At 37.3% G+C, this 57,671-nt stretch carries 51 protein-coding genes and 3 tRNA genes (1 of these 54 running past the window's edge); 27 read left to right on the top strand and 27 right to left on the bottom strand.

Annotation, left to right across the window (positions count from 1 at the left end; translation table 11 throughout):
- Together A6M14_RS02420 and A6M14_RS02415 are read left to right on the top strand one after the other, a co-directional pair.
- A protein-coding gene (locus A6M14_RS02420) for an ABC1 kinase family protein (RefSeq protein WP_152873392.1) crosses the window boundary here: on the top strand, positions 1–444 show its end. It extends 1,176 nt beyond the left edge of the window; only the last 444 of its 1,620 coding nucleotides appear in the window; the start codon falls outside the window, past its left edge; it ends in the stop codon at positions 442–444.
- Between the two features lie 195 nt (positions 445–639).
- Complete coding sequence (locus A6M14_RS02415) at positions 640–1,716, top strand: patatin-like phospholipase family protein (RefSeq protein WP_152873390.1); 1,077 nt, start codon at positions 640–642, stop codon at positions 1,714–1,716.
- Between the two features lie 49 nt (positions 1,717–1,765).
- Here the strand turns inward: A6M14_RS02415 and A6M14_RS02410 are convergent, their stop codons facing one another.
- Positions 1,766–2,476 carry a hypothetical protein gene (locus A6M14_RS02410; protein ID WP_152873388.1) on the bottom strand — a complete coding sequence of 237 codons (711 nt, stop codon included), beginning with the start codon at positions 2,474–2,476 and terminating at the stop codon, positions 1,766–1,768.
- Positions 2,477–2,655: 179 nt separating this feature from the next.
- Here A6M14_RS02410 and A6M14_RS02405 point away from each other — a divergent pair, with 179 nt between their 5' ends.
- From A6M14_RS02405 to A6M14_RS02360, 10 genes are all read left to right on the top strand, one after another.
- Positions 2,656–3,960 (top strand): FAD-dependent oxidoreductase, encoded by a 1,305-nt coding sequence (locus tag A6M14_RS02405; protein ID WP_152873386.1) that lies wholly within the window; start codon positions 2,656–2,658, stop codon positions 3,958–3,960.
- A gap of 97 nt (positions 3,961–4,057) precedes the next feature.
- Positions 4,058–4,840 carry a bifunctional phosphoribosyl-AMP cyclohydrolase/phosphoribosyl-ATP diphosphatase HisIE gene (hisIE, locus tag A6M14_RS02400; protein ID WP_152873384.1) on the top strand — a complete coding sequence of 261 codons (783 nt, stop codon included), beginning with the start codon at positions 4,058–4,060 and terminating at the stop codon, positions 4,838–4,840.
- Between the two features lie 16 nt (positions 4,841–4,856).
- Complete coding sequence (locus tag A6M14_RS02395; RefSeq protein ID WP_188110837.1) at positions 4,857–6,359, top strand: UvrD-helicase domain-containing protein; 1,503 nt, start codon at positions 4,857–4,859, stop codon at positions 6,357–6,359.
- Positions 6,360–6,375: 16 nt separating this feature from the next.
- Positions 6,376–7,758 carry an AAA family ATPase gene (locus A6M14_RS02390; RefSeq protein ID WP_152873382.1) on the top strand — a complete coding sequence of 461 codons (1,383 nt, stop codon included), beginning with the start codon at positions 6,376–6,378 and terminating at the stop codon, positions 7,756–7,758.
- 330 nt (positions 7,759–8,088) lie between these two features.
- Entirely contained in the window at positions 8,089–10,926 is a 2,838-nt protein-coding gene (locus tag A6M14_RS02385) for a monovalent cation/H+ antiporter subunit A (protein WP_152873380.1), read from the top strand.
- A gap of 4 nt (positions 10,927–10,930) precedes the next feature.
- Positions 10,931–11,296: a Na+/H+ antiporter subunit C gene (locus tag A6M14_RS02380; RefSeq protein WP_152873377.1), complete on the top strand. Its 366-nt coding sequence runs from the start codon at positions 10,931–10,933 to the stop codon at positions 11,294–11,296.
- Complete coding sequence (locus A6M14_RS02375) at positions 11,296–13,104, top strand: monovalent cation/H+ antiporter subunit D (RefSeq protein ID WP_152873375.1); 1,809 nt, start codon at positions 11,296–11,298, stop codon at positions 13,102–13,104. The genes A6M14_RS02380 and A6M14_RS02375 overlap by 1 nt, the downstream gene beginning before the upstream one ends.
- A gap of 1 nt (position 13,105) precedes the next feature.
- Positions 13,106–13,627 (top strand): Na+/H+ antiporter subunit E, encoded by a 522-nt coding sequence (locus tag A6M14_RS02370; RefSeq protein ID WP_152873373.1) that lies wholly within the window; start codon positions 13,106–13,108, stop codon positions 13,625–13,627.
- Entirely contained in the window at positions 13,624–13,899 is a 276-nt protein-coding gene (locus A6M14_RS02365; RefSeq protein WP_152873371.1) for a monovalent cation/H+ antiporter subunit F, read from the top strand. Before A6M14_RS02370 ends, A6M14_RS02365 begins: the two co-directional genes overlap by 4 nt.
- An 11-nt stretch (positions 13,900–13,910) precedes the next feature.
- Positions 13,911–14,312: a Na+/H+ antiporter subunit G gene (locus A6M14_RS02360; protein WP_152873370.1), complete on the top strand. Its 402-nt coding sequence runs from the start codon at positions 13,911–13,913 to the stop codon at positions 14,310–14,312.
- Between the two features lie 79 nt (positions 14,313–14,391).
- Here the strand turns inward: A6M14_RS02360 and A6M14_RS02355 are convergent, their stop codons facing one another.
- From A6M14_RS02355 to tpiA, 9 genes are all read right to left on the bottom strand, one after another.
- Positions 14,392–14,796 carry a ribosome-binding factor A gene (locus tag A6M14_RS02355; RefSeq protein WP_152873368.1) on the bottom strand — a complete coding sequence of 135 codons (405 nt, stop codon included), beginning with the start codon at positions 14,794–14,796 and terminating at the stop codon, positions 14,392–14,394.
- Positions 14,796–17,504 carry a translation initiation factor IF-2 gene (gene infB / locus A6M14_RS02350; protein ID WP_152873366.1) on the bottom strand — a complete coding sequence of 903 codons (2,709 nt, stop codon included), beginning with the start codon at positions 17,502–17,504 and terminating at the stop codon, positions 14,796–14,798. The genes A6M14_RS02355 and infB overlap by 1 nt, the downstream gene beginning before the upstream one ends.
- A 10-nt stretch (positions 17,505–17,514) precedes the next feature.
- The gene (nusA, locus tag A6M14_RS02345) at positions 17,515–18,999 is read right to left on the bottom strand and encodes a transcription termination factor NusA (protein ID WP_152873364.1); all 1,485 of its coding nucleotides are present in this window, start codon (positions 18,997–18,999) and stop codon (positions 17,515–17,517) included.
- A gap of 34 nt (positions 19,000–19,033) precedes the next feature.
- The gene (gene rimP, locus A6M14_RS02340) at positions 19,034–19,558 is read right to left on the bottom strand and encodes a ribosome maturation factor RimP (RefSeq protein WP_152873362.1); all 525 of its coding nucleotides are present in this window, start codon (positions 19,556–19,558) and stop codon (positions 19,034–19,036) included.
- A 215-nt stretch (positions 19,559–19,773) separates the two neighbouring features.
- A tRNA-Met gene (locus A6M14_RS02335) sits at positions 19,774–19,850 on the bottom strand.
- A gap of 88 nt (positions 19,851–19,938) precedes the next feature.
- Positions 19,939–20,015, bottom strand: a tRNA-Met gene (locus A6M14_RS02330).
- Between the two features lie 47 nt (positions 20,016–20,062).
- Positions 20,063–20,147 (bottom strand) — tRNA-Leu (locus tag A6M14_RS02325).
- 53 nt (positions 20,148–20,200) lie between these two features.
- Positions 20,201–20,530 carry a preprotein translocase subunit SecG gene (gene secG, locus A6M14_RS02320; protein ID WP_152873360.1) on the bottom strand — a complete coding sequence of 110 codons (330 nt, stop codon included), beginning with the start codon at positions 20,528–20,530 and terminating at the stop codon, positions 20,201–20,203.
- Between the two features lie 13 nt (positions 20,531–20,543).
- Positions 20,544–21,335 (bottom strand): triose-phosphate isomerase, encoded by a 792-nt coding sequence (tpiA, locus tag A6M14_RS02315; RefSeq protein WP_152873358.1) that lies wholly within the window; start codon positions 21,333–21,335, stop codon positions 20,544–20,546.
- A gap of 281 nt (positions 21,336–21,616) precedes the next feature.
- Between tpiA and pilB the strand changes: the two genes are divergently transcribed.
- The 4 genes from pilB to coaE are packed head-to-tail and all read left to right on the top strand — an operon-like array spanning position 21,617 to position 26,059.
- Positions 21,617–23,329, top strand: coding sequence for a type IV-A pilus assembly ATPase PilB (gene pilB / locus A6M14_RS02310; RefSeq protein WP_152873356.1), 1,713 nt, complete (start codon positions 21,617–21,619; stop codon positions 23,327–23,329).
- Between the two features lie 29 nt (positions 23,330–23,358).
- Positions 23,359–24,585 carry a type II secretion system F family protein gene (locus tag A6M14_RS02305; RefSeq protein WP_152873354.1) on the top strand — a complete coding sequence of 409 codons (1,227 nt, stop codon included), beginning with the start codon at positions 23,359–23,361 and terminating at the stop codon, positions 24,583–24,585.
- Positions 24,585–25,451: a prepilin peptidase gene (locus tag A6M14_RS14310; RefSeq protein ID WP_152873352.1), complete on the top strand. Its 867-nt coding sequence runs from the start codon at positions 24,585–24,587 to the stop codon at positions 25,449–25,451. The genes A6M14_RS02305 and A6M14_RS14310 overlap by 1 nt, the downstream gene beginning before the upstream one ends.
- 2 nt (positions 25,452–25,453) lie before the next feature.
- Positions 25,454–26,059 carry a dephospho-CoA kinase gene (gene coaE, locus A6M14_RS02295; protein ID WP_152873351.1) on the top strand — a complete coding sequence of 202 codons (606 nt, stop codon included), beginning with the start codon at positions 25,454–25,456 and terminating at the stop codon, positions 26,057–26,059.
- Here coaE and A6M14_RS02290 read toward each other — a convergent pair.
- The 3 genes from A6M14_RS02290 to ppnP form a co-directional block, all read right to left on the bottom strand.
- Positions 26,056–26,976 (bottom strand): DMT family transporter, encoded by a 921-nt coding sequence (locus A6M14_RS02290; RefSeq protein ID WP_152873349.1) that lies wholly within the window; start codon positions 26,974–26,976, stop codon positions 26,056–26,058. The genes coaE and A6M14_RS02290 overlap by 4 nt on opposite strands.
- Positions 26,977–26,991: 15 nt before the next feature.
- Positions 26,992–27,747: a 23S rRNA (guanosine(2251)-2'-O)-methyltransferase RlmB gene (rlmB, locus tag A6M14_RS02285; protein ID WP_152873347.1), complete on the bottom strand. Its 756-nt coding sequence runs from the start codon at positions 27,745–27,747 to the stop codon at positions 26,992–26,994.
- Between the two features lie 135 nt (positions 27,748–27,882).
- On the bottom strand, positions 27,883–28,206 hold the full coding sequence (gene ppnP, locus A6M14_RS02280; RefSeq protein WP_152873345.1) for a pyrimidine/purine nucleoside phosphorylase: 324 nt from the start codon (positions 28,204–28,206) through the stop codon (positions 27,883–27,885).
- 544 nt (positions 28,207–28,750) lie between these two features.
- On the opposite strand from ppnP, the gene recN reads away from it, so the two are divergent.
- The 4 genes from recN (at position 28,751) to A6M14_RS02260 (ending at position 32,653) form a co-directional block, all read left to right on the top strand.
- The gene (gene recN / locus A6M14_RS02275) at positions 28,751–30,412 is read left to right on the top strand and encodes a DNA repair protein RecN (protein WP_152873343.1); all 1,662 of its coding nucleotides are present in this window, start codon (positions 28,751–28,753) and stop codon (positions 30,410–30,412) included.
- Positions 30,413–30,525: 113 nt separating this feature from the next.
- Entirely contained in the window at positions 30,526–31,080 is a 555-nt protein-coding gene (locus tag A6M14_RS02270) for a YqgE/AlgH family protein (RefSeq protein WP_163122252.1), read from the top strand.
- A complete protein-coding gene (ruvX, locus tag A6M14_RS02265; protein ID WP_152873341.1) occupies positions 31,073–31,537 on the top strand; it encodes a Holliday junction resolvase RuvX in 465 nt (154 codons plus the stop codon). The genes A6M14_RS02270 and ruvX overlap by 8 nt, the downstream gene beginning before the upstream one ends.
- Before the next feature lie 40 nt (positions 31,538–31,577).
- A protein-coding gene (locus A6M14_RS02260) for an IS3 family transposase (RefSeq protein ID WP_101494812.1) occupies positions 31,578–32,653 on the top strand; the annotation gives its coding sequence in 2 pieces (ribosomal slippage) (positions 31,578–31,830 and positions 31,830–32,653; 1,077 coding nt in all).
- A gap of 112 nt (positions 32,654–32,765) precedes the next feature.
- Here the strand turns inward: A6M14_RS02260 and A6M14_RS02255 are convergent.
- Genes A6M14_RS02255 through A6M14_RS02245 form a run of 3 tightly spaced genes read right to left on the bottom strand, consistent with a single transcriptional unit; the run spans position 32,766 to position 36,101 of the window.
- A complete protein-coding gene (locus A6M14_RS02255; RefSeq protein ID WP_152873404.1) occupies positions 32,766–33,773 on the bottom strand; it encodes an HlyD family secretion protein in 1,008 nt (335 codons plus the stop codon).
- A gap of 37 nt (positions 33,774–33,810) precedes the next feature.
- The gene (locus A6M14_RS02250; protein ID WP_152873339.1) at positions 33,811–34,017 is read right to left on the bottom strand and encodes a DUF1656 domain-containing protein; all 207 of its coding nucleotides are present in this window, start codon (positions 34,015–34,017) and stop codon (positions 33,811–33,813) included.
- Between the two features lie 2 nt (positions 34,018–34,019).
- Positions 34,020–36,101, bottom strand: a complete 2,082-nt coding sequence (locus A6M14_RS02245; RefSeq protein ID WP_152873337.1) for an FUSC family protein — start codon at positions 36,099–36,101, stop codon at positions 34,020–34,022.
- Between the two features lie 463 nt (positions 36,102–36,564).
- On the opposite strand from A6M14_RS02245, the gene A6M14_RS02240 reads away from it, so the two are divergent.
- Positions 36,565–37,347 carry an IclR family transcriptional regulator gene (locus A6M14_RS02240; RefSeq protein WP_152873335.1) on the top strand — a complete coding sequence of 261 codons (783 nt, stop codon included), beginning with the start codon at positions 36,565–36,567 and terminating at the stop codon, positions 37,345–37,347.
- Positions 37,348–37,395: 48 nt separating this feature from the next.
- Here the strand turns inward: A6M14_RS02240 and A6M14_RS02235 are convergent, their stop codons facing one another.
- Positions 37,396–38,016, bottom strand: coding sequence for an alpha-ketoglutarate-dependent dioxygenase AlkB family protein (locus A6M14_RS02235; RefSeq protein ID WP_152873333.1), 621 nt, complete (start codon positions 38,014–38,016; stop codon positions 37,396–37,398).
- Positions 38,017–38,152: 136 nt separating this feature from the next.
- Between A6M14_RS02235 and A6M14_RS02230 the strand changes: the two genes are divergently transcribed.
- Positions 38,153–39,955, top strand: a complete 1,803-nt coding sequence (locus A6M14_RS02230) for an ABC transporter ATP-binding protein (protein WP_152873331.1) — start codon at positions 38,153–38,155, stop codon at positions 39,953–39,955.
- A 70-nt stretch (positions 39,956–40,025) separates the two neighbouring features.
- On the opposite strand, the gene pgsA is transcribed toward A6M14_RS02230, so the two are convergent.
- The 4 genes from pgsA to lpxO all read right to left on the bottom strand — a co-directional run bounded on the left by pgsA (position 40,026) and on the right by lpxO (position 44,167).
- Positions 40,026–40,613 carry a CDP-diacylglycerol--glycerol-3-phosphate 3-phosphatidyltransferase gene (pgsA, locus tag A6M14_RS02225; RefSeq protein WP_152873402.1) on the bottom strand — a complete coding sequence of 196 codons (588 nt, stop codon included), beginning with the start codon at positions 40,611–40,613 and terminating at the stop codon, positions 40,026–40,028.
- A gap of 145 nt (positions 40,614–40,758) precedes the next feature.
- Positions 40,759–42,558 (bottom strand): excinuclease ABC subunit UvrC, encoded by a 1,800-nt coding sequence (uvrC, locus tag A6M14_RS02220; protein ID WP_188110836.1) that lies wholly within the window; start codon positions 42,556–42,558, stop codon positions 40,759–40,761.
- A gap of 154 nt (positions 42,559–42,712) precedes the next feature.
- On the bottom strand, positions 42,713–43,129 hold the full coding sequence (locus tag A6M14_RS02215) for a PH domain-containing protein (protein WP_152873329.1): 417 nt from the start codon (positions 43,127–43,129) through the stop codon (positions 42,713–42,715).
- A 123-nt stretch (positions 43,130–43,252) separates the two neighbouring features.
- Positions 43,253–44,167, bottom strand: coding sequence for a lipid A hydroxylase LpxO (gene lpxO / locus A6M14_RS02210; protein WP_152873327.1), 915 nt, complete (start codon positions 44,165–44,167; stop codon positions 43,253–43,255).
- A gap of 475 nt (positions 44,168–44,642) precedes the next feature.
- Here lpxO and fadB point away from each other — a divergent pair, with 475 nt between their 5' ends.
- Both fadB and fadA read left to right on the top strand, forming a co-directional pair.
- Positions 44,643–46,796, top strand: a complete 2,154-nt coding sequence (fadB, locus tag A6M14_RS02205) for a fatty acid oxidation complex subunit alpha FadB (RefSeq protein WP_152873325.1) — start codon at positions 44,643–44,645, stop codon at positions 46,794–46,796.
- Positions 46,797–46,808: 12 nt separating this feature from the next.
- On the top strand, positions 46,809–47,981 hold the full coding sequence (fadA, locus tag A6M14_RS02200) for an acetyl-CoA C-acyltransferase FadA (RefSeq protein WP_152873323.1): 1,173 nt from the start codon (positions 46,809–46,811) through the stop codon (positions 47,979–47,981).
- 31 nt (positions 47,982–48,012) lie between these two features.
- On the opposite strand, the gene A6M14_RS02195 is transcribed toward fadA, so the two are convergent.
- From A6M14_RS02195 to A6M14_RS02185, 3 genes are all read right to left on the bottom strand, one after another.
- On the bottom strand, positions 48,013–50,916 hold the full coding sequence (locus tag A6M14_RS02195; RefSeq protein WP_152873321.1) for an HD domain-containing protein: 2,904 nt from the start codon (positions 50,914–50,916) through the stop codon (positions 48,013–48,015).
- Between the two features lie 217 nt (positions 50,917–51,133).
- On the bottom strand, positions 51,134–51,406 hold the full coding sequence (locus tag A6M14_RS02190; protein WP_152873319.1) for a hypothetical protein: 273 nt from the start codon (positions 51,404–51,406) through the stop codon (positions 51,134–51,136).
- 113 nt (positions 51,407–51,519) lie between these two features.
- Positions 51,520–52,269 (bottom strand): hypothetical protein, encoded by a 750-nt coding sequence (locus tag A6M14_RS02185; RefSeq protein ID WP_152873317.1) that lies wholly within the window; start codon positions 52,267–52,269, stop codon positions 51,520–51,522.
- Between the two features lie 242 nt (positions 52,270–52,511).
- On the opposite strand from A6M14_RS02185, the gene A6M14_RS02180 reads away from it, so the two are divergent.
- The 3 genes from A6M14_RS02180 (at position 52,512) to A6M14_RS02170 (ending at position 54,735) form a co-directional block, all read left to right on the top strand.
- Entirely contained in the window at positions 52,512–53,189 is a 678-nt protein-coding gene (locus tag A6M14_RS02180) for a DsbA family oxidoreductase (protein ID WP_152873315.1), read from the top strand.
- A 195-nt stretch (positions 53,190–53,384) separates the two neighbouring features.
- Complete coding sequence (locus tag A6M14_RS02175; RefSeq protein WP_152873313.1) at positions 53,385–53,570, top strand: hypothetical protein; 186 nt, start codon at positions 53,385–53,387, stop codon at positions 53,568–53,570.
- A gap of 10 nt (positions 53,571–53,580) precedes the next feature.
- Positions 53,581–54,735 (top strand): hypothetical protein, encoded by a 1,155-nt coding sequence (locus A6M14_RS02170; RefSeq protein ID WP_152873311.1) that lies wholly within the window; start codon positions 53,581–53,583, stop codon positions 54,733–54,735.
- Between the two features lie 39 nt (positions 54,736–54,774).
- On the opposite strand, the gene A6M14_RS02165 is transcribed toward A6M14_RS02170, so the two are convergent.
- The 3 genes from A6M14_RS02165 to A6M14_RS02155 form a co-directional block, all read right to left on the bottom strand.
- The gene (locus A6M14_RS02165; RefSeq protein WP_152873309.1) at positions 54,775–55,038 is read right to left on the bottom strand and encodes a hypothetical protein; all 264 of its coding nucleotides are present in this window, start codon (positions 55,036–55,038) and stop codon (positions 54,775–54,777) included.
- 197 nt (positions 55,039–55,235) lie between these two features.
- Positions 55,236–57,155 (bottom strand): molecular chaperone HtpG, encoded by a 1,920-nt coding sequence (htpG, locus tag A6M14_RS02160; protein ID WP_152873307.1) that lies wholly within the window; start codon positions 57,153–57,155, stop codon positions 55,236–55,238.
- A 90-nt stretch (positions 57,156–57,245) separates the two neighbouring features.
- Positions 57,246–57,590, bottom strand: a complete 345-nt coding sequence (locus A6M14_RS02155) for a lysozyme inhibitor LprI family protein (RefSeq protein WP_152873305.1) — start codon at positions 57,588–57,590, stop codon at positions 57,246–57,248.
- Positions 57,591–57,671 lie beyond the last annotated feature (81 nt).

Below are 57,671 nucleotides of genomic sequence, written 5' to 3'. Positions count from 1 at the left end.
TTGGAAATTCCACCTCAACTTATGCTTTTATTGAAAACATTAGTACATGTTGAAGGCTTAGGCACAGACTTATATCCTGACTTAGATATTTGGCAACTTGCTAAACCAATCCTGACAGATTGGGTGAAAACCAATATGAATCCTGTGAAAAATATCAAAGAATTAGGTCAGCAAATTCCTGACTTACTTCTTGGTGCACAAGATTTACCAAGTTTAATGATTGATAGCTTAAATGGTTTAAAAAACCAATCTGCATGGCAAGCAAAGCAATTACAAGAATTGCAAAGTATGCGCTTGCAGATGGAACATCAGCAAAAACGCAGTTGGATTTTTGGCAGTATTATGGCAATTTTCCTGTCTATTGCCGTCATTGCACCATGGTACGTATCGACAGTACTCATTGTACTTGCTAGTTTCTTGGCAATTTGGCGTGTATCTAAATAAAGATGATTGAAACAAAGATAGTTTAAATAAAGATAACTTAAATAAAAAAACACCTGCTTTTAAGCAGGTGTTTTTTTAGCTTTACGAAAAAAATTACAGCATGACTCATGAGTCAATAAGTGACCACTCTTGCCATTGTTGTTAAATATCTAACATCTACAATAATTTACATGTTTGTAATGATCTAAAATTGTAATGCAAATTCTAAAAAAACAACCACCTGCTTTAAATATTCGTGCAGGTCATCTTGCTCGTCAACTTATAGAAAAAGAAGGCTTACATGCATCTCAAGTGGATACGCTTCCCGGAGCAGCAGGTGGTCCAAAAGGCATTGGCATACAAGGTTTAGATCAAGCTATTTTCGGCAACTTTCTTGCGCAGTCGCCACAACGTAGAACCGTCATTGGTTCAAGCATTGGCAGTTGGCGTTTTGCGAGTATTTTGGCTTGGGGTGCAAAAGAAGGTACAGAAAAACTTTCTGAGCTTTATACAAATTTGCATTTCACTAATAAAATGTCACGTGAAGAAGTCGGTGATATTTGTCGCAATATGCTACTCGAATTAATTCAAGGCAAAGAACAACAACTTGTCGAACATCCTAATTACCACTTAACTGTTCTTTCGGTAAAATCTCAGCATATTTTCCAAAGCGATAAAGCCTTACCGTTACTTGCTTCGGTTGCGGGTATTGTCAGTAGTAATGCCATTGCACGTAAACATAATCGTTTATTTATGCAACGCGTGATTAGTCAGCCCAATATAGGCGAACAATTTAAAGTTGAAGATGATTTTGTCACACATTACCAAACCTTGAATCATGACAATGTTTTAGCTTGGCTGATGGCATCGGCTTCAATTCCAGGGGTGATGTCTGCTGTTCGAAATATTCCAAATGCACCGCAAGGAAGTTACCGTGATGGTGGTTTAATTGATTATCACATCGACTTACCATTTCAAAGTAAAGGCATTGTTTTATATCCACATTTCACCGACAGCATTACGCCCGGGTGGTTCGATAAAATGTTAAAAAACAGAAAGTCGAATCCTGAGAATCAAGCACGTACTTTATTATTATCACCATCTCAGGAATATTTAAATTCTTTGCCTTTGGGACGTTTACCTGACCGTAAAGATTTCACTTTAAAAGGTTTAGATCAAAGCAAGCGTATTCAACTTTGGAAACAAAGCATTTCTGAAAGTCAGCGTTTGGGCGATGAATTTTTAGAAATGATTGAAAAGCAAAATTTTGCTGAATTCATGTACGATTTGTGAGATGAGAGAGTCACCTCTTAAAGTGAAGCAACTCTCATAAGAATGATATTTATTTAGTAACACTACCAACAGCTATACCTACAACTGCAAAAGGAATAATAATTGCATCGGCAACTAAAGCAAAAGGCGTTTGAATAATATTATCAATGAGACTAAATTTATGCCAAGATCTGCGAACCTCGTAATATCCGACTTTAACCTTATAAGATTTCGACATGTTTTGAAGTTTTGTTGATTTCATTTCATCATTAAGCATGATGATCTTTCCCTTAATTGGAATGTATCGAATCAAAGATAATTCATTGTCCTTTTCTACTAGCTTAGTTTTAAACCTTTCTGACTGAGCTTTAAATAATTCTTTTTGTTCTGTTGTTGGATTTTTCACAGAGAATCTAAAAGCTAAATTAGCATTGAACATATAATTAGATTTATTTTTTGAGTCTACATCTAATACTAAAGCTTGGTCTTGCCTGTAAAGCATTTCAATACTTGTATTTTTTGCTCCTAATAATAAAAGTTGGTTAACATCCTCACTACCATCTTCTATTAGATATGCATTATCTATTCCAATAACTAAAAAATTCGTACTTGAATCTTTCTGTACAACTTTAGCAAAATCTGAGACTTGATCTTCTTTAAGCGTATTAAATTCTTTTGTTGTGTGTGTCGCTGAGTTCTCGTTCCAAAGCATTGTTGTCATACAAGCCGTTAAAAATATGCTTATAAATACAGTTGCTATAAGCAACGTCATTTTTTTCATTCAAACTACCCTTTTCGTTAAAATAAGGAATTTTTTTCGCTTTTAAAACGAAATTATTTTTAAGTTTAGATTAATAATAAAACCATAACTTGTACTTTAAGTATACAAATACAATTTACTTCCCACTTAATTCTCGAGATAATCAAAACAATAAAATTAAATATATTTATTCAAATTTAATGATTAAAAAGCATATTGCCATTATTGGGGCTGGCACAACAGGTATTGCATCTGCAATTCTTTTAGCCAAGCAAAACATTCAAGTCAGTATTTTTGAAAAAGCGGAAAATCTAGATCCTGTAGGTGCGGGTTTACTCCTTCAACCTTCAGGTTTGGCCGTGTTTGAACATTTAGGTATGTTAGAACATGCGCTTCAACTTGGTACAGTTGTTACAGGTCTTGAAGGTCAACTTGCCAATGGACAACTGCTTGTAAATAGTCACTATAAACAAGCGAATGAAAACTTCTACGGACTGGGTATTCATCGTGCAAGCTTATGTCATGTTTTAGAAAGCAAAGCTCGCGAATTTCCAAATCACATTCATTGGTATATGGGGCATGATGTTCATACGCTCAATGAAAATACAGATGACATCCGTATTAAAGGAACATCGAGCAATGGCAAATTTGAAGCTGCTTTTGATGTGGTGATTGTTGCCAATGGCGCACGAAGTTCTATTCGCCCCGAAGCTTGGGTGAAAGTAAATAAGCCTTATCCTTGGGGTGCAAAGTGGATTATTGTGCCCGAGTGCCAAGAATTAAATCCTCAAATTCTGCATCAATTTTATGACAAAGCCCAAACCATGATGGGCATTATGCCAACAGGTGCTATTCCACATAGTACGAATAAACTTTCAAGTGTTTTTTGGAGCATGCCCACAGAACAGCTCGATTCTTTTTTATTAGATAAAGCATCTCAGCAAAAGTGGCTACATCAGGTTCATCAAAGATGGAGTAAAGCCGCAGAATGGCTTGAAACCGTGCTTCCCGAAGAAAATAATCAAGAAAAATGGCTATCTGCCAATTATAGAGATGTGGTGATGTCTAAATTTGGCGAAGGCAGAATTGGCGTCATTGGTGATGCTGCTCATGCAATGAGTCCGCAACTTGGGCAAGGAGCAAATATGGCTTTGCTGGATGCTTGGGCTTTAGGGCAATCATTCCAAATAGCAACACAAAAAGACAATTTAGACTTAAATGAACTTTGGAAAAGTTATCATCAGCATCGACAACCTTCCATTCGTTTTTACCAATTTTTTAGCCGATTACTGACACCGCTGTATCAATCGCATTCCAAAATTGCAGGGCCAATTCGAGATTTAGCCTTTTTAAGCATGTATCAAATCCCCTATTTCCGCAAAGAAATGGCGATTACGATTTCAGGCTTAAAATCGAATATGTTGCAAACAATGAATTATGCAGATATTGCAAAACCCGCGAAAGATCATACAGATTTTGCCCTAAACACTTTAAAAATAGATTAAGATTTATTTCCTTAAAAGGATGTGGATGCCGTACACTATCGAAACGATACGGCAGACGTATTGATTAATTTTTTGAAAATATTTTGGTGAAATACTCATGAATAATGTGCAATGGCTCGATGAAGTAAAATTTAACGAACAAGGTTTAATCCCTGCCATTGCTCAGCATCATCAAACGGGTCGTGTGTTAATGGTTGCGTGGATGAACCGTGAAGCATTAACCTTAACGGCTGAAAAAAACCAAGCGGTTTATTTTTCTCGTTCGCGTAATAAGTTGTGGCACAAAGGCGAAGAATCAGGTCATTTCCAAACCGTTCATGAAATTCGTTTAGATTGCGATGCAGACGTAATTGTTCTTCAAATTGAACAACACGGCGGAATTGCATGTCATACAGGTCGTGAATCTTGCTTCTATCGTAAACTTACGCCAAATGGTTGGGAAATTGTAGACGCTCAAATTAAAGATCCGAACCAAATTTATGGCGAGAAATCGACAAATCCACATACGCTTGCAATGAATGCTTCAACTGCAAAATCTGAACAAGTGGATGTTTTGTCTTATTTAGGAAAAATGATGGCAGATCGTAAAAAAGCCGATCCTGACTCATCTTATGTGGCGAAGCTTTATCATAAAGGTTTAAACAAAATTTTAGAAAAAGTGGGTGAAGAAAGTGTTGAAACCATTATTTCTGCTAAAGATTTTGACTCAAAAGCCAATGAAGACAACAAAAATGATGTCATTTACGAAGTCGCTGATCTTTGGTTCCATACCATTGTGATGCTTGGTTACTTCGATTTAGATGTTCAATTGGTGCTCAACGAACTTGCTCGTCGTCAAGGTTTATCTGGCTTGGTTGAAAAATCGAATCGCCAGCATTAATTAAAGTAAATAATCTGTGTCTGAAAATAAAAAACCAAGTGCGACCTATGAACAAGCAACTGCGATTGATAACGCACGTCTAGGCAAATCTTTTAAAGTGATTGCCTATGCAGGCACAGGTAAAACCACCACATTACAAATGATTAGCGATGCCATGCCACAAAGACGTGGCATGTATCTCGCTTTCAACAAAACCATTGCCGCAGAAGCACAAAGTAAATTTCACCGAAATGTCGAGTGTCGAACTTTTCACTCTTTGGCTTATAGAAGTGTTCCACGTGGAATCACCGATAAATTACGTTTACCACGTTTAAGCCCGAGTTTTATTGCCAAAGAATATCGATTAGAACCCATTACGCTTCGACGTATGATGGGTGGGCGTTATGAAAAATACGTTTTAATGCCTTCACGATTAGCAAGTTTGGTTGCCAATACCGTCAGCTATTTCTGTTCTACAAGCTCGCAATACCCTGCTCCTCGACATATTCAAGCGCCTAGTTGGTTGCATCCTGATGATATTGAATCTTTACAAATTCATTTGTATAAAGCCGTTGAGCGTCGTTGGTTAGAATCGATTGATCCAAATCATGAAGCAGGAATTGGACACGATATTTATTTAAAACTTTGGGCTTTGTCTGAACCAAATATTCCATCTGACTATGTTTTATTTGATGAAGCACAAGATGCAGACCCGCTCATGCTTGGAATTTTGCTGAAACAGCGAAATTCACAAGTTATTTATGTCGGCGATGCACATCAGCAAATTTATGCTTGGCGAGGTGCTGTTAATGCCATGCAGCAACTTCCCTTGCCCGAATCCCGCTTAACGACATCGTTCCGTTTTGGTGAGGAAATTGCATTGAATGCCAATGCCATTTTAGGTGCGTTGAATGAAACCGTGCCGTTATTGGGTAATCCACAACTCAATTCCAAAGTTGTGAATAAACCACATACCAAAATGCGTGATGCAATTTTGTGTCGTACCAATGCACGTGCAATGGAACTTTTACTTTCAGGTTTGCTTCATGGCGATAAAGTCAGCTTGCAAGCAGATCATGTTAGATTAAATAAATTTGTGGATGCTGCAAGCATGCTCAAGCAAGGCAAACGTGTTGTCGATGTGCCTGAGTTGGCTTGGTTTAATTCTTGGCACGATGTTCACGAATACTGTGAAACCAACGATGGTGGCGACATCAAACCATTGGTTAAACTCGTTGATGATCATGGAACAGATCCGCTAAAACGTGCTTTAGCGAAAATTACACCTATTGATCAAGCCGACTATATTATTTCTACAGCGCATAAAGCCAAAGGTTTAGAGTGGAATCGTGTTCATATTGAAGATGACTACCAATTTAGACTGAACGATAAAGACTTTAAAATTAGCGATGAAGAATTACGTTTATTGTACGTCGCATGTACTCGCGCTAAGTTAAGCTTAAATATTCATCATATTTACGATTTGGTTCAACAACTCAAAATAAAAATGCCAATATCACTACGTAAAGCTGTGGGTTAATTAATGCAGGTATCTTATGAAATTAAAATCGATACAATTCAAACACATTACGCATTTTACTGACACAAAGATAGAGTTTCATTATCACGACAAACCTATTACGCTTATTTTAGGTGATCAAGGTTCAGGTAAAACATCTTTACTTCGCTCTACTTTTTTAGCGCTTACTTGGTTTTCAGCACGTTATAAAGATGCACGAACAGCAGGTGCTGTTTTGCCTGACCAAGATATCAAACAAGGTCGTCTACAGTCTAAAATTGATATTAAAGTTCATATTCCAACAGAAATTGGCTCACTTCCTGAATCCATAAATTCAAGCGAAATTGAAACTCAAATATGTGATTGGCAACTTTATAAAACACAAACAAAAGCCTTAGCAGGTTATAGCAAAGCTGAAACTCAAAAATTAGAAAAGCTCGTTACACTTTATCAAAAAGCGATGCAACTTGATCCATTACAAGGTCTACCGCTTATTGCCTATTACCCTTCTGAGCGTTTCGTTCACGAAATCAATTTAATGAGCAAAAATAATCCTGCCATTTTTCAAGCAGGAAATGCCTATGAAATTACAACAATTCCATACACCACTTTTGCTCGTTTTTTTGAATGGTTTCGTGAAATTTCAGACATTGAAAATGCACAAACCACAGACTTAGTGAATCGTTTAATTGCCAATCAACATGGTGAAGATCCACATCAAGATTTAAGCGCAGCTTTAATTAATGCATACAACCAAATGCATGCACCAAGTTTAACCGCTTTAAAAGATACCCTTGCTACGATATTTCCTGAGCTCACAAATATCTACTTACAATACTTACCCAAATTACAACTCATGGTGACCTATAAAGGTAAGAGCATGATGTTCCAACAACTTTCCAATAGTTTAAAAAATTGGATTGCTTTGGTGGGTGATATTGTTCGTCGATTATGTTTATTAAATACTGCGAACCTATACCCATGTTTAGAGGGCGAAGGGATTTTACTCATAGATGAAATTGACCAACAACTCGATCAAGATGAATGCGCAACAATTTTGGCTCGCTTGAATAAAGCATTTCCACATGTGCAAATTATCGTGACAGGTAATCGCACAGAATTATTAGAAAATGCTTCAGACTATCAATGCTTACAATTAGAAAATCAGCAATTACACCCTGTTCTTGTACCTACGCTTCAAGCAGAATTCGATGAAATCTATCAAAATCTGAATTTAAATTTAGATGATATTGAAACTGATATTTCAGAACACATCGATCATCTTCAAGAACCACTAGATAGCGCACAAAGCTTTTTCGAACTCATTCGTGAAAACCTAAATGAAGATCAGCAAAAGAATTTAATCTTTCTGCTCAATAATCGAGAAAATGCATCTTTAGAACACAAGCTTCATGAATAATTATTATTCAAAATAAGTCTTTGCTTACATTTATTAAAAATATCTTGTCGCGCATTCATCCCATAGAGAAATGAAGTCAGCGTATAATGTTCTCCGTGGGATCGAAAAAGATTGATGTTGCGTCTTGGCTGTAATATGATCGGATTTATTTGCAATTTTTGTAAAAAAATCGGATTTTGCAATCATTCCTAAGTTGCGCAATACAACTTACTTTTCATTTAGATTAAACATTTGGCTTTCAAGATTTAGAAACTTGGATGGTTCTTTGCTGTCCTATAATCCTTGAAAGATTAAGATTCACGCTAGGTTTTTTAGACCTAAATCACGACAATGGATATGAGTGTGCTACCGATTATTATATTGTTACCGTTAGTACTAGGCACAATACTTGTCTCGTGGCTGAAGAAATTCTCACGCGGGGTAACAGCTTTAGGTGCTATTGGAGTCAGCTTAACGAGTTTAATTTTGTTGCTGACTCAAGCCAAAACAGTTTTTAATGGTGAAACCATTATTCAAACTTGGTCTTGGCTACCTCAATTAGGAATAGACCTAAGTTTCCGCCTCGATGCACTTGGTTTACTCTTTTCCCTCCTCATTACGGGAATTGGTACACTTATTTATATTTATGCATATTATTATTTAAGCCCTAAAAACTCACTCAGCAAATTATATTTATTACTCATGCTGTTTATGGCAGCAATGCTGGGGATATCTTTATCTAACAACTTACTCTTATTACTCGTTTTCTGGGAACTTACCAGTATCTCATCCTTCCTACTTGTCGGATATTGGAGCAATTACGAAGCTGCTCAACGCGGTTCTCGTATGGCACTTACAATTACAGGCATGGGTGGTTTAGCCATGCTGGGTGGCTTTATTTTGTTAGGGCAAATTACAGGTACCTATCAAATAGACCAAATTTTAGGAATGTCTGAGCAAATTCAAAATCATGCTCTATTTGTTCCAACATTATTATTAATTTTGTTGGGTGCTTTTACTAAAAGTGCGCAGTTTCCTTTCCACTTTTGGCTGCCAAATGCAATGGCAGCACCAACACCTGTATCTGCATATTTACACTCTGCAACCATGGTTAAAGCAGGTATTTTCTTACTTGCACGGTTAATTCCAATTTTTGCAGGTGCGGCGCTTTATCATAATATTGTTACTTTCGTTGGATTATTCACGTTATGCATGGCGGCTTTCTTCGCCATCTTTAAAGAAGATTTAAAAGGTTTATTAGCGTATTCAACCATCAGCCATTTAGGTCTTATTGTTTGCTTACTTGGTATTGGCTCTCCCCTTGCGGTTGCTGCGGCAATTTTCCATATTATTAACCATGCAACATTTAAAGCTGCGTTGTTCATGATTGCAGGTATTATCGACCATGAATCGGGTACACGTGATTTGCGTAAACTCAGTGGTTTATGGCAACTTCTTCCGTTTACAGCAACATTAACAATGATTACTGCAGCATCTATGGCAGGTGTTCCACTCACAAATGGCTTCTTGTCTAAAGAGATGTTCTTTACAGAACTACTTGCCAATTTGTCAGGCCCTGTGATGGTTGTCTCTGCAATTGTTGCAACATTTGCAGGAATTTTTGCAGTTGCTTACTCGGTTCGCTTAGTACACGGGGTTTTCTTTGATGGACCCGTAGGCAAAGATGTACCTAATAAAGATGCGCATGAACCTACTTTTGGAATGAGAGCACCTGCAACATTACTTGCCATCTTGTGCATTTTAGTGGGAATTTTACCTACACTATTCATCCAAAATGTTGTGAACAGTACTACACGTGCAAGTACACAATTGGCAAACTTTGAAGGCGTACATATTGCCATTTGGCATGGTTTTAATATGCCATTGCTCATGAGTGTTATTGCTTTAATTGGTGGTGTTAGTTTCTACTTTGCATTAGCTAAAGGTGGAAAAATCCGTGAAATTGACCTAGATCCTTATTTAGGGAAATTCCAAGGCAAAGTTTTATTTGAATTATTTTTAAAACATCTACTACTCAATTCACGCAAATTTAAACGTGCAACTGAAAATGGAAAATTACAAAGCTATCTCTTATGGATTGTATTCTTCAGCATTGCCGTTGTTGCCATGCCATTATTCAATTCAGGACTGACAACAGGTACACGTGAATTAACTCATGCCCCAGCTATCGCCATTGTTCTTTGGCTTTTATTATTCTCTGCATGTTGGATGATGCTGTGGTTCCATCACGAGCGCATTAAAGCTATTTTAATTAGTGGTGCTGTTGGCTTAGTCGTAACCATTGTATTCGTTTGCTTCTCTGCACCCGATTTAGCATTAACTCAAATTACAGTAGATGTAGTCACAACTGTTTTACTACTAATGAGCTTATCCTTACTTCCACAACTTACACCTTATGAATCTTCTGTACCTAGACGTTGGCGAGATGCGATTATTGCAATTTCTGGTGGTGTAGGTATTGCGTGGATTACATGGCTCATACTCACGCGTGATCACAACTCAATTTCATGGTTCTTTATGCAACAAGCCATCCCTCTTGGTGGTGGTACGAACGTTGTAAACGTGATTTTGGTCGACTTCCGTGGTTTCGATACCTTTGGTGAAATTACCGTATTAGGTATTGCTGCAATTGGTGCACTTTGTTTAATGGATGGTATGCGTACTCATGGTACAACCACAACGCAAGGTCTTACTTACCGCTTTAACCCATCCCCTTTGATGTTCCGTATTACATCTTCTTGGATTTTAGCCTTAGCACTTGTGGTGAGCTTATATATCTTCCTACGTGGTCATAACTTACCAGGTGGTGGCTTTATTGCAGGTTTAATTACCTCTCTTGCACTTGTGATTCAATATATTGCATTAGGTCAAGATCAAGCAGAACGCTTACTAAAAGCCAAGTCAGGTCGTTTATATGAAATTTGGATTGGTATTGGTTTAGTCATTGCAGGCTTATCAGGTATGGGGGCATGGATTTGGGGTCGCCCATTCTTAACAAGCGCACATATTTATGTGAACCCACCAATTTTAGGTGAAATGCATTTAGCATCTGCATCAATTTTTGACTTGGGTGTTTATATTACTGTTGTTGGCGCAACCATGCTGATGATTTCCGTACTTGGCGACTCACGTCATACCAGTATTACTGGTCCAGTTCCGAAGGGGTGAAAATATGATTAGTTTAGAAATTTTACTCGCCTCTTCTATTGGATTACTCACCGCAACAGGCATTTATTTAATCCTACGTGCGCGTACATTCCCTGTAGTGCTTGGTTTAGCCATGATTGGTTATGCCGTGAATTTGTTTTTATTTGCTATGGGACGTATTCAGGTCAATGCACCTGCCGTACTTACAGCAACAGAACGCGTAACAGATCCACTTCCACAAGCTTTAGTTTTAACGGCAATCGTCATTGGTTTTGCAACAACAGCATTTATTGTGCAACTTGCATTACGCAGTCGTTTTGAAACAGGAACAGACCACGTTGACTCAAAAGAAGAAATACCGCAAATTGACCCACGTGAGGATGAGCCATAATGAATGACATCCTCCAATTTTGGACACAACATACTCCTATTTTTAGTATTTTAATTCCTGCAATTACTGCATTTATTTTAGTACTTTTAGGCAACCCTGGTTCAGGTTCACTTGCGCACGATTGGCGCCAACCTTGGCGTCGTGGTATCAGTTACGTTTCTTCGGCACTGGGCTTATTCACCGCAATTAACTATTTGATTTTTGCAAGTAGTGGTCAAATTACGGTTTATAACCTCAGTGAATGGGCAGCTCCTTTTGGTATTGTCTTAGTCCTCGACCAACTTTCTGCATTTATGTTGGTACTCACCTATGGGCTTGCTGTTCCTGTTATGTGGTATGCAAGTAAAGAATGGGATGAGCGTGGACGTTACTTCCATGCCATGTTCCATTTTTTATTGATGGGACTTTGTGGTGCATTCCTGACAGGCGATTTATTTAACTTATTCGTATTCTTTGAAATTTTACTCATGGCCTCTTATGTCCTCTTACTTCACGGACAAGGCAGAGCAAGATTTCAATTGGGCATTCATTACGTCACCATCAACTTACTCGCTTCTGCCCTTTTCCTTATTGGCTTAGGCATGATTTACGGCAGTGTTGGTAGTTTAAATATGGCTGATGTCGCACGACTCATGCCATTACTTGAGCCCGATCAGCATAAACTTGCAGTTGCAGGTGGATTACTTTTATTTGTTGTCTTTGGTATTAAAGCAGCCATGTTACCTGTAGGTTTTTGGCTACCCAAAACCTATGCCGTTGCAACCACACCTGTAGCTGCTATTTTCACCATTATGACCAAAGTGGGTATTTACTCTATTTTACGGGTAAATGGCACAGTATTTGATGATGATTTAAGCCGTTCAATTCTACAAAACTTATTATTACCTATCGGTTTAATTACTTCGCTTTATGGTGCAATTTGTGCGATTGGTGCTGAACGCCTAAGACGCTTTGTTGGCTTTATGATTTTGTCATCTATTGGCACAATTCTTATTGCAATATCACTATTCAATACGCAAGCTTGGGCAGCAGCATTGTACTACCTTGTACACAGTACGCTTATTGGTGCGGCTTTTTATTTACTGTCTGGTTGGATTACATCCCAACGTGGTGAATTTAAAGATCACTTTAAAATTGCACCACAAATGAAGCAACATAAAGTTGTTTCTATTACCTACTTCATCATTGCTCTAATGATGGCAGGTTTACCCCCTTTCAGTGGTTTCTTTGGTAAAGTATTCCTTTTACAAGCAACCGCAAATTCACCGTATCAACTGATCATTATCATTACAGTTTTAGTGGTCAGTCTTTTAAGTATTATTGCATTTACACGTGTTGGCTTTGTCCTATTCTGGCGCTCAACTAAGCCTGAAAATGACCCATCAAAAGATGAATTTAAAACATACCAAGCTTTACCTGAAATTGCCCCAAAACGTAACGATATAGCCATCTACATTTTACTCGGCACATTAATGATGTATGTTGTATTTGCAAATCCAATTTACAACTATGTCTCTAATACTGCACAGCAAATTCAAAACAATGCATTATATGAAGCAATGTTCTTGAAAAAAGATGAACATGGCGAGTTTATTAGCGTTCAACCTTTTGATGCAGGAAATCTACCAGAAACGAAATATGGCGGTGAAACTGTAGATCCAAATGCACACTTAATTCCTTATGTTATTTCTAAGGATACGCTAGATGGTGAACATATTTCTGAGTTTAAAAAACGTCAAATTTTAGAACAGGACATTCAAGAAGATCACCCTGAAATAGATGAACTTAAACCAATGGAGAAACCATAATATGCAAAAAAAATCTTTTGTAGACTGCTGGTTTCCCCATCCGCTTGTTTCAGTGCTGTGTGGTTTAAGCTGGGTAATGTTGGCACATAGTTTAGATGCTGCCACCTTGCTTATGGCTTTTGTTTTGGCAATTTCTATCCCAAAACTCCTGAACCAATTTATTGACCGTACTGGCAGTATTCATTGGATGGAAGCTGTTAAATTATTTTTAATTGTCGTGTGGGATATTATTCTGTGCAACATCAATGTCGCAAAATTAGTTCTAGGGCCAACCAAAAACCTACACCCTAAATGGTTCCGCGTACCACTAGACTCACAACACGAAGAAGTTAATTCACTTCTCGCGATGATTATTACCACCACCCCAGGTACAGTCACAGCGGGTATTGATCAAGATCGTTGCGATATTCTCGTTCATGCCTTGAGTACCGATGATGTTGAAAATGAAATTAAGACCATTAAGGCTCGCTATGAGCAACCTTTAATGCGTATTTTTGGCGTGAAAGCAGGAGATAAATCATGAGCATTTTGCCCTACGCTTTAAGTATTTGCATGATTGCAATTACAATCTCGATGTTCTTATGCCTTGTTCGTTTAATTATGGGACCGTCTATCGTAGATCGCCTCTTGGCCTTAGATACCTTATTTTTAAATTCAATTTGCTTAATTGTGGTTTTAGGCATTTATTGGGCAAGCACATCATTATTTGAAGGTGCATTACTTGTTGCAATGCTTGGTTTCGTTTCAACAACTGCTTTGGCTAGATATTTTACATCTGGCCATGTGATTGATTAGGAGAACAGACTATGCAACTTGTTATGGAAATTCTCGTTTCAATATTTTTACTGGTTGGTGCTTTTTTCATACTCATCGGTAGTATTGGTATGGTTCGGCTCCCCGATTTATTTATGCGCTTACATGCACCAACAAAATCTGGCACGCTTGGTTTAGGTAGTTTTTTATTAGCTTCAATGATTTACTCAGCTTTTCAAGGTCGCTTTGGCTTCGCTGAAATTTTAATTACGTTATTCACGTTTATCACAGCACCAGTATCTGCAAATTTAATGGCTCAAGCAGCATTACATTTACGTTTAAGATCTATGAGTGGTGATGTACCCGAAACTATTGATCGTCCTTTACCGTGGCAACGTACACGTCGACGTGCTTTCCACGCAAAAAGTAAATCAACCAAAGATGACTTACATTAATTTTTAGAATCAATTTATAAGTCAAAATATTAGATATAAAAAAGCCACCCTAAGGTGGCTTTTTTACAATTACAGCAAATTATTCATCATCTTGTTTTGCTTCAACAGGAGGTAAATCCTTCACTGCTTCTGCAATTAGACCAAACATATAATTACCATAAGCATTCGTCTTATCGTAATGGAAACGCAAACGCGGTGTAATGCGCGTTTTAATACGACGACCCAATTCATGACGCAAGAAACCAGATGCACTATTTAATACATCTAAAGTTTCCTTATTTGCCACTTCACTTTGGTCATCGCCAAGTTCACGTCCCATCACTGTTACGTATACTTCAGCATATCCTAAATCTGGGCTAACCTTCACAGCAGAGATGGTCACAAGACCACCTAAGCGTGGATCTTTAAGCTCTTGACGGATAAGCTCAGACAACTCGCGTTGTACAGTATCCGCCATGCGCTTCAGACGTTGACTACCCGCCATTAAAGACTCCGTTTAATTAATTTAACATCGTACACTTCAATCTTATCAAGTGCTTTAATGTCTTTATAACCTTTAACCGCAAGACCACATTCCATACCAGCACGAACATCTTCAACGACTTCTTTATAGCGACGAAGAGATTCAAGCTCACCTTGGAACACAACCACGTCATCACGTAATACGCGAATTGGTTTATTGCGATGTAATGTACCTTCAAGCACCATACAGCCTGCAGCCGCACCGAATTTACTTGAGTGGAATACTTCACGTACTTGAGCAACACCAAGAATTGTTTCACGATGTTCTGGCTCAAGCTTACCGCTCATTGCCGCTTTAACATCATCAATCAATTGATAGATTACTGAGTAGTAACGAATATCAATGCTATCCGCATCTGCTTTTTGACGAGCAGTGTTGTCCGCACGTACGTTAAAGCCAAGAAGAACAGCTTCTGAAGATTCAGCAAGTGTAACGTCAGACTCAGTGATTGCACCAACACCTGAACCGATAATACGTACTTTAACTTCGTCAGTTGCAAGTTCAGCAAGCGCAACATGAAGTGCTTCTAATGTACCGCGTACGTCAGTTTTAAGAACAACGTTAACGATAGGCACATCTTTCTTGCCCATAGACGCCATGATGTTTTCAAGACGCATAGCAGATTGACGTTCAAGACGTTTTTGACGTTCACGATCCATACGTGCATCGGCAACTTCACGTGCTTTCTTCTCATCTGTTACAACAAGAACTTCATCACCCGCCATTGGCGCTTCTGGAAGACCTAAAATTTCAACTGGAATTGAAGGACCTGCAGACTTAATACGATTACCGTTTTCATCAGTCATCGCACGAACGCGACCATAAGATGAACCAGCAAGTACTAAATCACCCACTTTCAATGTACCATTTTGAACAAGGATAGATGTTACAGCACCACGGCTGTTATCTACACGTGCTTCAATTACAACACCTTGTGCAGCACCTTCTTCAGACGCTTTCAACTCTAACATTTCTGCTTGAATTGAAATAAGATCTAGAAGTTCATCAATACCTTGACCAGAATGTGCTGAAACCATTGCTACTGGAACATCACCACCCCATTGTTCAGGGACGATTTGTTTCGCAGTCAATTCATTCAATACGCGATCTGGATCAGCAGATTCTTTATCCATTTTGTTGATTGCAACAATAATTGGAGTACCTGCAGCACGAGCATGATCAATTGCTTCCGCTGTTTGTGGCATTACACCATCATCAGCTGCAACAACAAGAACTACGATATCAGTCGCTTTCGCACCACGTGAACGCATAGCAGTAAACGCTGCGTGTCCCGGAGTATCTAGGAAAGTGATAATACCTTTTTCAGTTGTAACGTGGTAAGCACCGATATGCTGTGTAATACCGCCCGCTTCGCCTTGTGCAACTTTAGCACGACGAATACGGTCAAGAAGCGATGTTTTACCATGGTCAACGTGACCCATGATTGTCACTACTGGTGCACGTGTAGATTGCGCACCACGAGCAACTTCAGCAGCTTCAAGTAAGTTATCTTCCGCTTGAGTATCAGATACACGAACTGGGTTATGACCCATTTCTTCTACAACAAGTGCAGCAATATCTTGTTCAATCGCTTGGTTTTGAGTAACCAATTCACCCATTTTCATAAGTGATTTAATAACTTCACGAACCTTGATTGCCATTTTTGCAGCTAAGTCAGCAACAACAATCGTTTCACCGATTTCAACATCATAAACTTGTTTTTTAACTGGTTTTTCAAAGCCGTGCTTGTTGCCCTGACTTGTTTTCAAACCACGTTTAGGTTGCTTACTGAAGCTTTGCTCTTCCTGACCACGACGACCACCTTTTTTCGGTGCACGTGCAGTTGGTGTATTCGTACCACGTTTAATCTCGCGGTCTTCTTTCGCAAATGAATCTTCGTATGCTTGACCAACAAGACCAGCAGCCAGTGGTGAATCATCTACTACACGAATAGTTGCAGTAGTAGCATCATCACTAGAGTACTTAGTTGCCATTTGGCGCATTTGTTCAAGCGTACGTTGTTGAGCTTCTTCAGCTGACTTACGACGTGCTGCTTCTTCAGTCGCTTTTAATTGTGCGGCTTGAGCTTCACGTGCGCGTTTTTGTTCAGGTGTTTCTACTTGTTTAACTTGTGCTTTCACAACAGGTTTGTTTGTAGATTTACGCTTAACAACAACAGCCGCTTTAGATACTTCTTGCTTTTCAGTTGTTTGCTTTGCAGCAGCACGCATCGCTTCTAATGCTTTACTTGCACCAGAAGACTGTGATGGTGTTTCAGCTTTCGCTGTAGATTTATTCGCAACATTTTGAGTTGCTTGTTTCGCTTGTTCTTCAGCTTTCGCTAAAGCTTCAGCTTTAATTTGTTCAGGATCTGGCTTAACAAATGTATGTTTCTTGCGAACTTCTACATTAATCGTTTTCGCTTTACCTGATGTACTTGCCACTTTAGCAGTACTGGTAGTTTTACGTTTCAACGTGATTTGTCCTGCATTACCTGTATCTTGACCATGAATTTTTTTCAAATGGTTGACTAAGGTATCTTGTTGTTCAGTAGAAATAATATCGTCAGCTTTACTTTGCGGTAAGCCAGCATCACGAACCTGTTCCAGGAGCTTCTCAATTGGACGACCCACACTGAGTGCCAACTCTTTAATCGACTTGTCCGTCATATATTATCTCCTAGTTAAACCATGATTCGCGCGCTTTCATAATGAGTTGACCCGCTTTTTCAGCACCTAAACCTTCAATATCTTCGATATCATCAGTTGCCTGATCAGCAAGATCATCAATTGTTACCACACCACGAGCAGCAAGCGCATAAGCGATCTCTTGTGTCATTCCTTCCATTGCTAGAAGTTCGTCACTCGGATCTTGGATGTTTTCTTGTTGTTTCAATGCATCAGCCAAAGTCACTTCTTTTGCACGACTTTGTAACATTTCTACAACTTCAGCATCTAATTCGATTTCATCAAATGTTTCTGCTGGTACATAAGCAATCTCTTCCAAAGAAGTGAAGCCCATTTCGACCAATGCCATTGCAAGATCTTCAGCAATATCTAGACGACCAACAAACATATCTAAATATTGTTGTGCTTCATTTTGCTGACGTGCATGGTATTCTTCTTCAAGCATCATATTAAGCTTGTAACCAGTCAACTCAGATGCTAAACGTACGTTTTGACCTTGTGAACCGATTGCACGTGCCAATTGATCGCTTGTCGCAAAAATAATATCAGCAGTACGTTCTTCTTCATCAATCACAATGCCCGATACATCAGCAGGCTCTAAAGCACTTGCGATATATTGTGCAGGATCATCAGACCATACAACGACATCAATACGTTCACCATTTAACTCTGATTGAACTGCTTGGATACGTGTACCACGCATACCAATACAAGCACCAACAGGATCAATACGATGGTCGTTTGTTTTTACAGCAATTTTAGCACGTACACCAGGCAGACGAGCTGCTGCTTTAATTTCGATAATTTCTTCAGAAATTTCAGGAATTTCTTTCGTCATTAATGAAATAAGCATTTCAGGCTTAGAACGAGTCAATAACAATTGTGCGCCACGACCTTCGCGATTCACATTATATAAAATTGCATTTACGCGTTGCTTAGGACGAAGAATTTCTTTTGCAATCATTTCTTCGCGCGCAAGATATGCTTCAGCATTGTCACCTAAGTCGATAATGAAACCATCTTTAGTTTGTTTTTTAACTTCACCGTAGATAAGTTCACCAACTTTTGCTTCATATGCATCTGCAATTAAAGCACGCTCTGCTTCACGAATTTTTTGAACAATCACTTGTTTCGCAATTTGTGCAGCAATACGTCCGAAGTCAATCGATTCAACTTCTAACTCACGAATATCGCCAATTGCCCATTGTTCTGGATCTAGATCAGAAATCGCATCTTGACATGCAGGCATTTCATGATCTTCATCGGCAACAACTTCCCATTGACGGAAAGTGCTGTAGTCACCAGTTTTACGGTCAATCTCTACACGTAAACGTGCTTCTTCAGAGTGTGTACCTTCATAGAATTTCTTTTTAGTTGCTGCAACTAGAGCTTGTTCGAGCGCTTCAAAAATCGCATCACGAGGTACACCCTTTTCGTTACTAACTGTTTCTACTACAGTAAGAATTTCGCGTGCCATGAGTCACCTATTCGTCAGATTCTTATTTATTCAATTAATCTTGAAAGATCAAATTCGCTTTATCAATATTGTGACTATCGATGTCCAATACTTGTTGGTTTTCAACTTCAACCTGAATCATTTCATTTTCAAGATCAACAGTAATGAGTTTTGCTTGAAATTTACGACGTTTTTCTACTGCGCTAATCAAACGTAAGGCAACCTGTTGACCAATATACGCTGACATTTGCTCTAGTTGAAAGAAAGGACGATCCCAACCTGGAGATGACACTTCAAGTGCATATTCACCAGAAATTGGATCATGTACGTCAAGCATTGCACCGACTTGTTGTGTTACGCGTACGCAATCTTGAACGCCAATACCACGACCTTGCTCTTCTTCACCATCTTCATTCGCGATAGTTTCTGCGCTTGCATCGACTGCTTTGTCGATATAAATACGCAATAAAGAACGTTTACCTTGAGGTGTAAATTCAATACCCCAAAGATCTACATTACATGCTTGTACTGCTGGAGCAATAAGGTCCTGAAGTACTTGAGTTTTATTTGATAGCTTCATTTACTCTCGTCAAATTTGTGAAATTAAATGGTCAACGGCCACTACAAGCCAATATAGAACTATTGTAGTAGTGAATCATGACGATTTGACCAAAAAATTGTCGACACTACACGATAGATAATAAAAAAGGGCGTAATCGCCCCATTATTACACAGAAAACCAAAGTCCACTGTGCAAAAAGGCCCACCTTTGTTGTGAGCCTCTCTTTAGAAACTTGGTAGCGGGAGCTGGATTTGAACCAACGACCTTCGGGTTATGAGCCCGACGAGCTACCAGACTGCTCCATCCCGCATCAACGTGCAAAAATTATATACAAAATACTGATCATTTTCAATCAAACTTTCAGTTTTCGCCCAATTAAGTTGCACCTTAATTGGAAGTGGTAGCGGGAGCTGGATTTGAACCAACGACCTTCGGGTTATGAGCCCGACGAGCTACCAGACTGCTCCATCCCGCAACTATAGATTTACTGCTTACACCAAATTATATTCTGGATTAATAATTTGGTGCGGAAGGGGGGACTTGAACCCCCACGCCCGAAAGCACTACCACCTCAAGGTAGCGTGTCTACCAATTCCACCACCACCGCAGCAGTGAGGCATTCTAGTCGCATCAAACCAAAAAAGAAAGGTTTAATTGGACTTATTCGCCTGTTTTAGGTGCAGTTGGTGAAGTTTCAGGCAGTGTAGCTGGTGTCGAAGTCGTGGTATTTACCGATTTCAAGCTATACGCATCTGTTGTCTGTTTCTTCGCAAATACGGCTAGCGTAAGGCTTGTAACAAAAAAAAGTGCCGTTAAAACTGCAATTAAGCGAGTTAAAAAGCTACCAGAACCTGATGCACCAAATACTGTTGCTGCACCACCACCACCAAAAGAAGCACCTGCATCTGCACCTTTACCATGTTGAACTAAAATCAGACCAATCATTAAAACGGCTAAGATAATATGTACTACCAGCACAAAAGTATGCATGCTGAACTCCTAATTATTTTGTATTTGCAAATGCATGAGCAATTTTATGGAATGACTCTGCATTTAATGATGCACCACCTACGAGCGCACCATTGATATCTGGACAGGCCGCTAACTCTACTGCATTTTCAGGTTTAACACTACCACCATAGAGAATTGCCATACTTTGACCATAGGTCGTAATTTGGCTTAAACCTTCACGAATTTGTGCATGCATTGCTTGAGCATCTGCAGGTGAAGCAGTTTTACCTGTTCCAATCGCCCAAATGGGTTCGTAAGCAATAACAATATTTTGCCATTGTTCACTGTCAACAACCGTTGCAATATCACAAATTTGCTGTAAAACAACCTGCTCTGCTTGACCACTTTCACGCTGTTCTAAGCTTTCACCAACACAATAAATAACAGTCAAACCTGCATTTAATGCATTCTTCATTTTTTCATTTAAGATTTGAGCTGATTCACCGAAAATTTCTCGACGTTCTGAATGCCCAATCAAAACAAAGTTAATTTGACTATCTTTTAGCAATTCAGCGCTTACTTCACCTGTATAAGCACCTGTTGCTGCAATTCGAGATAAATCTTGAGCGACAGTATAAACCATACGATTCGCTGAACTTAACGCTGTTTGAGTTGTTGTAAGCGCTAAAGTTATAGGAGCTACACCGATATAGCAGCTGCTTTCATCGATTGGATGAGCTTGTAATAAACTTTTGAAATCTTGAATAAGTTGTTGAGCATCGGCCTGCATTGGATTCATCTTCCAATTACCAACTACCCACGGCGTAATCGTTGAACCCGACATACAAATAACCTGCAAAAAAACAATTCTGAAAACCGAGCACATTCTACACGTAAAAATAATTTGTGCTTAAAAAATTTAAACGACTTTCATTATACAAATTTATAAAATATTTCTAATAACTCAGGTCATATTCTGCAATTTTATGGCTTTCCCATAAATAGCTCACATTTATTATGCAGACTTAACTAGGGATATTCATTTTACATGTGGTATTTTTTCGTAACAAAAGTATAATTTTATTATACCAATTATAAACATTATTTTTTTTAAGGACCTCGGGGATGTCAGTCACACAATCTATACCGAAATTTACCGGCTTTATTCGACGCCTCGTTGAAAATGGGGTTGTTGATGCGGCAGCTATGCAAAATGCAATTATCAGTGCAAAAAAAGCTGGGCAAGACATTGTTCCCTATTTAATTCAAAATCTAAAAATTTCATCACTCCTGATTGCCGAAACGATTGCTACAGAATTTGGTGAGCCAATTTTTAACCTATCCGTATACAATACAGACATGTTGGTTAAAGAAGGAATCGATGACAAAATAATTACTAAACATCGAGTGTTGCCTATTTTTAGTCGCGGTAACCTTCTTTACGTCGCAACGAGCAATCCAACAAATATAGAAGCAATGGATGCTATTCGTTTTAACAGTAAGATGAATGTTGAAGCGATTATTGTTGAGGCTGACAAGTTAGACAAAGTTATTGAAAATATTTATGCCGATAGCGGTAGCTTTGAATTTGGCGATGATGACTTCGATTTAGAAGTTGAAGAAATAGATACCAATCAAGACAATCAGGAAAATGATGATCCTACAGGTGATGAATCGCCTATTGTTAAATACATTAATAAACTTTTAGTAGATGCCATTCGTATGGGTGCTTCAGATTTACACTTTGAGCCTTACGAAAAATCATATCGTGTTCGCTACCGTGTAGATGGTGTTTTACGTCAAATTGCCACTCCCCCACTACAGCTTGCAAATCGTTTAGCTTCACGTTTAAAAGTGATGTCCCAAATGGACATCTCTGAAAAACGTGTGCCACAAGATGGTCGTATTAAATTAAAAATTTCTAAAACCAAAGCCATCGATTTTCGTGTGAACTCTCTCCCAACATTGTTTGGTGAAAAACTGGTACTGCGTATTTTAGATCCATCGAGTGCAATGTTAGGTATTGATGCTTTAGGTTATGAACCTGAGCAAAAAGAACTTTTCATGGATGCTCTAGACAAACCTCAAGGTATGCTTTTAATCACGGGTCCAACTGGTTCAGGTAAAACAGTATCCTTATATACAGGTCTGAACATTCTTAACCGAGAAGATACTAATATTTCTACTGCCGAAGATCCTGTGGAAATTAACTTAGAAGGTATTAACCAAGTTAACGTAAACAATAAAATTGGTTTAACTTTCTCTGCTGCATTAAAATCCTTCCTACGACAAGATCCTGATATTGTGATGGTCGGAGAAATTCGTGATCTGGAAACTGCTGAAATTGCAATTAAAGCAGCACAAACAGGTCATATGGTGATGTCTACATTACATACCAACAGCGCGCCTGAAACTTTAACGCGTTTAAGAAATATGGGCGTTCAATCTTTCAATATTGCAACATCTGTAAATCTAGTAATTGCACAGCGTTTAGCACGTCGCTTATGTCCTCACTGTAAAACGCCATCTGATGTTCCTGAACAGAGCTTATTAGAAATGGGCTTTACAGCAGATGATTTAGCAAATCCTGACCTTAAAATATTCCAACCTGTTGGCTGTTCTGAGTGTCGTGATGGCTATAAAGGACGTGTTGGTATTTATGAAGTAATGAAAGTAACACCCGAAATTTCAAAAATTATTATGGAAGATGGTAATGCACTTCAAATTGCAGAAGCTTCCGCAAAAGCAGGCTATAACAATTTACGCCGATCAGGTTTATTAAAAGTCATGCAAGGGGTAACTTCTTTACAAGAAGTAAATCGTGTGACGAGTGAATAAATAAAGATTCAAAATAAGGATAACGACGCATGGCTGTCAAAAAAGCACAGATGATGCCCACCTTCATATACGATGGAGTTGACCGTAAAGGGGCTAAACTTAAAGGGGAAATTCCAGCTCGTAATATGGCTTTGGCTAAAGTTACCTTACGCAAGCAAGGAATTACCATTAAATCCATTCGAGAAAAGAAAAAAAATATTCTCGAGGGGCTTTTTAAGAAAAAAGTAACTACTTTAGACATTACAATTTTTACGCGTCAGCTTGCAACCATGATGAAAGCAGGTGTTCCTTTAGTTCAAAGCTTTGAAATTGTTGCTGAAGGTTTAGACAACCCAGCAATGCGTGAAGTGGTTGTAGGCATTAAAGGAGAAGTTGAAGGCGGTAATACTTTTGCAGGTGCATTAAAAAAGTATCCTCAATATTTTGACAAACTCTTTTGCTCACTGGTTGAATCTGGCGAACAATCGGGTGCACTCGAAACCATGCTAGATCGTGTTGCAATTTACAAAGAAAAAAGTGAGCTTCTAAAACAAAAAATTAAGAAAGCCATGAAGTATCCTATTACTGTCGTTATCGTTGCACTCGTTGTTACTATTATTTTGATGGTGAAAGTAGTTCCTGTATTTGAAGAGTTATTTACCTCTTTTGGTGCAGAATTACCAGCATTTACCAGAATAGTGGTCAATATGTCTGAATGGATGCAGAAATATTGGTTTATTTTAATTATTGCGATTGCAGCAACTATTGCTGGCTTCTTACAGGCAAAGAAACGCAGTAAACCATTCCGAGATTTACTCGATAAACTTGCTTTAAAAGCCCCTATTTTTGGTGATCTTGTTTATAAAGCAATTATTGCACGTTATAGCCGCACACTAGCAACCACCTTTGCAGCAGGTGTACCCCTTATTGATGCCTTAGAATCAACAGCAGGTGCAACAAATAATGTCGTTTATGAAGAAGCTGTCATGCGTATTCGAGATGATGTTTCTACGGGGCAACAACTTCAATTTGCAATGCGAGCAACTAACGTTTTTCCATCAATGGCAATTCAAATGGTGGCGATTGGTGAAGAATCAGGTGCGCTCGACTCTATGTTAGATAAAGTCGCGACTCACTATGAAAATGAAGTCGATAATGCTGTAGATGGTTTAACATCAATGATGGAACCACTTATTATGGCTGTGCTTGGTGTACTTGTAGGTGGTCTTGTTATTGCGATGTACCTTCCAATTTTCCAAATGGGTTCTGTGGTTTAATGCAAGAATTAATCTCTTATTTTATTTCAAACCCAACTGCGCTTTATATCGCAGTTGGGCTTTTTAGTTTATGTATTGGTAGTTTTTTAAATGTTGTCATTTATCGAACCCCCAAAATGATGGAACAAGAATGGCGTACAGATTGCCAATTTTTATTACATCCTGAACAACCCATCATCGATGAAACAAAAATCACATTAAGCAAACCTGATTCAACATGCCCAAAATGCCAATCTGCTATTCGTTGGTATCAAAATATTCCTGTGATTAGTTGGATATTTTTAAAAGGGAAATGTGGAAGCTGTAAAAATCCAATTAACATACGCTATCCACTCATTGAACTACTTACAGCAACAGCATCACTCATTGTTGTCGCTGTATTTGGGCCTACACTTCAAATGCTATTCGGCTTAGTTTTAACATGGATTTTAATTGCTTTAACCTTTATCGATTTTGATACACAACTTTTGCCAGACCGCTATACACTCACTTTAGCTGCTATTGGTTTAGCAATTAATAGCTTTGGTCTTTTCACAACACCAACTTCTGCAATTTGGGGTTATATCATTGGTTTCTTATGCCTTTGGATTGTGTACTACATTTTTAAAATAGTGACAGGCAAAGAAGGTATGGGCTATGGCGACTTTAAATTACTTGCCGCATTAGGCGCATGGATGGGACCACTTATGCTCCCACTCATTGTTCTACTCTCATCATTGGTTGGTGCTATCATTGGTATCATTTTGATAAAAGTCCGCAAAGAAAATCAACCTTTCGCATTTGGTCCTTATATTGCAATAGCAGGTTGGATTGCCTTTCTTTGGGGTGAACAAATCATGCAATTATATTTAGGTCAGTTAGGTTAATTATGTCATTTATTTTGGGTTTAACAGGTGGAATTGGTAGTGGTAAATCGGCTGCTAGCCAGTGGTTTGAATCTCAAAATATTGTCGTTATAGATGCCGATATTGTTGCCCGAGAAATTGTAATGATTGGGCAACCTGCCTTGGCTCAAATTCAACAAGCTTTTGGTGATTGGGTTTTACTTGAAAATGGTGAACTGAATCGACGTGCATTACGTGAACACATTTTTGCAGATCCAAGCGCACGTAAAACCTTAGAAAATATTACCCACCCTGCTATTCGAAGCTCTATTATTCAACAGTTAGCTAAAGCTCAAAGTGATTATGTTATTTTAGTTTCACCGCTACTTTTTGAAAGTAAACAGTATCAATTAACACATCGCACCTTACTCATAGATGCATCAGAAGAGTTACAAATTGAACGCGCATCGCAACGTGATGGGCAAAATATTGAGCAAATTAAAAGTATCATTCAAGCGCAAATGCCGCGTATAGAAAAACAAAAATTAGCAGATGATATTGTGTTAAATGATGGGCATCTTGATCATTTATATGAAAAGCTGAAAACTCTACATCAAGAATATTTAGCACTATCAAAAAAGCAGTCTTAATTAGACTGCTTTTTTTGTTGCTCAAGTTGGACTTCTAAACTGTCTTTCCGACCAAACCATCGCCAAGGTTGCAAAGCACCAATTGCCATACCAATTAAGCCACAAATAATAGCCAAACTTAAAGGCTCACCCAATACGGGCACTGCAATCACTGCCGCCATAAAAGGCGCAAGTGTCACAATACTTCCTGTTTTAAATGCACCCAAGCGCTTAATGGCTTCTACATAAGCAAGCGTTGCAATAATTACAACAAATACGCCATGAAAGAGCATTTGCGCCATAAGATGGATGGGCTCGGGTTCAGATAAATGCTTGGGTAAAAATAATATATAAATTGGCAAATAAACAATTGCCGACCAAATTGCTACACCTGACATTGCATGCCATGCAGAAAGTTTCCATTGGCGCAAAAGTACCGAAAACACTCCCCACCACATTGCACTTAAAACAAACAGCAAATCACCTAAACCAAAAGCAACACCTGTTTCTCTATACATAAGTAAACTCATGATGCTAATAGATGCAATCATGATGATGACACTGAGCCATGTATGTTTATCGAAGGCATATTTGAAAAGCAAGAAACCTGCAAAGGCGGTACATAAAGGAATAAAACCATTTAAAAAAATAGCGGCATGTGCAGCAGGTACATAATGAAATGCTGAATATGCCGTTAAACAATAACCAACACCACCAATCATCGCCAAGATAAAAGGCTTTTTTTTCCATAAAAAAGCGGTGTCTTTTTTATAAATTAAAATTGGCACAAGAATCACAAAGGCTAAAGCAAAGCGCAGTGCGGTAATATCCCACGCTTCAATCCCCCATTTTACATTTAACCGTGACGTTAAAGTAAAACCACCCCAAATCAACATGGAGATTAGGACATAAATATAGCCTTGTGTTCTTGATGTCATCTAGTTGTGCAGCTTTTATGAATTAACATTACGTTGACGGCAAGCTTCATACAAAGCCATCCCTGTTGCAACGCTGACATTTAAACTCTGTAAATTTCCTGCCATTGGAATATATACAGTTTGATCACACTGAGCCTGAGTAATTGGACGTAAACCTGTATCTTCTGCGCCCATCACCACACAAATACCTGTTCCAGTAAAGTCGAAACTCTGAATAGGTAAGGCTTTTTCATCAAGCATTGTGCCTACAACACGAACATTATAATCTTCTTTCATTTGATCTAATGTACGTGCCAAATTTGTGACTTGGATAAACTTCACTTTTTCTGCGCCACCTGCAGCCACTTTACGTGCTGTAGGCGTTAATGTTGCAGAACGATCACGTGGTGCAATCACGGCTTCCACACCCATTGCCGCAGCAGTACGAATACATGCACCTAAATTATGCGGGTCTGTAATATGGTCAAGTGCCAGTAAAAGTGCTTGAGGATTTTGAGTTAAAAGCTCTTCAAGATCTTTTTCATTTAATGTTGGATGCGAACGTACAGCCGCAACCACACCTTGATGGAAAGGCTGTCCTGCAAGTTTTTCTAATTTATCTTTACTGGCTTGTTGTACGCTAATACCAAAAGGTTCAGCCAATTCAAGTACACGCTTCAAACGTAGATCATCTCTACCTTTTAAAGAAAATAGTGTTAAAACTCGTTCTGGTTCAAGCTCCAACAATGACTCCACCGAGTGAATGCCATAAAAATATTCAGTTTTTGCCATGAACGACCTCTAACATGTTGACTGATAATACAAAAAGAAAAATCCTGCAAAGCAGACTTTACAGGATTTATGCTGAATCATTAGTTTAACCGATTTAGGCTAAAATTTCTTTGTCTGAATCTTCTGATTTAATGCTTAACCACCCAAATGGCAAACATAATCTACAACTTCATCTGCTTCAATTTTAAAACGGCTATTTCCAGGCACATAGAACGATTGTCCTGCACGAAACAATTCGCTTTCTTCATTATCGGCAATGCGTACACGACATTCACCTGAAATAATTTCCATACGCTCAGGAACATGAGTTGCAAAAGTGAGTTCTTGTTTACTTGGTAAAAGTACGCCTAATGTCTTTTTTGTTCCATCTTCAAATTGAACAGTGTGGCTGACACATAACCCATCAAAATAAACATTCGATTTTTTTACTACAGATACATGATCAAACTGGGCTGACATGCGTACTCTCCAAATAACGCGTTTTTATATTTTATAATTAGTTTATTTAGAAAGATAAATAGACCAATTAATCTCTTTATAGGTAAAACAATACGCTTCAAACTTAAGCATAAATGATGCTTTTGCTTTTGCCTACTCACCTCAATTTCACAGAATTTTAAAGCAACTACACCATAAGTACAAATCACTTTTTGCACAATACTCACTAAAGTTTCAGATGACTTTTGCATAGCAAGAAATATTCCATACTTATATTTCACGATTGGGTTTCAAGCAAGACTCTCTCCTACAATCACTTAAAATGTTTTCAATTCAATAAGATCTTCATCATCTTTACAAAGAGATGTTTAATACCTATGAAAAAACATGCTCTAAACCCTATATTTAGCGTATATTTAAGAAATTCCCTTTTATTTTGAATGGTCTGTTTAATTCTAATCAGTATTATTTTTAGCGTTATTTTAAGATAGAATTAATCTGATTTTGTAGCAAAAAACAAAACTTGACGACCTTTAACTAAACTTTTCGCAGCTTGGATGCGTTTATGCTGACACATTTAACTCTGATTAATTTCGCATTAGCCGAACATTTAGCTATTGATATTGAAGAAGGTTTTAACGTTCTTACGGGTGAAACTGGCGCAGGAAAATCATTATTACTCGATGCGCTTTCTGCTTGTTTGGGCGAAAGAACAGATACCAATTATGTTCGCTTTGGCTCTGAAAAAGCAGATGTCACTGCAACATTCAGCTATAAAGAAAATAGCCCCGAAGCATTATGGCTAAAAGAGCAAGAATTAGCAGATGAATCTGGCGAAATTCTTTTACGTCGTGTAATTTTTGCCACAGGTCGAAGCAAAGCGTGGATTAATGGTCGCCCAAGTAGCTTGTCTGAGTTAAAAGAAATTGGACGCTTACTCGTGCAACTTTATAGTCAGCACAGCCAACAACAACTATTAGAACCACCTTATCCAAAACATTGGTTAGACCGCTACAATAATTTCTATATACCTGCTCAAGATGTCCGTGATGCGTATAGCAAATGGCAAAAAGATATCCGTCAGCATCAATCTGCATTGGATGCTCAAGCAACGCGTAAACAACGTATAGAAACCTTAGAACTTCAAATCGAAGAACTTGAAGATTTAGTTCAAGTCGATTACAAAGAAATTGAACAAGAGTTCGACCGCCTGAGTCACCATGAAAATATCATGCAAGATTGTGGTTATGCTCTTAGCGCAATTGATGATGCCGAACAAAATATCAATCAAGAAATTGCATCTATTTTACGTCGTTTAGAGTCACATTCTGGACGCAGTGAACAACTCGCTGAAATTTACACATCACTCTTGAATGCTCAAAGTGAACTAGATGATGCAACTGCAAATTTACGTAATTTCATCGATAAACAAAGTTTCGACCCTGAACGTATGGAAGAGTTAAATTCTAAACTTGAAGTTTTCCATCGTTTAGCACGTAAATATAGAACACAGCCTGAAACACTCAAAGAAGAATATGATGCTTGGCAGTCTGAGCTTGAGCAGCTACATCAACTAGAAGACCCTGAAGCACTAGCGGAACAAGTAGAAGCTTCACATCAAGACTTTTTAGCCAAAGCGCAACATTTAGATAATATTCGTCGCGAGGCTTCGCTTCCTTTAGCTAAACATCTTACAGAACAAGTGAAACAACTTGCGTTACCCGAAGCTCATTTCGAATTTAAATTTGAACCTTTAGAACAAGTCTCAAGTGAAGGTTTAAGCTTTATTCAGCTTTTATTTACAGCAAATAAGGGCATCCCTGCTCAACCTTTAGCACGTGTTGCTTCGGGTGGTGAATTATCTCGTATCGCCTTAGTCATGCAAGTTATGAATGCTGAAAAAACAGAAGCTGAGGTTTTAGTCTTCGATGAAATTGATGTGGGTATTAGTGGTGGTACAGCAGAAATAGTCGGTCGTTTGCTTGCAGGTTTAGGGCAACATGTTCAAATTTTATGTATTACCCACCAAGCACAAGTTGCCGCACAATCCGATCAACACTTACTTGTGAAAAAGCGTCAAACCGACCCTGCAAGTAGTACGATTATTGACTTAGAAGAAGATGATCGAGTTCTTGAACTTGCACGTATGACAGGGGGAATAGAACTGAATGAAACCACCCTTCAACATGCGAAACAATTACGCCAATTGAAATTTCAACCTGTCTAACAAACAAACTAAAAATTGAAATGTAAAAATAATTGAGTGAAACAACAAAGTTTGTGTCACTTATTTATTAAAATAGACATTTATTAATTGATCAATTTAGGAGAAGCCTTTAGGTGCCGAAACAATATTTGATGCATCGTTGTCTTATTGCTCCACCAGATATGGATGATGCTTTCTTTGCAAATACCGTCATCTATTTAGCTCGTCACGATGAAGATGGCGCTCAAGGCATTATCATTAATCGCCCTTCTGGTCTTCAAATTAAAGAACTCTTAAATGACCTCGATATAGAAGCCGATCATGTAAATCCACACGATGTTTTACAAGGTGGTCCTTTACGCCCAGAAGCAGGCTTTGTACTTCATACAGGTCAACCCATTTGGCTATCATCTGTTGCGATAGGTGAAAATGTGTGTCTTACCACATCTAAAGATATTTTAGATGCAATTGCACACAATGAAGGTGTTGGTCGTTACCAAGTTGCGTTAGGCTATGCAAGCTGGGACAAAAACCAACTAGAGCAAGAAATTTCTCGTGGTGATTGGCTCATTTGCGACTCCGATATGGATTTAATTTTTAACTTACCTTATGACGACCGTTGGGATGCTGCCTATAAAAAAATGGGCGTAAACCGTACATGGTTATCTTCTGAGATTGGTCATGCCTGATTTATCCGCGCCACACATGATTATGGCGTTTGACTTTGGTACTCAAAAAATGGGGATGGCTGTTGGTCAATCTCTCATTGAAAGTGCCAATCCTCTTGCTTTATTTCCCATGAAAGATGGAATTCCAAACTGGGATGAACTTTTAAAAATTGTGAAACAGTATCAACCCACTCTTTTTTTAGTGGGTTTACCATTAAATATGGATGATACCGAATCTGAACTTTCAACGCGTTCTCGTAAATTTGCACGTCGTTTACGCCATCAAACCAACATAGAAACCTTAATGGTCGATGAGCGTTTAACCACACGTGAAGCACGTGATGAACTCGATCATTATCAATCGCAAGGTCGTGGCAAAAAACTTTCTGCAGATAGTATTGCTGCGGCTTTATTTATTGAAAGTTGGTATAGAAACCCTGAAGGTTTGGTAATCCCCCCTAAAAATAATAGGATCTAAAAGTAGAATTTTCTCTTAAGATACGAGCAGGAGATTCTGCATGAAAACATCTAAATTTACTGACAGTCAGATCATGTCCATCTTGAAACAGGCAGAATCTGGCACACCTGTAGCGACCCTTTGCCGTGAACACGGCATGAGTAATGCTACCTTTTATAAATGGCGTGCCAAATATGGTGGTATGGATACATCATTAATGGCTCGACTGAAAGAGCTAGAAGCCGAAAATACCAGACTTAAAAAGATGTATGCGGAAGAGCGATTAAAGGCCGAAATCATCCAGGAAGCGATGGCAAAAAAGTGGTAAAGCCATCTTGCCGGCGTAAGATGGCACAACAGGCAGTTGCCCAGCATGCCATTAGTATTCGTTTGGCTTGTAAAGCATTTGGCATTAGTGAAACCTGCTACCGCTATCAAGCCAAACTCAGCGATGACAATGCACTCATTGCTGAACAGCTCATTGAACTCACTGAGGAAAATTCCGACTGGGGCTTTGGTTTGTGCTTCTCGTATTTACGGCATGTTGAGAGTTGCTGCTGGAATCACAAGCGGGTTTACCGCATTTACTGTGAGTTGGCACTGAATCTGCGTATTAAACCGAGAAGAAGACTAAAACGGCATGCGCCTGAACCATTGAAAGAACCAATCCGAGAAAATCAAGTTTGGTCATTAGATTTTATGCATGATCAGCTTTCCGATGGTCGCAAGTTTCGATTATTGAATGTGATTGATGATTACCGCCGCGAAGGCCTAGCCATTGAAGCAGGGTTCTCATTGCCCACAATCAGGGTTATTCGTACGTTGAATCAATTGCTGGAGTGGAGAGAAAAACCGTTAGTGATCCGATGCGATAATGGTCCCGAATTTATCAGTCACGAATTTGTGCGCTGGGCTACTGAGCACGGTATTCGTATTGAATATATTCAACCGGGTAAGCCACAGCAGAATGCGTATATTGAACGCTATAATCGGACCATACGTTATAGTTGGCTGAGCAAGCATTTATTTGATACTTTGGATGAAGTACAAGATTATGCAACAAACTGGTTGTGGCATTACAACCATGAAAGACCACATCAAGCTAACAAAGGAAAGCCACCTCTAATGGCTGCTTAACCTCTACTTTTAACTTCGGTTATTTATGGGAGGATTACCGTTTAACGCCTTAGCCCACAAATAAAAAAGCATCCAAATTAGGATGCTTTTTTATGAAATGAACGACGGTTTTTTATTTTTTATCTTCTAAAATATGTACAGTAACTGTGCGACCTGCAACAAATGCCAATTCATTTTTTGGAATTTCATCCAAAACAATTTTCACAGGAACACGTTGTGCTAAACGAACCCAGCTAAATGTTGGGTTTACATTTGCCAATAATCCAGTCGTTGAGGTTCGCTCTCTATCTTCAATACCCGATGCCATGCCTTGAACATGACCTTTGAGTTTATGAGAATCTCCCATTAATTGAATAGTTGCGGGCGCACCAACATAAATTTTATTCAGTTTCGTTTCTTCAAAATAACCCACAACATATAACTGTTGTCGGTCTAATAAAGCCGCGACGGCTTGTCCAACTTTTACATAATTACCTTCTTTTAATTCAAAATTAGATAATGTGCCATCGGCAGGTGCTACAACTTCTGAACGATGTAGATTTAGCTCAGCCAAATGTACGCTACTGGTTGCGACCTCAATGAGTGCTTTTTGCTGAATAATATTGGCTTTTGCTTGTTCAATAGCGGCTTGCAATTGCTCATGTTCTGCATGTGATTGATCTCGCACAGCAAACATTTGATCTTGTTCTTGTTTTGAAATTGCGCCATCCATCAAACTTGCATAACGACTTGCATTTTTATCTGCCAAATTACTATTTGCTTTTGATTTCGCTACGTTTGCTTTTGCTTGCAATAACTCAGCCTCAGCACCAGCCAAACTCGCCTTGGCTTTTGCTAAATCTGAACGTGCCTGCTCAACATCTAAAGCTTGTCGAGCAACATCAATTTTAAAAAGCACTTGCCCTTTCTTCACTGTTTGGTTGTCTTGAACAAATACTTCTGTGACTAAACCTGAAACATCAGAAGATAATTGAATGACATCTCCTCTTACACGCCCATCACGTGTCCACGGCTCAGAATTGTAATAGTTCCAAATGTGTTTAATTGCGAATATTGCAAGAATCGCAACCACTAAAAAACCAAGCGGTCGTATGATTTTACGTAAATCAAAGGATGCCATTTTCATTTTACCTCGTTCATTTCAATAGATTGTGCGCTTATGCAAAACACACGATAAAACCCCAATGGATTAGCCATAACAAGATGAGATACAAACACAAATTAAAAACGCTCGGTAATGGAATCCAGCCGTTTTCAACTAAACGATCTGTACCAATCATTACAATGCGTAAAACCATGTATGCAAGCACACTTTGAATTAAAAAAATTGGCACATACACGCCATATATATTGAGTTCACCCATGTTTATGCACTCACCAAATGTACTTGTGCCGTTTCATCAAAAGTTGCATGACATAAACTGCTTTGAATATTATTTAAAGAAACCTGTAAACGCTGTGCAATATTAATATCATCCAACACAAAGGCTTCTTGCTGAATGCTTTGGATTTTATTGAGTAAGGTATTTCGAAGCTCATCTTCTGCTTGATGTAATTCTTTGGCGCGGAAATAGTCATCTAAATAAGACTGTAAATCTGCCAAACTTTGGAAGATACTCAGTTGATCATCCATCTTATTCATAAGCTCTTGAATACGCGTTAAATCAATCACAGCACTGGATTCAATCAGTGCCAAATGAATATTTTTCTTTAAGGAATCGGACTGAACCACTTTTGTATTTAAGATACCAATCCGATCTAACATACCGCGCAAGTGAATTCTGAAATTCACACCATATGGAATGTATAAAGCTTGTCGAATAGCTTTGTAATGTAAAGATAAAATACGTTGAGCCGTAATATCTGGTGACATTGCACGAACCAAATGAATCACATAAACCGAAATAATTGGACCAATCACCGTTCCAATAGATGCATCAAAAAAGAAAACCTGATCTAGAACATAACGATTTTGCAGATTCAACCCCATAATTGTTCCCATTAATAAAGGCAAAGCCAGCGCAGTTAATGGCGGATGCGGAAACATCATTAGGCAATACATTACAAAAGGTGCAAGTACCAAACAGAGTTGCCAAAATTCCGTAACGTAGGGGAAGATGCCATAAGCATAAAGAAAGACAAAAACTCCTGCATAAATGTTACCGCGAATAAATATTTTTAAGGCAGGTACAGGATTATCCATAAAGGTTAAAATACAGGCACTAATCGCCGCCATTTCAGCAAGCATAAAACCTGCTTTCCAGCCACTTAAAATCCAGAAACCTGTAGCAACAACCACAACAATAAATGCAGAAATACCACCACGAACCGCCATACCATAATCACGGTGTAAACTTGGATAATTCGTGGTTAATGGCGCAACACTTTCAGGTAATGTTGCATCGCCTTTTTGAATACGTTGCCAAATGAGTTTGAGCGCCCGTACATTTTGAATGAAATGTCGTAAATCCATTCTTAAACTTAGCAACATGACTTGTTGTGACGCTGTTGCAGATGCAGAAATAGCAGCAAAATCTTGATCAAAACTTTCAGGTAAAGCATTTAATTTAAATTCTGAAATATCATGATCTCGCTGTAAAAAATCGATAATATGTTCATTCGCAACTTTTAAAGCATCTCGATATTTCATATCAATTTGATCTAATTGCTTAATTCGCTCTGCCATTGAAACTAAATTCGATACAAGCATACTGAGCTGATGCAACATTTCTTGCAAAGGTTTAGTCATTCCCTGCAAAGTCGATTTTTCATAGCTTAAATGCACTGCCATGACATGAATATCGGCAATATCTCGTGCAATACTACTCAGCGCTGTGCTGTAGTTTCCAAGCTCTTTCTCATCAATTAAGATTTTTTCAAAGAGCTCTCTTGTATCTTGAAGTGCTTTTGAAACTCGTGTTTTGACCGCAGGCCCTATATGCATTGGAAAAATGGTTGTGGTCACAATAGCACTACACACCACCCCTACTGTGATTTCCAAAAACCGCCCAATTGCCATGTCAAATACAGAACTAGTATCGATGTTATACACAATGTTGTAGCTGATAATAACCGTCGTATAACCTGCAAGCATACAAATGTAGCTGCGTGGTGTTCGATCTAATAATGAAATATAAAGACAGAAACCAACCCAAAAGGCTAAAAAGAAAGTAAATATCCACGGTGTATTAATTAAAGCGGGCGTAACTACAATTGAAACAATTGCCCCTAATAAGGTTCCCAATACTCGATATAAACTTTTAGAAGATGTCATGCCTGAATATGGATTGGCAATCACAAATACAGTACCAACAGCCCAAATGGGATAAGCCAAATTCAAAGAAAATGCGACATAAAGTGCCAACATACCCGCCAAAAACGTTTTAGTCGCAAAAATCCAATCCATTTTATTGGGTCGGAAAGCGAGTATTTGTTTGGTCAGCAACATAGCTTATCTCTGAAAGTGTTTGAGACTTCTTTTAGAGAAAACTTCATCGCGCCATATAAATAAATATACAGCGTCATTTAATCCTCGCATTTAACGAAAATTTTTAAAGGTTATTCAAGTAAAAGAAATCATATATAGACATGATCAAAAAATTGTCATATCGGAAGAAAATGGAGATGACTATTTGCTCAATAGCAAGTAGATTATTTATTCACCATTGGATATTTTCAAAGCAGATTTTTTCAAAAATAATCAAATTTGTCAACATTAATATCTTTATTTGATAATTTAGCTAATATTTTTATGATATTTATACATATTATCTTCCATTTTCTTAAACTATACATCTAAGCACCTAATTTACATTAAGAGGATTGCAATAAAAGCGATGTCGTTTTTCCGTATTTTTGCTATATAGTGACTATTATTCAAATGTCCTCTTCATTAGACCAAGCAGATTTCTATGGCAATTTCCAGTTTCGGTAAAATCCTTACAGTCTTAGATTTATTTTCATTATCTCGCCCTATCATTAATGTCGATATTATTAGTGAAGAGCTAGGCTTATCTAAACCTACGAGTTACCGTTATTTAAAAGAGCTTGTATCTGCCGAATTATTACAACGCCTAAGTGGGACTTCGGGTGACTATACTCTGGGCTCTAAAATTGCAGTGCTCGACTATATTTCTCGCACCACAGATCCTTTGGTTCAAATTAGCATTCCATTTATACGAGAAATTGTAAAACGCACAGAGTTTTCTTGCTTACTTACGCATTTAAATCATGACTCATGTATCGACCTACATGATGAAGTCTTTCAAAACACAATGTTGCTCTCTTATGGACGTGGTTGTCCTCGCCCTGTCTTTGTTGGCTCATCTGCAAAAATTATGATTGCACATTTGCCTAAACAAGGGATTTTGGATTATTACCAACGTTTTGCGAAAGAGCTTGCAGATGTAGATTTTGCTCACAATGAAAATGATTTTCTAATCAAAATGAAAAAAATTAAGAAACAAGGCTATTATTTTTCAAATGGTGAATTAGATCCAAATATTGCAGGTGTATCTGTTCCTGTAAAGTTTTCTAGTAAAGAGCCCCCATTAGCTTTAACGCTTTTGGCTTCAAAAAACCGCTTTGAATTTGTAAATCTTCAAAAACTCATTACAATTTTGCAAGAAAATGCAGAACTTATTGAGAAAAAAATTGCAGGTTTAGCCAATCAAATAGAAGAAAAAACACTTTAATTCATCTGAAAAAATTAAAGCCCATTTATACATGGGCTTTTTTATTGCTTAATTTTTCGGTGGATAAAAATATCGAAATGTTAAATTAATTCTGGGTTCTAAAATTTGAGTAGATTTCTGCTTCCAATCACGTTGCGTTGTGCCTCGCATCACAATCAATTGACCACTTTGCAGCATTAAATCTACTTTATGATTTTTAAGTTTATGCTTAAAACTAAACTTGCGTGTTGCACCAAAACTTAAAGAAGCAATTACGGTTTCTTCTCCTGTTTTAGGCGATAAAGCTTCTTCATTATCACTATGCCAACCCACGCCTTGCGTACCATTTTCATATAAATTTGCTAAACATGAATTAAATGGATGACCCACTAATTTTTCAATATGTTGCTTTAATCGAAATAGACCTGCATCCCAAACTTGCGCTTGTTTCAATGTACCTGAATAGTGATATTTAAAATGTTCATCGCCATACCAAACTACTTTTCGATCTGTTTTAAAATATTGTCCGTGCAAATAAACTTCGTCATTTTGCCAATTTAATTGTTTTAGAAAATATTGTAGATATTTCTCGCTTTGTTCTACATTTAAAATTAAGCCAAAATCTTTCACCACACCATCGCACGGTAAAATATTGTCGCTCAGTTCAGGCTCAAATAACTCAAAGTTCATGTAGATATAAGCTCTTCAGTTTTCAAATTCAGCTTAACTCAAATTTTATTCACAAATCAAAACATCGACAAATCTTGTTCTCATTCAAAATGAAGCATAGACTTAAACCCATGTTTAAAAATAAGAAATATTGAATATGAATTTATGGCAACTCTTTCAAAAACTCAGACCATTTGTTCACCCCTATAAACTTTTGGTTGTTGCAACGCTTATATTAACGCTCATTGGCTCATTAACAGCTCAGGTTAATGCACTAACACTTCAATACGCTGTAGATAGCATTAATAAGCTTGTGGAGGCAGGTCTTGGGCTTGCAGATGGTTGGCATATTTTAATTACAATTACCGCAATATTATTGGGTAAAGAAATCATCAATGCCTTTGTTCAATTTGGGCAAAAATTTTATGGTGAAAAATTACGAATCTTTGTTTCACAAGATTTAGCCCAAAGCATTATCGAAAAGTTTCTGACTTATCGTTTATCTTTTTTTAATGAAGATAATAATCAAGCTGGAAAATTACAAACTCGAATAGACCGTGGAATTGGCTCACTAACTCGCCTCGTTCAAATCTTTTTCATTGATATTTTGCCGTTGTTTACCAGTGCATTTGTGGCTTTAGGTTTAATGTATTATGCCAATTTTTACGTGGGTTTAGTGGCTACAATTATTGTGCCTATTTATTTTTGGCTAACTTATAAACAAGCACATAAACTTGGTGATTGGCGTCGTAATTTACGCGATGGACGTGAAAAAAAGAGCCAAGGCATTCTTGGTATTATTAACTCAATTACTGTTATTAAATCGTTTAACCGTGAAACGATTGAGTCATCTAAACAATTAAAACTACAAAAAGAACTGACTGACAATCAAATGCAAACTCGTCAAATTAGTTTCTTATTTGATGGTTTAAAAACCTTTATTGAACAAATTGGCATTGTGCTCATTATCATCTTAACGGCATATTTTGTGCTTGATGGGCAAATGAGTATAGGCATGATTATGTATCATGTTTTGTTATTCAATAACGTGTCTGCCCCTATTCGTTCATTGCATCGCATTTATGATGAAGTCAATGACGCTATGATTTACTCGGAAAGCTTCTTTAAAATTTTAGAAGCAGATAATGAAATAGAATCGAGTGGTTCAGAAAAACCGACGATAAAAGGTAAATTTGAACTTAAAAATGTCAATTTCTATTATCCAAATGGTCACTATGCTTTAAAGAACATCAACATGGAAATTCGCCCTAATAAAATTACCGCTTTGGTTGGGCTTTCTGGTGCAGGAAAATCAACACTTATCAGTTTACTCGATAAATTCTATGAACCTAAAGATGGGCAAATCAGTATTGATGGCATAGATTTACAAGATATCGATACCCAATTTTTACGTGAACATATTGGTTTAGTTCTGCAAAAAAATCACATTTTCCAAGGTTCAATTTTTGAAAATATTCGTTATGGTAAAACCAATGCAAACCTAGATGAAGTCATTATTGCAGCAAAAAAAGCTTCAATTCATGAACAGATTTTACAACTTCCGAATGGCTATGATGCAGATGCACTGATGCTTTCGGGTGGTCAGCAGCAACGCATAGCTTTGGCTCGAATGTTCTTGAAAAATCCACCGATTATTTTCTTAGATGAACCAACGGCCAGTTTAGATGCCATTGCAAGTGAGCAAATTAAACAAAGCTTAGATGAAATTAAACAAGGTCGAACCGTTGTTATGATTTCACATAGTTTGTCGCAAATTATTGATGCAGATTATACCTATGTCATGAAAGATGGGGCGATTGCAGAACATGGTGAGCACGATGATCTTTATCATCAAGATGGTGTTTACAAAGAAATTTTCGACGCGATGGCAAAGAGTTTAAATATTGAAAAAATTGCCAAAACCTTTGAAGATGATGCAGAAGAAGAAACGCATAGTTAATTCATCGCATAATTTGAGAACAATAAAAAAGCTCCGATCATTCGGAGCTTTTTTATATACAGAGGATCAATTAAGGTTGTTTTAAATAAGGCCAAGCCGCTTTTAAATAAATAAACATCGACCACAAAGTCAAAACAACAGCGGTGTATAACAATGCATATGCCAACATTTCTAAAGGAGGCCAATTCAATAAAAATACTGAAATTGCGATCATTTGAAATGCTGTTTTATATTTACCTACCGTTGAAACTGCAACATTTGTACGCGCACCCAATTCAGCCATCCACTCACGTAATGCTGATACGGTAATTTCACGTGAAATAATCACAATTGCAGCAAATGCCATAGAAATTGATGGTTGCCATTGCACAAGAACAATTAAAGCGGCTGCGACCATTAGCTTATCTGCAACAGGATCGAGGAACCGACCAAAAGCAGATGTCTGATTCAATGTTCGAGCTAAATAGCCATCGAACCAATCTGTAACAGCAGCAACAACAAAAATACCCGTCAAAATGAGGTGTCGAGTCATACCACCGATATGCTCATTCACACCTATTGCAGGCGGCCAATATGCAATTAAAAGAAAAACAGGAATAAGTGCAATTCGCGCTAAAGTTAAAATATTCGGAATATTCAGGATTCGACCTGTGGTCATAGACACCGCCAATTTTTCCTCTTTATGTGTGCTTTAACTCACATAAATGTTAAGGTTTTATCCATCGTTAATAGCGCTCACTTTATACGAAATCCCCAACAGTGTCACGAAGAAAACTCCCTTAAAGCATATGCACTTTTGTACCTTATTCATGCAAAATTTTATAAATTGTACGTGCCATCACATCGCCTAAGCCCGGTACTAAAGTGAGCTCTTTTTCAGAAGCCTTCAACACACCTTGAATTCCACCAAAATGTGTTAATAAATCACGGCGGCGTTTTGGTCCAAGACCCGGAATGACTTCGAGTATCGATGAACCTCGTTTTTTATCTCGTTTTGCTCTATGTTTGGTAATGGCAAATCGATGCGCTTCATCGCGAACTTGTTGAATTAAATGTAAGGCTTTATGATCTTCTGCCAATTGGATTTTTTCACCATCTGTAAAGTGCAACGTCTCTAAACCCGGTTTACGCCCCTCACCTTTAGACACGCCTACCATAAAAGCATCTAGCTCTAAATCTTTCATGACATCCATTGCCATATGAAGTTGCCCTTTACCACCATCAATTAAAAGTAAATCTGGCAACATATGCTTTTTATAACGTCGAGTTAATGCTTGTCGCATTGCTGCATAATCATCGCCTTCAGTAATATCGGTAATAGAAAATTGACGATAGTCACGTTTACGTGCACCACCACTGTCAAAAACCACACAAGATGCAATAGTTGCTTCGCCCATAGTATGGGAAATATCAAAGCATTCTATGCTATCGATTGGTCTACCCAGTACTTGTTCAAGCTGATGGAAACGTTCATTCAATTCAAAATGATTGGCTAATTTGCCTTTAATTGCATGTTCAACATTCATTTGTGCAAGTTCAAGCCATTCTGCACGTGTTTCACGGACATGATGTTTAATCTGTACTTTCTTCTCGAAGTGTTGATGTAAAGCATCTTCTAATTCTTTACGGTCTAAAACATCAACATTTACAATCAATTCTGTTGGAACTTCATCGGCAACTTGGAAATAAAAGTTGGCTAAAAAGTCTGAAAGCATTTGACCTAAATCATCTCCCAACATATCTGGGAAATAACTTTTTCCACCTAACATTTTGCCATTACGCACATGCATAATTTGCACACAGGTCACCCCTGCATGGTAAGCAATCGCAATAATATCGGCTTCACCTTTGACTTTATAAATAGCTTGTTGCGCTTGTACATCTCGAAGTAGCGCCATACGGTCACGGTAAAAAACAGCTTTTTCAAATTCGAGCTTTTCCGCTGCCTCTTCCATTTTTGAAATGAGTTCTTGATTTAACTCTTTGGTATCACCTTGTAAAAAGCGAATTGAATTATTGATATCTTCTTTATAAGCTTCGGGGGAAATTAAACCTACGCATGGCGCAGAACAGCGCTTAATTTGATACTGCAAACATGGACGTTTACGCTGTGAAAAATAGCTGTTTTCACATTGGCGAACGTTAAATAATTTTTGTAAAACCACCAAAGTATCTCGGGCATTATATGCGCTCGGATACGGTCCAAAAAACTTACCTACCTGATGCTTACCTTTCCCGCGACCACTGGCAATACGCGGATATGGCTTATCTGCCGAAACAAAAATATAGACGTATGATTTATCATCTCGCAGCATAATATTGTAAGGTGGACGATGCAGTTTAATCAGGTTTTGTTCAAGTAATAAAGCTTCTGTTTCAGAACGAACAATTAAGGTTTCTATATCATAAATTCGAGCCACTAAAGCTTGAGTTTTAGGATGCTCAATGGTTTTAACAAAGTAGCTCGAAACACGATTTTTTAAATTCTTGGCTTTTCCCACATACAACAATTCACCATCTTTACCTAACATACGGTAAACACCGGGTAAATTGGTCATATTCGCTAGAATTTTTTCAATATTATTTCGTGCGTTTTCGTTCACTCTGCGCCTTAATTTACTTTTGATCTATCGCTACATGATGTGATGATTTCCATCCATTTTTCAAGCAACTTTCATTTTAATATGTTGTGCAATAAAAAAGAGATTCATGTTTGAATCTCTTTCTCTAAAAATAGGACGATTATTTTTCACGGCATCAAGTGTTTAAAACCAAATCTAAAGCCTGATAAAACGCTTTTTGATCTTTAGGTGATATCAATACAAATTTGGTTTTACCATCTTTCACATAATCTATTTTTAATCGATCTAAAGATAATGCAGGCGATGCTATTGAATTATTTGTTGCAGAAATACTTTGAATGTCTGTACGCTTAATTTTCCACGTTAAAAACATACAGTGAATTGTTAAATATTCTTTATCTACAACATAGCGTGTATTAAAAATGGGCCACCAAATAATAAATATCGTGATGATATATGTTGCAGCATGTATCGGATAAGCCGAAATATTCCCCTTCACTTGCATAGTCACAAGCAATTGAACAAGCAAACCTGTCATACAAACTAAAAATGCTAAAACCCACCATTCTTTTTTTGATCTAAATTTTTGCATGAATATTCACCTTATTTTGTTTCATTCTATCTGATTAAGGCTAAACGCTCAAAGTGATAATTTGACTAAATTTCAGCCATAAAAAAACGCTCCGAAGAACGTTTTTAATATCGTACAAATATTTTAAAAAACATAAGGGCGAATAAAAATAAGGAAGAAAGCACCAAACATTAAGAACCATTTCAAGAAGTAGTATAAGCCTCTATTGGTTTGCTTTAATGCTTTTGCTTTTACGCGGATTTGGTAAATGTAACCAAATGCTTTATTTAAACCACCTGTCTTATCACCCGATTCATTGGGTGAACTTGCCGCAGTCATCACGCTTTTACCAAACCAATGATTAAAACGTTCCATGAGCTTAGACTTTAATGGACGCTCAACATCGGCAAAGAAAATAATACGGTTTTGATCTGTGGTGTTTTCAGCATAGTGAATATATGTTTCATCAAACACAACACTTTCACCATCACGCCAAGAATAGCGTTCACCATCTACATCAATAAAACAACGATCATCATTGGGTGTGATTAAACCCAAGTGATAACGTAATGAGCCTGCATACGGGTCGCGGTGACGAACCAAACGGCTATCAGGTGCTAGTTCTGTAAACATTGCTGCTTTAATCGATGGCAATGTTTTCAAAAGTTCGGTTGTTTTTGGACAAAGCTCAGAAGCAGATGGATGTGCAGAATCGTACCATTTGAGGTAAAAACGCTTCCAACCCGTTTTGAAAAATGAGTTAAAGCCTAAATCATCATATTTTTCAGAGGCTTTAATACCGCCTTGTTCGTATAAAGCTTTCGCTTCATCACGAATCATTTCCCAATTTTCATCTAGCACTTTTAAATCTTCAAAATGTTGCGTATCGATATAAGGCTGATTAGGCACTTTCGAAAACTTGTACATTAAGAAGTTAATAGGTGCCAGAATTGTTGAATGGTCAAAAAATTGACGATAAAAAGTATGGCGAACCTTACCACGGCGTTGAATATATAATGCAGAGGCAATAAAGATTGCCAAAATAATCCACTTGATCATAAGACTACCTACGAATATTTTTAGTTTGTCTTATTCAATGTAAAGACATTAGTAATTGTTAAAAATTATACCAAATTTAGAACGCAATACACACTTTCACCTTGCGAATGCTGTGTTCTATTTTTAATATTCAATGTAAACTTTTTACTCAATTGACTTTTTTGACCAAAAACGTAGCCAAATAAAACTTGAATTTTCAGACGAACATCCAATATAAAACATTATGAAACTGTTAAAAAATTGAACTGAAACAATTATTTCATAGTATCTATAAAGAACACGTTAAATCGTTTAAATATCAATGCAAGCAAAGGTTAAATATAAATTCATGACCCTTGCGTCACGGCTTGATACAACTTGTTATGTTCTTTTTAGCTATAGTTATCGTAAGATTAGCGAAGTATACGGTGCGCGGGAAAGCGCATACGCTTCAAAACATCAACTTAGAAGTCCTCCAAAATAAAGGAGATCAGGCATGATCCACGCTGGCAATGCCATTACCGTCCAAATGCTTTCGGACGGAATTGCAGAATTCCGCTTTGACTTACAAGGTGAGTCGGTCAACAAATTTAACCGCGCAACAATTGAAGATTTTAAAGCTGCAATTGATGCTGTTAAAGCAAATAACGATGTTAAAGGTTTAATCGTTACAAGCGCAAAATCTACATTCATCGTTGGTGCAGATATCACAGAATTTGGTGCTAACTTTGCCCAAGGCGAACAAGCGATTGTGGATTGGGCTTTGCCTGTTCATGACATCTTTAATTCTTTCGAAGATTTAAACATCCCTAAAGTCGCTGCTATTAATGGCATGGCTTTAGGTGGTGGTTTCGAGATGTGTCTTGTTTGTGACTACCGTGTCATGTCTGAACAAGCGCAAGTTGGTTTACCTGAAATCAAACTGGGGATTTTCCCAGGCTTTGGTGGCACGGTTCGTTTAAGCCGTGTCATTGGTATCGACAATGCAGTTGAATGGATGGCAATGGCTAATCCTAAGAAGCCTGCTGCTGCACTGAAAGATGGTGCTGTTGATGCTGTTGTTGCTGCGGACAAACTTCAAGATGCTGCCATTGACCTTGTTAAACAAGCAATTGCAGGTCGTTTAGACTGGAAAGCAAAACGCCAAGAAAAATTAGATCCTGTTAAATTAAGCCCAATCGAACAAATGATGGCGTTTAACTCATCTAAAGGTGCTGTTCTCTCTAAAGCAAATCCTGCGCAATACCCTGCTCCAAAATTACTTTTAGATTCGTTACAAGCAGGTGCAAGCCTTCCACGTGATGAAGCTTTAAAAATTGAAGCTCAAGGTTTTGCTAAAGCTGCGATTACACCACAAGCAGGTGCGTTGATTGGTTTATTCATCAACGACCAAATTGTGAAAAAAACATCGAAGCGTTATGAAAAAGGCGCGCATCCTGTAAACCAAGCCGCTGTTTTAGGTGCTGGTATTATGGGTGGTGGTATTGCTTACCAAGCGGCAAGCAAAGGCACACCAATCATCATGAAAGATATTGGTAACCCACAATTAGCTTTGGGTATGTCTGAAGCGAACAAGTTGTTGACTAAACAAGTTGAACGCAAAAAAATGACCCCTGCGAAAATGGGCGAAACTTTAGCGCGTATCCGTCCTACTTTAAGCTTAGAAGAGTTTAAAGAAGTGGATATTGTGATTGAAGCGGTGACTGAAAATCCAAAAATCAAAGCTGCGGTTCTTGCCGATACTGAAAAATCAGTACGTGAAAACACAATTGTTGCATCTAACACATCGACAATTTCAATTACGCGTTTGGCTGAAAGCTTACAACGTCCTGAAAACTTTGTCGGTATGCACTTCTTTAACCCTGTTCACATGATGCCATTGGTAGAAGTGATTCGTGGTGAGAAAACATCTGCTGAGGCAATTGCAACTACTGTTGTATTAGCTCAGAAAATGGGTAAAACACCAATCGTTGTGAACGACTGCCCGGGCTTCTTGGTAAACCGCGTATTGTTCCCTTACTTTGGTGCGTTCGACCTTCTTCTTAAAGATGGTGCTGACTTCCAACAAATTGATAAAGTGATGGAACGTTTCGGCTGGCCAATGGGTCCTGCTTACCTCATGGACGTTGTTGGTATTGATACTGGCGTTCACGGTGCAGAAGTGATGGCGGAAGGTTTCCCTGACCGCATGAAGCCTGACTACAAAGGTTCTATTCAAGTAATGTATGAAAACAAACGTCTTGGTCAAAAGAATGACGTTGGTTTCTACAAATACGAATTAGACCGTAAAGGCAAAAAAGCCAAAGTGGTTGATCCTACTGCATATGAACTTGTTGCTTCTGTTGCGACTTCTGAAAAACGTGAATTTGATGCTCAAGAAATCATTGATCGTATGATGCTTGCTTTCTGTAACGAAACTGTTCGTTGCCTAGAAGACAACATTGTTGCGACAGCTTCTGAAGCAGATATGGCCATGATTATGGGTGTAGGCTTCCCTCCATTCCGTGGTGGTCCTGCGCGTTACATCGACCAAACAGGTGTTGCTGAATACGTTGCGCTTTGCGACAAGTATGCTCACTTAGGTAAAGCTTATGAAGCGCCACAATTGTTGCGTGACATGGCTGCTAACAACAAAAAATTCTACGGTTAAGGAGCAACGTGAATGGCTACTTTAAATCCACGTGACGTTGTCATCGTTGATGGCGTACGTTCAGCAATGGGTAAAACCAAAAATGGTATGTTCCGTAATGTTCGTGCTGACAGCTTATCTGCTGAATTAGTTCGTGCATTGGTTGCTCGTAACCAGTTTGATACCAACGAAGTTGAAGATGTAATTTGGGGCTGTGTAAACCAAACGCTTGAACAAGGGATGAACGTTGCACGTAACATCGCTTTGTTAGCAGATTTACCAAAAACTGTTGCAGGTCAAACTGTAAACCGTCTTTGTGGTTCTTCTATGCAAGCAATTCATACCGCTGCTGCACAAATTGCAACGAACCAAGGTGATATTTTCATTATTGGTGGCGTAGAGCACATGGGTCACGTAGGGATGATGCACGGCATCGACCTTAACCCTGAAGCATCTAAGCATTATGCAAAAGCGTCTAACATGATGGGCTTAACCGCTGAAATGTTAGGTCGTATGAATGGCATTACACGTGAAGAGCAAGATGCGTTTGGTGTTGAATCTCATCGTCGTGCTTGGGCTGCAACGCAAGAAGGTCGTTTTAAAAATGAAATTATTGGTGTTGAAGGTCACGATGCAAACGGCTTTAAACAGCTTTGCGATATTGATGAAGTGATTCGTCCCGATTCAAATCTTGAAGCTTTTGCTGCTTTGCGTCCTGTGTTTGATCCTAAAGGTGGTTCTGTAACGGCAGGTACTTCTTCAGCATTGTCTGATGGTGCTTCTGCAATGTTATTAATGTCTGCTGAACGTGCTCAAGCTTTGGGTCTTAAGCCTCGTGCTGTGATTCGTTCTATGGCGGTTGCAGGTTGTGATGCTGCAATTATGGGTTATGGTCCTGTTCCTGCAACTCAAAAAGCGTTGAAGCGTGCTGGTTTAAGCATGGCAGATATTCAAACGATTGAGTTGAATGAAGCGTTTGCTGCTCAAGGTTTGTCTGTAATGAAAGGCTTGGGTATTTATGACAAGCAAGACATGATTAACTTGAATGGTGGTGCTATTGCGCTTGGTCATCCATTGGGTTGTTCGGGTGCGCGTATTACAACGACACTTCTAAACGTAATGGAACAACAAGATACGCAAATCGGTTTAGCAACGATGTGTATTGGTTTGGGTCAAGGTATTGCGACAATTATCGAACGTGTTTAATTCTTAAATACTTCGTTAAAAGAAACCCCGCTTATTGTGGGGTTTCTTTATATTTATCGATCTCGATAATTAATTTTTCATAGAGTTTCTTATATTCTTTAACATTAGATAAATCATTTTTTCGATTTGCAACATAAATGCTTAATTTTTCTAAATCTAGAATTTCTATTTTTCTATCGATAATTTGATAAGGAGACAAAATACTTAATTCATCCCAATATTCTTGATATTTTACTAATAAATTTTCAAATTCATTTAGAAAACCTAAGGTATCATCGCTTTTACTCAAATACTTTATTGATGGATGATCGGATACCAATATAGTAGCTTCTCTTTCCAAATCACTCCAAAAACTTTCAAATATATTTTCATTATGATTAGAATAATAAGAAGAATTCGACTTTATCCATACTAAATCATTAAGTTTTTCATTAGGTATAAAATTTTTGCTATAAAATTTTATACCTACATACTCTGGATAACGATGAACATCCTCTGATAATCTTAAATCATACATATTATATCCTTGATTTTCACAAAAATTATTCAACGCATAAAATAACCCTTTATCATTATCATTAATTAATTCCAATGAAATATACTCATTAAAATTTTCTTTGAATTTTATAAATCTACTATCACTTATATCAAATACATAAAAACCATCACTATTTAAAAAATCACTTATCTCATAGTCTCCAAGTTTATACTCCTCCCACTTTCTAGAAATTTTAAAATTAACTTTATAATCTATACAATATATTAATTTCAGTAAATCACTCTCTATCGTTTCAAGATTAGAAAGATGCTTTTCAAACAAATCTTTTAAAAATTCTGCATGCTTACACTCAAAATCTATATTCCAATAATCCCTACTAATATTTAATATAGTTTTAGCACTAAGCCCATATATATCAACCATATAATCCATATAAGAACAATGATTTAATGAGTATTCTCTATAATTATTAATACCAACGCTTTGCCCTTTAAACAAAAATGATTGTAAAACATCATTGCCATGAATATTAGTTTTTAAATAAAATGCCACTTGTTTTTCTTTATCCCAAATCACATCTGAGATTAACTCTTTAGAAAAACCAGAAGTAAAAATTGGCGCATTCTTCAAAATTTTCTCATATATTTTTTGCTTTTCATAAATACGCCATTTTTTCTCAAAATCATTTATATTTATAAAGTTAATTTTTTGATCATTCTCTATTTTCTCTAAATCAAAATTAACTTTTATATAAAACTTTGTTGCTGTACCTATTTTTCTAATATCCCCAATATTTTTAGTTATAAAACAATAACCCTGCTTTCCACCTAGGGGTGAAGACATTTCAATATCTAAGCTATCGTGAGAAAAATAGTTATATGTATAAAATCTAATACTCTGCATGTCTAAGGGCAAATCTTTTGTTAACAGAAATGCACTATGCAAACCTATCCCAAACTCACCCGAAGGTCTCATCCATTTAGGCATTTCATTAATTATTTTCTTTTTATGATTATTTCTACTTGATCCCGCCATAGTCTGCATATAACCGAGATCAACCATACTCATTCCAATACCTTGATCAATAATTTGAAACTCCCAAATACTATCCAAGGAACCTTCGATATTTTTAACTTTGTTTAGTTCTAAACGAAGTGGATACTTTTCAAGTATCTTAAAAAAATCTTCATGATATGGGTGTAATTCTTTTAGCCTTTCTTGATCCTCTTCAAGCCAAATTCTTAACATTGTGGCATCAATAGAATTCTGTATTAGTTCACGATATATACTGTATTCATCACTATACAAGTTCGCACCTTGCAGTAACTCCATTGCATTCTTTTCGTCTAATTTGAATTTCATTGGTTTGTTATTAAGAAGCAATTTTTCTTTTTTTACTCCACTATCATATTTCACTTCCATCTTGACATCTAATTGCTCAATCGTCGGTAGTGAACCAAACTTTAAATCGGGAACAATCAAATTCCATTGTGACATTTGGTTTTGAAATTCTTCACGTATCCAACCAAACCAATTTTGCGTTTCTACATATGACATTTCATCGGGACATTCGGCAACAAGCTTGACTGTTCGTTTATCAAGTTGAAACTCACGTAACGATAAATGCTTGTCGTGGTGGTGTTTACTGACAGAAGGCATATTGCTGACATGCTTTGCCATGACTGGACAAAAACGATTGTCGTCTAAATCAAATAAATCTCCCAAACGAAGCAAACAGCCAATAAATCTTGGATGACAATTTTCTGTTCCCAAACCAGTCTGCTTGTAGGGAAGTGTTTCCATTAAATTACTAAAGTTCATACCATGAGAAACACAAATTTGTCCCAAATAACGGTAAATACGATTTGGTAACAGTTCTGTTCTCGGTGAAGTAATTCCTAAATCTTTAAAGGGGTCTTCAACTAATTTCCCTACTCTTTTGTCGTGTCCTCTTCTAAACCACTCTGCGATCAATTGACGATATTTTTCAACTCCATCAAAAGGATGATCCAATGTTCCTATGGCTGACAACCAATTTTTTTCTACATAAGCTTTACAGAATTTTTGTAAGTCATGCCCTTTCTCATTGGCAATCGTCTGAATCATGAAATTAAAATCAGGGTTGGTATGAACCTCTTTGGCATTTTTAGCATCAACCAACATGCCCACATCATGCCAATATGCTGCCTCTAAAATAAGCCACGTATCTGTAGCACTTAATAAATCAACATCATCACCTAAAATTCGCTCAATATTGACCAAAATTTGCTGTGAATGTGATGCATTATGATTACTAAAGTGTGGGTAAAATCCACCAATATTCTCTAAAGCTTTTCCAACCAACTTTTGGTCAAATTCCCACTGAGCATATAAAATTGCTACATTCGCATCTGCTTCACATTTATTTTTAAGATGTTGAATTAATCTTGTGCTCATTTAGCTTTCATATTATTAATGCGTTAACCCTATACTAACGCAATAATCAGGACTTTTATAAGCCAGTTAACCATATAATTTTAGTATAAATATAGCCAAAAATTTACACACTTAAACGACCTATTCCAACAAGCAAATACACATCAAGTTCAACGTAAACAAAAAAAGGATGCATTCGCATCCTTTTTTAATCAAATTTTTAAATAAGAACACAAATTTAAGCCACTAACTTTGCAGTTAGCCATTCTAAATAACGGTCTTTATCCATAAAATCGGGGGCATCGCCCGTATCTAAACTATAAACACGACGATTAAACTCAATTACAATCTGCTCTGTATGGTGCAAATCTTCAACTAAATTAAAATACCGATGAAAGAAAAAACGGTTTTTACCCCAATTGCTTAAACGCTCTAATTTTGGGTAAGCCCTATTTTCTAAAAATTCTAAATATAACTGCTTAATATCGTGAACTGCATATATGTGTTTCATTTCATACCTGCCATCAGTTTTATAATAATTATTCGATACACATAGACTAAGCCTATATTTTGAATCTTTGATGACAGATATGCTTCATATCTGCTAAATATATTTCCTAGAATTTATAAATTCGCTTCTATCGCTTTCTGATTTTTTTGACTTACTTTCTTCATTTGCTTATCTAACTCAAGCATTTCCTTATAAATTTGATTGAACTGTTTCACGTGATCATCACCCTGAAACATAAACATATTGTTCTTCGCTTGCCACTTACTCTCTTTTAAAATGGCGAATAAAGCCTGCGCTTTCGCAAAACTTTGCTGTTCAAGTTCAAATAACTCTTGCCCATTATTTTGCTTCACCACCTCTTTAAAAGACTCGGTTAAATAACGACGAAAACGCTGATTCACCTTTAAATGTTTCGCCTCTTTTAATGCCAATTCATCACGGCGTGCCATACTTTCTTGGTAACGTGTAATCACCTCTTTTACGGCAATAAACATAATTTCCGTTTCTTCATATTTATGCTTTTTGTCTTGCTCTAAACGATTTACATCTAAAAATTTATGCCAATTTAACACTTTTAATTCACGTAAATAAGTATTTCGAGCTTCAGCACTTTGCACCATAAAATTTAGTACAAAATCTGCCATAATTTTATAATCGCCCTCTAATTCTGGCGTGTTTAAATCTACAGAAATTGGCTTTTGCCACTTTTGTGCAGCTTCAAAAATCAATTGACCTTTATCTTGTATAACAGATTGATAAACTTCTAGTTGTGCTAATTCATTTTGCTGAACTTTATATTGATAAATCAAATATCCAAAAATACTCAATGTCACCGCAGCAACAACCAATATCACGCGTTTCATGTTTTCTCCTATACAAAGGTATAGTCAAATTAAGCCTCATAATTGCATGTTTTTTATACAAAATGCAATCTTTAACGGAAACAACACTTTATTTTTAAAGGCTTTATAGAATTAGAATTTATCGCATAAATACGTTAAATTTTTATGATGTTTTGTACATTTAACAGCTAATTATGAATTTCATGCTTTAATTTATGCAAAGTATCCCCATTTTAAAAATATTAATGAATAAGAGAATGCTCATGCGCGTAGATATTTGGTCAGATGTGGTTTGCCCATTTTGTTATATCGGCAAAAAAAGATTAGAAAAAGCTGCAACTGAAGCAGGTGTAGAACTTGAAGTACATTGGCACAGTTACCAATTAGACCCAGAAGCACCAATTCGCCAAGAAGTTTCAAACTCTGAACGCTTAGCGCAAAAATATGGTCGTACACTTGCTGAAGTTGAAGAAATGCAACGCAATATTGCAGCTATGGCAAAAGAAGAAGGAATCGATTTTAACTGGGAAGGTGCAAACTCAGGTAATACCTTTAATGCGCACAGAATCATCCACCTTGCTCAAAGCAAAGGTTTAGGTTCAGAAGCCAAAGAAGCTTTCTTCTTTAGCTATATGACTCAAGGTTTGCCTATTGGTGAACGTGAAACTTTAGAAGACGTTGCATCTCGTATTGGTTTAAACCCTGTAGAAGTCGATGACCTATTGAATTCTGATGAATATGCAGACTTTGTAAAATTCGATGAAGAAGTTGCACGTGATCAACTACAAGTGACAGGTGTTCCATTCTTTGTATTCGATCAACGCGTTGCTTTAGCGGGTGCACAACCAACTGACGTATTTAAACAAGTCATGGAAAAAGCTTTAGAAGCGCCTGCTGCAACAGAAGCGAATACTGAAAGATGCACCAACGTGTGCAGATGATCAGTGTGAAGTTCCAAATAAATAAATTTATTTGTATAAAAAAGCCATCTAAATAGATGGCTTTTTCTTTGCATTCTTCGCTTGATTGATTATCATGCAGATGCTCTTCTAAGTCATCGATTCAATATATTGTTCATAGATCAAAATTCTCCTATAACCATGAACTTAAATCACGTTTAACCCTTCGAGTTCATTATGCACTTACCTATTTCACAAGCGCTTATTCGAAATGAAATTCCACCACAAGCAATTAATATTCAACATTTAATTGAAATGGCTGAGAAATATCAAAATCCACAATCTTCAGAATATAAGCTGATTGAATTAGCATTGAATATTGTTTTAGGTCGTTATTTAGAAAAGGTAAATAAGCTCCTTTGAGCCAGATATAATGAACAATATTGATAAAGTAAAACTCATTCAAGAACTACATGATCTAATCGCTCGTTTAGAACATGGTTCACTTTCTCTTTTTGAAACCGTTCAAACAAAAAAGCGTATACAAGATATTTGCATTCGATTTGATGAACCTATTTTTCAAAAATATCTTCCTCAAAATTTTGTAGAAAATGAAATTAAAATTCTTAGCTCCGATTTTACTCAGCGTGGCTCAACAACGGTACAGAATCAAATAAAAAATCCGCCGAAAAGCGCAGTAAAAACCGTTCCATCTCCTTTAGTAAGTAACATTTCAGAACAATCTAAAACTTTAGAGCTAGATGATTCTTTAACAATTACCCAACCTATTACAAAGCATATTCAAGAAAAATCTGAAGATAGTTTTCCCGAATTAACAACAGAAACCAAAGCTTTAACAGAAATATTAGCAAGCAATCATAGCCTTACTCAGCTTAATCAAATTTCTATAGATGGCGTAGATTTTCCTGTTACGCCAGTCACTTTAAACAATATTCAGCCCTCTATTTATCATTTGCCTGTTCAAACAAATTCTTCAAGTATTATTCTTGTGAATATAGCTGATATTGAAAACCTCATTCATCGCCCTATTTTTATGGCAGAAGAAACCACAAATACAGGAAGCTTCACTCAATATATTATTTATATGGGTGCGGAAAATGAAATAGAAGCAATTCGCTTGCTCACAGATTATTGCTCGAATTCAGCACGAAAATTATCTGCAATTCGTACCTTAAAATGGCAAGATTTGAAAGATGCGCTTGCTCAGAATGAAGCTCTTTTTAAAGCCTATGTGTCATCAACCTCAATCATTTTTCAGGAAGATAATTACTTCCCTTTTATTCCAAAAAGCATGGTGACAAATCGGAAGTTTATTTTATTCGATGAAGCAGAAGCTCAAATTGAAACGCCTGTTATCTTCTTAGAAGAACGCGGGAAAGTTCGCTTAATTTGTGGAAAAAAACGCTTACTGTTGGATGAACATGAAATTTCATATCCTTACGTCACCCTTACACGTCAACAAGGCTTAAACTGGCAAATTATTCAAGAAACAATTGCATCTTTAACGCAGCCTGTTATCACTTTAGATTTATTAAATGCTCTAAATGCACGTATAGAAAATAAATAAATTTAAGCCCATCAAGAAGATGGGCTTTTTTAAAAACAGCTATACAACTGATTTATATTTCACAACATGACCTTCACGAGTAAAACGTTTTTTATCTGTGATTTTTGCTTCAGTTTTTGCACGCTCATTTTTATCTGCACGCTTACGATCTACAAATGGATTAATTTCCACATGACTTAACGCTTTATCCACAGAAACATTCGATTTATGAACACCTGTTTTTTCAGATACATTTGCAACAGCAACTTGCATAGAACCCAAAGAAATACTTACAACAGCAACGAGAGATAGAAAAAGTTTCATAATTTAAACTCCAAAATTAAACATCGTTATTATAGATTAATAATTGACTTTTTATTTAATTTACAGATTAATATATGGACGTATTTTCTTATCATTTTTATTGAAAATTTGAATAAGATATAAGCAATCTATTTCTACTTATTCCGTTTTAAGCACAATAAAAAACCTCCCGAAGGAGGCTTTCTATCACTGAACAATTACTTCAATAAAAGACTATTGATACGCTTAATGTATTCAGCAGGATCATCAGGTAAACCGCCTTCAGCAATAAGTGCCTGATCAAAAATTACATTGGCTAAATCATCAAACTGCTCTGAGTTTTCTAATTTTTTCACCAATGGATGTTCAGGGTTAATTTCCAAAATTGGCTTAATTTCAGGAACAGGCTGTCCTGCTTGTTTTAACATGCGTAATAGTTGTGGAGATAAATCACCATCACTTGTCACTAAACATGCAGGAGAATCGACTAGACGCGTCGTTACGCGTACTTCTTTGGTCTTCTTATTCAATGCAGAAGATAACTTTTCAACAACAGGTTTAAATTGCTCCGTTGCTTCCTCTAATGCTTTTTTCTCTTCTGCATCTTGAAGATCGCCTAAATCAACCGCACCCTTTGCCACGTTTTGCATTGGTGTACCATCAAACTCATGAACAAATTCCATTGCCCATTCATCTACACGTTCAGACATTAACAATACTTCAATGCCTTTTTTCTTGAACAATTCAAGTTGTGGTGAGTTTTTCGCAGCATTTAGGCTATCGGCAGTCACGTAATAAATTGCATTTTGCCCTTCTTTCATACGTGCTTTGTAATCTGCCAAAGATGTTGAAACATCATCATTGGTAGATGTTGCAAAACGTAGAAGTTTTAAAATACGCTCATGGTTCGTTGTATCTTGACCCAAGCCTTCTTTTAACACAGAGCCAAATTCTGCGTAGAATGTTTTAAATTTCTCTTGGTCTTTTTCATCTTCAGACTTAGCTAAACCATCTAACACAGTCAAAATACGACGTGTGTTACCTTCTCGAATAGTTTTAACATCACGGCTTTCTTGAAGTAATTCACGGCTTACATTTAGCGGTAAATCTGCACTATCAACAACACCTTGTACAAAGCGTAAGTAGTTTGGAATGAGATTTTCCGCTTCATCCATAATAAATACACGTTTCACATAAAGCTTAAGACCTGGTTTTGCTTCACGTGTGAAAATATTACTCGGTGCTTTGCTTGGAATATAAAGCAGTTGTGTATATTCTGTGCTGCCTTCAACACGGTTATGCGCCCATGCAAGTGGTGCTTCAAAGTCATGGCTTAAGTTCTTATAAAACTCTGTGTATTGCTCTTCTGTAATTTCTGACTTATTACGCGTCCACAGTGCACTTGCCGAGTTAATTGCTTCCCACTCATCAGTCTTAACATATTGACCGCCTTTAGGTTCTTCACCTTCAGCAACCTCTTCTTGTTGCCAAACTTCTTTTTGCATTTCAATTGGCAAGCTAATGTGGTCAGAATATTTATTAATGATTTGTTTAACTTTATATGCTTCTAAATAATCTAAAGCATCATCACGTAAATGTAGAATGATGTCTGTACCACGGCTTTCTTTTTCAATTTGTTCAACTTCAAAATCGCCTGTACCACCACTAACCCAACGAACAGCTTCATTTGTAGCTGTACCTGCACGACGTGATTCAACAGTAATTTTTTCGGCAACAATAAAGCCAGAATAGAAGCCTACACCAAATTGACCAATTAATTGCGCATCTGATTTTTGATCACCAGATAATTTAGACATAAAGTCTTTAGTACCTGATTTTGCAATTGTACCTAAGTTATCAATCGCTTCTTGTTGAGTTAAACCAATTCCGTTATCAGAAATTGTAATGGTTTTATTGTCTTTATCTAGAATGACACGAACGTGTAGTTCTGGGTCATTTTCATAATATTCAGGATGATTAATCCCTTCGAAACGCAACTTATCACACGCATCTGATGCATTCGAAATCAATTCACGTAGAAAAATTTCTGGGTTTGAATATAGAGAATGCGTCACTAAATGTAATAGCTGTGCTACTTCAGCTTGGAAACTATGTTTTTGTGCGCTTTGCTCGCTCATTCATTACTCCTTAAATTCATTACATTGTTTGAGATACATAATGAATTGGAGCAAGATCAACATTTTTCAATAGTCGTTTTTAAAAAAAATTTAGAAAGGTCCCTGTTTATAAACACGCTGCAAATATATATCGAGTTGCTGTTGACGCATTTTATAAACTTCTTTCAAACAAGAAACCCCTGTACCACAACGATCACGCATTGCTAACCATTTGACTTGCTCATCTCGAATAGCAGACCGAGTTCCCATTGGCATTAACTTATTTACAATTTTATAAGATGTTGCCATGCGGACATCTGCATCATTTACATCTAAGTTCTCACAAATTGTATGTTCTGTCTGGGTAGTTGCACGTGAGCAATCAAAACTTGCTGCATATGATTTAACTGTAAACATACAAGCAATGATGAATATACCTTGAATGATTTTTTTCATTATTTCACTAATCTTTATTTATATTATGAGCCTCACATTAGAAGTTTATATTTATCTATTCAATAGACTTCCGTCATAAAT

The organism is Acinetobacter portensis (assembly GCF_009372215.1).
Lineage (GTDB): Bacteria > Pseudomonadota > Gammaproteobacteria > Pseudomonadales > Moraxellaceae > Acinetobacter > Acinetobacter portensis.
Note: the sequence above shows the minus strand (reverse complement) of the source record. Positions and strands in the feature narration are given on the sequence as shown.

Coding starts and splice junctions, on each gene's coding strand:
- A6M14_RS02415 (WP_152873390.1), top strand. CDS start 640: ATGCAAATTCTAAAAAAACAACCACCTGCTTTAAATATTCGTGCAGGT.
- A6M14_RS02410 (WP_152873388.1), bottom strand. CDS start 2,476: ATGAAAAAAATGACGTTGCTTATAGCAACTGTATTTATAAGCATATTT.
- A6M14_RS02405 (WP_152873386.1), top strand. CDS start 2,656: ATGATTAAAAAGCATATTGCCATTATTGGGGCTGGCACAACAGGTATT.
- hisIE (WP_152873384.1), top strand. CDS start 4,058: ATGAATAATGTGCAATGGCTCGATGAAGTAAAATTTAACGAACAAGGT.
- A6M14_RS02390 (WP_152873382.1), top strand. CDS start 6,376: ATGAAATTAAAATCGATACAATTCAAACACATTACGCATTTTACTGAC.
- A6M14_RS02385 (WP_152873380.1), top strand. CDS start 8,089: ATGGATATGAGTGTGCTACCGATTATTATATTGTTACCGTTAGTACTA.
- A6M14_RS02380 (WP_152873377.1), top strand. CDS start 10,931: ATGATTAGTTTAGAAATTTTACTCGCCTCTTCTATTGGATTACTCACC.
- A6M14_RS02375 (WP_152873375.1), top strand. CDS start 11,296: ATGAATGACATCCTCCAATTTTGGACACAACATACTCCTATTTTTAGT.
- A6M14_RS02370 (WP_152873373.1), top strand. CDS start 13,106: ATGCAAAAAAAATCTTTTGTAGACTGCTGGTTTCCCCATCCGCTTGTT.
- A6M14_RS02365 (WP_152873371.1), top strand. CDS start 13,624: ATGAGCATTTTGCCCTACGCTTTAAGTATTTGCATGATTGCAATTACA.
- A6M14_RS02360 (WP_152873370.1), top strand. CDS start 13,911: ATGCAACTTGTTATGGAAATTCTCGTTTCAATATTTTTACTGGTTGGT.
- A6M14_RS02355 (WP_152873368.1), bottom strand. CDS start 14,796: ATGGCGGGTAGTCAACGTCTGAAGCGCATGGCGGATACTGTACAACGC.
- infB (WP_152873366.1), bottom strand. CDS start 17,504: ATGACGGACAAGTCGATTAAAGAGTTGGCACTCAGTGTGGGTCGTCCA.
- nusA (WP_152873364.1), bottom strand. CDS start 18,999: ATGGCACGCGAAATTCTTACTGTAGTAGAAACAGTTAGTAACGAAAAG.
- rimP (WP_152873362.1), bottom strand. CDS start 19,558: ATGAAGCTATCAAATAAAACTCAAGTACTTCAGGACCTTATTGCTCCA.
- secG (WP_152873360.1), bottom strand. CDS start 20,530: ATGCATACTTTTGTGCTGGTAGTACATATTATCTTAGCCGTTTTAATG.
- tpiA (WP_152873358.1), bottom strand. CDS start 21,335: ATGTCGGGTTCAACGATTACGCCGTGGGTAGTTGGTAATTGGAAGATG.
- pilB (WP_152873356.1), top strand. CDS start 21,617: ATGTCAGTCACACAATCTATACCGAAATTTACCGGCTTTATTCGACGC.
- A6M14_RS02305 (WP_152873354.1), top strand. CDS start 23,359: ATGGCTGTCAAAAAAGCACAGATGATGCCCACCTTCATATACGATGGA.
- A6M14_RS14310 (WP_152873352.1), top strand. CDS start 24,585: ATGCAAGAATTAATCTCTTATTTTATTTCAAACCCAACTGCGCTTTAT.
- coaE (WP_152873351.1), top strand. CDS start 25,454: ATGTCATTTATTTTGGGTTTAACAGGTGGAATTGGTAGTGGTAAATCG.
- A6M14_RS02290 (WP_152873349.1), bottom strand. CDS start 26,976: ATGACATCAAGAACACAAGGCTATATTTATGTCCTAATCTCCATGTTG.
- rlmB (WP_152873347.1), bottom strand. CDS start 27,747: ATGGCAAAAACTGAATATTTTTATGGCATTCACTCGGTGGAGTCATTG.
- ppnP (WP_152873345.1), bottom strand. CDS start 28,206: ATGTCAGCCCAGTTTGATCATGTATCTGTAGTAAAAAAATCGAATGTT.
- recN (WP_152873343.1), top strand. CDS start 28,751: ATGCTGACACATTTAACTCTGATTAATTTCGCATTAGCCGAACATTTA.
- ruvX (WP_152873341.1), top strand. CDS start 31,073: ATGCCTGATTTATCCGCGCCACACATGATTATGGCGTTTGACTTTGGT.
- A6M14_RS02255 (WP_152873404.1), bottom strand. CDS start 33,773: ATGGCATCCTTTGATTTACGTAAAATCATACGACCGCTTGGTTTTTTA.
- A6M14_RS02250 (WP_152873339.1), bottom strand. CDS start 34,017: ATGGGTGAACTCAATATATATGGCGTGTATGTGCCAATTTTTTTAATT.
- A6M14_RS02245 (WP_152873337.1), bottom strand. CDS start 36,101: ATGTTGCTGACCAAACAAATACTCGCTTTCCGACCCAATAAAATGGAT.
- A6M14_RS02240 (WP_152873335.1), top strand. CDS start 36,565: ATGGCAATTTCCAGTTTCGGTAAAATCCTTACAGTCTTAGATTTATTT.
- A6M14_RS02235 (WP_152873333.1), bottom strand. CDS start 38,016: ATGAACTTTGAGTTATTTGAGCCTGAACTGAGCGACAATATTTTACCG.
- A6M14_RS02230 (WP_152873331.1), top strand. CDS start 38,153: ATGAATTTATGGCAACTCTTTCAAAAACTCAGACCATTTGTTCACCCC.
- pgsA (WP_152873402.1), bottom strand. CDS start 40,613: ATGACCACAGGTCGAATCCTGAATATTCCGAATATTTTAACTTTAGCG.
- A6M14_RS02215 (WP_152873329.1), bottom strand. CDS start 43,129: ATGCAAAAATTTAGATCAAAAAAAGAATGGTGGGTTTTAGCATTTTTA.
- lpxO (WP_152873327.1), bottom strand. CDS start 44,167: ATGATCAAGTGGATTATTTTGGCAATCTTTATTGCCTCTGCATTATAT.
- fadB (WP_152873325.1), top strand. CDS start 44,643: ATGATCCACGCTGGCAATGCCATTACCGTCCAAATGCTTTCGGACGGA.
- fadA (WP_152873323.1), top strand. CDS start 46,809: ATGGCTACTTTAAATCCACGTGACGTTGTCATCGTTGATGGCGTACGT.
- A6M14_RS02195 (WP_152873321.1), bottom strand. CDS start 50,916: ATGAGCACAAGATTAATTCAACATCTTAAAAATAAATGTGAAGCAGAT.
- A6M14_RS02190 (WP_152873319.1), bottom strand. CDS start 51,406: ATGAAACACATATATGCAGTTCACGATATTAAGCAGTTATATTTAGAA.
- A6M14_RS02185 (WP_152873317.1), bottom strand. CDS start 52,269: ATGAAACGCGTGATATTGGTTGTTGCTGCGGTGACATTGAGTATTTTT.
- A6M14_RS02180 (WP_152873315.1), top strand. CDS start 52,512: ATGCGCGTAGATATTTGGTCAGATGTGGTTTGCCCATTTTGTTATATC.
- A6M14_RS02175 (WP_152873313.1), top strand. CDS start 53,385: ATGCACTTACCTATTTCACAAGCGCTTATTCGAAATGAAATTCCACCA.
- A6M14_RS02170 (WP_152873311.1), top strand. CDS start 53,581: ATGAACAATATTGATAAAGTAAAACTCATTCAAGAACTACATGATCTA.
- A6M14_RS02165 (WP_152873309.1), bottom strand. CDS start 55,038: ATGAAACTTTTTCTATCTCTCGTTGCTGTTGTAAGTATTTCTTTGGGT.
- htpG (WP_152873307.1), bottom strand. CDS start 57,155: ATGAGCGAGCAAAGCGCACAAAAACATAGTTTCCAAGCTGAAGTAGCA.
- A6M14_RS02155 (WP_152873305.1), bottom strand. CDS start 57,590: ATGAAAAAAATCATTCAAGGTATATTCATCATTGCTTGTATGTTTACA.